Origin of the sequence: Pseudomonas sp. PB106, assembly GCF_009764645.1 — a bacterium.
GTDB lineage: Bacteria > Pseudomonadota > Gammaproteobacteria > Pseudomonadales > Pseudomonadaceae > Aquipseudomonas.
The window spans coordinates 1-57671 of record NZ_RWIM01000053.1 but is presented as its reverse complement, the minus strand read 5'-3'; the positions used below and the strand labels follow the sequence as shown (position 1 = coordinate 57671).

General features: G+C 59.3%; 50 protein-coding genes and 2 pseudogenes (1 of these 52 running past the window's edge). 26 read left to right on the top strand and 26 right to left on the bottom strand.

All coding sequences use genetic code 11. The annotated features are described in order from the left end of the window. Together EJA71_RS07455 and EJA71_RS07450 are read right to left on the bottom strand one after the other, a co-directional pair. Positions 1 to 1329: the 5' portion of a phospholipase D family protein gene (locus EJA71_RS07455; protein ID WP_158955564.1), read on the bottom strand. It extends 240 nt beyond the left edge of the window; only the first 1329 of its 1569 coding nucleotides appear in the window; its start codon is at positions 1327 to 1329; the stop codon falls past the left edge of the window. Between the two features lie 60 nt (positions 1330 to 1389). Then, positions 1390 to 2811, bottom strand: coding sequence for a PLP-dependent aminotransferase family protein (locus tag EJA71_RS07450; RefSeq protein WP_158955562.1), 1422 nt, complete (start codon positions 2809 to 2811; stop codon positions 1390 to 1392). Positions 2812 to 2990: 179 nt separating this feature from the next. Between EJA71_RS07450 and EJA71_RS07445 the strand changes: the two genes are divergently transcribed. Continuing rightward, on the top strand, positions 2991 to 3236 hold the full coding sequence (locus tag EJA71_RS07445; protein WP_158955560.1) for a DUF1127 domain-containing protein: 246 nt from the start codon (positions 2991 to 2993) through the stop codon (positions 3234 to 3236). A 126-nt stretch (positions 3237 to 3362) separates the two neighbouring features. On the opposite strand, the gene EJA71_RS07440 is transcribed toward EJA71_RS07445, so the two are convergent. Beyond that, complete coding sequence (locus EJA71_RS07440) at positions 3363 to 4673, bottom strand: FAD-binding oxidoreductase (RefSeq protein WP_158955558.1); 1311 nt, start codon at positions 4671 to 4673, stop codon at positions 3363 to 3365. 148 nt (positions 4674 to 4821) lie between these two features. Here EJA71_RS07440 and EJA71_RS07435 point away from each other — a divergent pair, with 148 nt between their 5' ends. Continuing rightward, positions 4822 to 5175, top strand: a complete 354-nt coding sequence (locus tag EJA71_RS07435; RefSeq protein ID WP_064389779.1) for a YkgJ family cysteine cluster protein — start codon at positions 4822 to 4824, stop codon at positions 5173 to 5175. A gap of 77 nt (positions 5176 to 5252) precedes the next feature. Here the strand turns inward: EJA71_RS07435 and EJA71_RS07430 are convergent, their stop codons facing one another. Further along, positions 5253 to 5741: an Lrp/AsnC ligand binding domain-containing protein gene (locus tag EJA71_RS07430; RefSeq protein ID WP_003206849.1), complete on the bottom strand. Its 489-nt coding sequence runs from the start codon at positions 5739 to 5741 to the stop codon at positions 5253 to 5255. Between the two features lie 155 nt (positions 5742 to 5896). Between EJA71_RS07430 and dadA the strand changes: the two genes are divergently transcribed. From dadA to EJA71_RS07400, 6 genes are all read left to right on the top strand, one after another. Continuing rightward, a complete protein-coding gene (gene dadA, locus EJA71_RS07425) occupies positions 5897 to 7201 on the top strand; it encodes a D-amino acid dehydrogenase (protein WP_064389549.1) in 1305 nt (434 codons plus the stop codon). Further along, positions 7173 to 7526, top strand: coding sequence for a RidA family protein (locus EJA71_RS07420; protein WP_053125004.1), 354 nt, complete (start codon positions 7173 to 7175; stop codon positions 7524 to 7526). The genes dadA and EJA71_RS07420 overlap by 29 nt, the downstream gene beginning before the upstream one ends. 95 nt (positions 7527 to 7621) lie before the next feature. Next, positions 7622 to 8695, top strand: coding sequence for an alanine racemase (alr, locus tag EJA71_RS07415; protein WP_158955556.1), 1074 nt, complete (start codon positions 7622 to 7624; stop codon positions 8693 to 8695). Between the two features lie 88 nt (positions 8696 to 8783). Next, a complete protein-coding gene (locus EJA71_RS07410; RefSeq protein ID WP_008086779.1) occupies positions 8784 to 9332 on the top strand; it encodes a cupin domain-containing protein in 549 nt (182 codons plus the stop codon). A gap of 182 nt (positions 9333 to 9514) precedes the next feature. After that, positions 9515 to 9931: a cytochrome c5 family protein gene (locus EJA71_RS07405; protein WP_158955570.1), complete on the top strand. Its 417-nt coding sequence runs from the start codon at positions 9515 to 9517 to the stop codon at positions 9929 to 9931. 136 nt (positions 9932 to 10067) lie between these two features. Beyond that, positions 10068 to 11990, top strand: a complete 1923-nt coding sequence (locus EJA71_RS07400) for an acetyl-CoA hydrolase/transferase C-terminal domain-containing protein (protein WP_158955554.1) — start codon at positions 10068 to 10070, stop codon at positions 11988 to 11990. Positions 11991 to 12118: 128 nt separating this feature from the next. Here the strand turns inward: EJA71_RS07400 and EJA71_RS07395 are convergent, their stop codons facing one another. Beyond that, positions 12119 to 12691, bottom strand: coding sequence for a xanthine phosphoribosyltransferase (locus EJA71_RS07395; protein WP_016985833.1), 573 nt, complete (start codon positions 12689 to 12691; stop codon positions 12119 to 12121). 59 nt (positions 12692 to 12750) lie between these two features. Beyond that, positions 12751 to 14760, bottom strand: a complete 2010-nt coding sequence (rep, locus tag EJA71_RS07390; RefSeq protein WP_016985834.1) for a DNA helicase Rep — start codon at positions 14758 to 14760, stop codon at positions 12751 to 12753. A 262-nt stretch (positions 14761 to 15022) separates the two neighbouring features. Here rep and EJA71_RS07385 point away from each other — a divergent pair, with 262 nt between their 5' ends. Then, a complete protein-coding gene (locus tag EJA71_RS07385; RefSeq protein WP_158955552.1) occupies positions 15023 to 16693 on the top strand; it encodes a bifunctional diguanylate cyclase/phosphodiesterase in 1671 nt (556 codons plus the stop codon). 70 nt (positions 16694 to 16763) lie between these two features. On the opposite strand, the gene EJA71_RS07380 is transcribed toward EJA71_RS07385, so the two are convergent. Continuing rightward, positions 16764 to 18158, bottom strand: coding sequence for a NorM family multidrug efflux MATE transporter (locus EJA71_RS07380; RefSeq protein WP_158955568.1), 1395 nt, complete (start codon positions 18156 to 18158; stop codon positions 16764 to 16766). Positions 18159 to 18317: 159 nt separating this feature from the next. Between EJA71_RS07380 and EJA71_RS07375 the strand changes: the two genes are divergently transcribed. Together EJA71_RS07375 and EJA71_RS07370 are read left to right on the top strand one after the other, a co-directional pair. Next, positions 18318 to 19238, top strand: coding sequence for a LysR substrate-binding domain-containing protein (locus EJA71_RS07375; protein WP_158955550.1), 921 nt, complete (start codon positions 18318 to 18320; stop codon positions 19236 to 19238). A 184-nt stretch (positions 19239 to 19422) separates the two neighbouring features. Then, complete coding sequence (locus EJA71_RS07370) at positions 19423 to 21399, top strand: methyl-accepting chemotaxis protein (RefSeq protein WP_158955548.1); 1977 nt, start codon at positions 19423 to 19425, stop codon at positions 21397 to 21399. A 106-nt stretch (positions 21400 to 21505) separates the two neighbouring features. Here EJA71_RS07370 and EJA71_RS07365 read toward each other — a convergent pair whose 3' ends face one another. The 11 genes and pseudogenes from EJA71_RS07365 to EJA71_RS07315 form a co-directional block, all read right to left on the bottom strand. Next, positions 21506 to 22909, bottom strand: coding sequence for a VWA domain-containing protein (locus EJA71_RS07365; RefSeq protein ID WP_158955546.1), 1404 nt, complete (start codon positions 22907 to 22909; stop codon positions 21506 to 21508). A 57-nt stretch (positions 22910 to 22966) separates the two neighbouring features. Beyond that, positions 22967 to 23473: a hypothetical protein gene (locus tag EJA71_RS07360; RefSeq protein WP_158955544.1), complete on the bottom strand. Its 507-nt coding sequence runs from the start codon at positions 23471 to 23473 to the stop codon at positions 22967 to 22969. A 4-nt stretch (positions 23474 to 23477) separates the two neighbouring features. Next, positions 23478 to 24209, bottom strand: a complete 732-nt coding sequence (locus EJA71_RS07355) for a hypothetical protein (protein WP_064389538.1) — start codon at positions 24207 to 24209, stop codon at positions 23478 to 23480. A gap of 36 nt (positions 24210 to 24245) precedes the next feature. Continuing rightward, the gene (locus EJA71_RS07350; RefSeq protein ID WP_158955542.1) at positions 24246 to 25790 is read right to left on the bottom strand and encodes an SUMF1/EgtB/PvdO family nonheme iron enzyme; all 1545 of its coding nucleotides are present in this window, start codon (positions 25788 to 25790) and stop codon (positions 24246 to 24248) included. Next, positions 25780 to 27003, bottom strand: a complete 1224-nt coding sequence (locus EJA71_RS07345; protein WP_158955540.1) for an ABC transporter permease — start codon at positions 27001 to 27003, stop codon at positions 25780 to 25782. The genes EJA71_RS07350 and EJA71_RS07345 overlap by 11 nt, the downstream gene beginning before the upstream one ends. Next, a pseudogene (locus EJA71_RS07340) lies at positions 26987 to 27628 on the bottom strand (ABC transporter ATP-binding protein); the annotation flags it as partial. The gene EJA71_RS07345 and the pseudogene EJA71_RS07340, both read right to left, overlap by 17 nt. Positions 27629 to 27713: 85 nt before the next feature. Beyond that, positions 27714 to 29705 (bottom strand): vWA domain-containing protein, encoded by a 1992-nt coding sequence (locus EJA71_RS07335; RefSeq protein WP_178113661.1) that lies wholly within the window; start codon positions 29703 to 29705, stop codon positions 27714 to 27716. Then, positions 29705 to 30724: a hypothetical protein gene (locus EJA71_RS07330; protein ID WP_158955536.1), complete on the bottom strand. Its 1020-nt coding sequence runs from the start codon at positions 30722 to 30724 to the stop codon at positions 29705 to 29707. The genes EJA71_RS07335 and EJA71_RS07330 overlap by 1 nt, the downstream gene beginning before the upstream one ends. Positions 30725 to 30727: 3 nt before the next feature. After that, on the bottom strand, positions 30728 to 33442 hold the full coding sequence (locus EJA71_RS07325) for a putative virulence factor (protein WP_158955534.1): 2715 nt from the start codon (positions 33440 to 33442) through the stop codon (positions 30728 to 30730). Continuing rightward, positions 33439 to 36498 (bottom strand): virulence factor SrfB, encoded by a 3060-nt coding sequence (locus EJA71_RS07320; RefSeq protein ID WP_158955532.1) that lies wholly within the window; start codon positions 36496 to 36498, stop codon positions 33439 to 33441. The genes EJA71_RS07325 and EJA71_RS07320 overlap by 4 nt, the downstream gene beginning before the upstream one ends. Positions 36499 to 36515: 17 nt before the next feature. Next, complete coding sequence (locus EJA71_RS07315; protein WP_158955530.1) at positions 36516 to 37874, bottom strand: SrfA family protein; 1359 nt, start codon at positions 37872 to 37874, stop codon at positions 36516 to 36518. Between the two features lie 267 nt (positions 37875 to 38141). Here EJA71_RS07315 and EJA71_RS07310 point away from each other — a divergent pair, with 267 nt between their 5' ends. Further along, a complete protein-coding gene (locus EJA71_RS07310) occupies positions 38142 to 39356 on the top strand; it encodes an aldose 1-epimerase family protein (protein ID WP_158955528.1) in 1215 nt (404 codons plus the stop codon). Here the strand turns inward: EJA71_RS07310 and EJA71_RS07305 are convergent. Further along, a complete protein-coding gene (locus tag EJA71_RS07305) occupies positions 39353 to 40846 on the bottom strand; it encodes a YifB family Mg chelatase-like AAA ATPase (RefSeq protein WP_158955526.1) in 1494 nt (497 codons plus the stop codon). The two genes, EJA71_RS07310 and EJA71_RS07305, sit on opposite strands and share 4 nt — an antisense overlap. A 295-nt stretch (positions 40847 to 41141) precedes the next feature. On the opposite strand from EJA71_RS07305, the gene EJA71_RS07300 reads away from it, so the two are divergent. The 8 genes from EJA71_RS07300 (at position 41142) to EJA71_RS07265 (ending at position 48402) form a co-directional block, all read left to right on the top strand. Further along, positions 41142 to 41891, top strand: a complete 750-nt coding sequence (locus EJA71_RS07300; RefSeq protein WP_158955524.1) for an ArpA protein — start codon at positions 41142 to 41144, stop codon at positions 41889 to 41891. Between the two features lie 20 nt (positions 41892 to 41911). Beyond that, positions 41912 to 42370: a VOC family protein gene (locus tag EJA71_RS07295; RefSeq protein ID WP_158955522.1), complete on the top strand. Its 459-nt coding sequence runs from the start codon at positions 41912 to 41914 to the stop codon at positions 42368 to 42370. Further along, a complete protein-coding gene (locus tag EJA71_RS07290; RefSeq protein ID WP_158955520.1) occupies positions 42370 to 42813 on the top strand; it encodes a DUF3291 domain-containing protein in 444 nt (147 codons plus the stop codon). Before EJA71_RS07295 ends, EJA71_RS07290 begins: the two co-directional genes overlap by 1 nt. 14 nt (positions 42814 to 42827) lie before the next feature. Beyond that, entirely contained in the window at positions 42828 to 43700 is an 873-nt protein-coding gene (locus EJA71_RS07285) for an iron-containing redox enzyme family protein (protein ID WP_158955519.1), read from the top strand. Between the two features lie 2 nt (positions 43701 to 43702). After that, complete coding sequence (locus tag EJA71_RS07280) at positions 43703 to 44935, top strand: ATP-grasp domain-containing protein (RefSeq protein WP_158955517.1); 1233 nt, start codon at positions 43703 to 43705, stop codon at positions 44933 to 44935. Between the two features lie 85 nt (positions 44936 to 45020). After that, positions 45021 to 46283, top strand: a complete 1263-nt coding sequence (locus EJA71_RS07275) for a cation:proton antiporter (RefSeq protein ID WP_158955515.1) — start codon at positions 45021 to 45023, stop codon at positions 46281 to 46283. Positions 46284 to 46343: 60 nt separating this feature from the next. Continuing rightward, the gene (locus EJA71_RS07270) at positions 46344 to 47210 is read left to right on the top strand and encodes a DMT family transporter (RefSeq protein ID WP_158955514.1); all 867 of its coding nucleotides are present in this window, start codon (positions 46344 to 46346) and stop codon (positions 47208 to 47210) included. A gap of 283 nt (positions 47211 to 47493) precedes the next feature. Then, positions 47494 to 48402 (top strand): LysR family transcriptional regulator, encoded by a 909-nt coding sequence (locus tag EJA71_RS07265; protein ID WP_158955512.1) that lies wholly within the window; start codon positions 47494 to 47496, stop codon positions 48400 to 48402. Positions 48403 to 48459: 57 nt separating this feature from the next. On the opposite strand, the gene EJA71_RS07260 is transcribed toward EJA71_RS07265, so the two are convergent. Continuing rightward, entirely contained in the window at positions 48460 to 48720 is a 261-nt protein-coding gene (locus EJA71_RS07260) for an accessory factor UbiK family protein (RefSeq protein ID WP_158955510.1), read from the bottom strand. 413 nt (positions 48721 to 49133) lie between these two features. On the opposite strand from EJA71_RS07260, the gene glnK reads away from it, so the two are divergent. From glnK to sutA, 4 genes are all read left to right on the top strand, one after another. Further along, complete coding sequence (glnK, locus tag EJA71_RS07255; RefSeq protein ID WP_002555808.1) at positions 49134 to 49472, top strand: P-II family nitrogen regulator; 339 nt, start codon at positions 49134 to 49136, stop codon at positions 49470 to 49472. Positions 49473 to 49510: 38 nt separating this feature from the next. Further along, a complete protein-coding gene (locus EJA71_RS07250; protein WP_158955508.1) occupies positions 49511 to 50848 on the top strand; it encodes an ammonium transporter in 1338 nt (445 codons plus the stop codon). 215 nt (positions 50849 to 51063) lie between these two features. Then, positions 51064 to 51489, top strand: a complete 426-nt coding sequence (locus EJA71_RS07245; RefSeq protein ID WP_007920418.1) for a secondary thiamine-phosphate synthase enzyme YjbQ — start codon at positions 51064 to 51066, stop codon at positions 51487 to 51489. A 102-nt stretch (positions 51490 to 51591) separates the two neighbouring features. Further along, positions 51592 to 51918 (top strand): transcriptional regulator SutA, encoded by a 327-nt coding sequence (gene sutA / locus EJA71_RS07240; RefSeq protein WP_158955506.1) that lies wholly within the window; start codon positions 51592 to 51594, stop codon positions 51916 to 51918. A gap of 197 nt (positions 51919 to 52115) precedes the next feature. Here sutA and EJA71_RS07235 read toward each other — a convergent pair whose 3' ends face one another. The 6 genes from EJA71_RS07235 to EJA71_RS07210 are packed head-to-tail and all read right to left on the bottom strand — an operon-like array spanning position 52116 to position 56724. After that, entirely contained in the window at positions 52116 to 52820 is a 705-nt protein-coding gene (locus EJA71_RS07235; protein WP_158955504.1) for an HAD family hydrolase, read from the bottom strand. After that, complete coding sequence (gene xerC, locus EJA71_RS07230) at positions 52817 to 53716, bottom strand: tyrosine recombinase XerC (protein ID WP_034152032.1); 900 nt, start codon at positions 53714 to 53716, stop codon at positions 52817 to 52819. Before xerC ends, EJA71_RS07235 begins: the two co-directional genes overlap by 4 nt. Before the next feature lies 1 nt (position 53717). Continuing rightward, entirely contained in the window at positions 53718 to 54443 is a 726-nt protein-coding gene (locus tag EJA71_RS07225; RefSeq protein ID WP_053124974.1) for a DUF484 family protein, read from the bottom strand. A gap of 13 nt (positions 54444 to 54456) precedes the next feature. After that, complete coding sequence (gene dapF / locus EJA71_RS07220) at positions 54457 to 55287, bottom strand: diaminopimelate epimerase (protein WP_158955502.1); 831 nt, start codon at positions 55285 to 55287, stop codon at positions 54457 to 54459. A gap of 3 nt (positions 55288 to 55290) precedes the next feature. Further along, complete coding sequence (lysA, locus tag EJA71_RS07215; RefSeq protein WP_158955500.1) at positions 55291 to 56538, bottom strand: diaminopimelate decarboxylase; 1248 nt, start codon at positions 56536 to 56538, stop codon at positions 55291 to 55293. 9 nt (positions 56539 to 56547) lie between these two features. Then, entirely contained in the window at positions 56548 to 56724 is a 177-nt protein-coding gene (locus EJA71_RS07210) for a lipoprotein (protein WP_122594558.1), read from the bottom strand. Positions 56725 to 57041: 317 nt separating this feature from the next. On the opposite strand from EJA71_RS07210, the gene cyaY reads away from it, so the two are divergent. Beyond that, the gene (gene cyaY, locus EJA71_RS07205) at positions 57042 to 57374 is read left to right on the top strand and encodes an iron donor protein CyaY (protein WP_007911100.1); all 333 of its coding nucleotides are present in this window, start codon (positions 57042 to 57044) and stop codon (positions 57372 to 57374) included. A 4-nt stretch (positions 57375 to 57378) separates the two neighbouring features. Beyond that, a pseudogene (locus tag EJA71_RS07200) lies at positions 57379 to 57573 on the top strand (DUF1289 domain-containing protein); the annotation flags it as partial. Positions 57574 to 57671 lie beyond the last annotated feature (98 nt).

The window sequence follows — 57671 nt, the reverse complement described above, 5'->3', positions numbered from 1 at the left end:
CAGCACCGAGCGCGGGTCGAAATTGAACGAGCCGATAAATGATTTCTGCCGATCAAAGATCATCGCCTTGCTGTGCAAGCTTGAATCCGAGCCGCGAAACGACTTGCTGTAAAACACATGCGGCCCGCTGCCATAGTTATCCCCAGGCTGGCGCCGCAGTTCATACAGTTTTACACCGTGCTCCAGTAACGCCTTGCGATACGGCGCATACCCGCCATGCACCGCCGGCACGTCGGTGGCCTCCAGCGAATTGGTCAGCAGGCTCACCGAGACGCCCGCATCAGCGCGGCCAGTCAAGTAAACCAGCCCCGGCTGACCCGGCACGAAGTACGCCGAAATCATGATCAGCTCTTTACTCACGCCGCGCAGCTCCGGCGCCAGTTGTGTGGTCAGCAGCAATTGCGGATCCGGTTCATCCTTGGCCAGCACCTTGCTCGGTGCATCCCACAGCGCTTGATTCCACGCCCAGATCAGCTCTTTGCGCCAGATGTCCATGCGCGGTTCGGTGGTGAAAGTCATCAACTGCTGATACAGCGCGTGATTCTGTTTACGGGTTTCTTCCAGCGATTCCTCGAGGCGCGTACGGGTGTTTTGCAGATCTTTGGCAGTCGGTTTGCTCGAGAGAAATTCGTCGATCGGCTTGCTTAGCGCGCTGTTCCAGTACTGATCGAAACTATGCCCAAGCTGCTCGGCGACCGGGCCCATGCTGAGCATGTCGATGTCGGTGAAATTCAGGTTCGGCTCGGCATCGAAATACTCATCGCCCAGATTGCGCCCGCCGACGATGGCCGCGCTGTTGTCGGCCAGCCACAGTTTGTTGTGCATCCGTCGGTGTTGCAGCGACAGGTTGAACAGCCTTCCCGCCGCGCGCGTCACGCCGGTGCTGCGGCCCAGATGCAGCGGGTTGAACAGGCGAATCTGGATCTGCGGATGCGCCGCCAGCGTGGCGATGATCAGGTCGAGGCCGTCGCTGGTGGTGTCGTCGAGCAGGATGCGTACGCGCACGCCGCGGTCGGCAGCCTTGAGCAATTCGTCCACCAGCATCCGTGTGCTGATGCCGTCGTGAACGATGTAGTACTGCAAGTCGAGGCTGACCTGCGCATGGCGGATCAACTCGGCGCGGGCGGTGAAAGATTCGGTGCTGTTGGACAACAGACGGAAGCCGGATTGCCCTTTGTACGGTGCGGCTTGCGCCTGAATCGAACGGCCGAAACTGGAGCTCGACGGAGGCAACGCCTGGCTCGGCTCACGCGGCACATCAAGGCTGGCGCAGCCGCTGAGGAACGAGGTGAATAACAGCAAAGCGAGTAGGGGCTGTCTGAAGCTCACGTAGAATCGTTCCGGTTGGCGGCAAAGGTCGGCATATGGACGCTGGTCTGTGGAAAAAGGTCAGTCGGCTTCGGCCAACAATCTGATCGCGGTTTCACCGACCTTGCGCACCGCTTCTTCAACCTGCGCCGTAGGTTTGGCAGCGTAGTTCATCCGCAGGCAATTGCGGTACTTGCCCGAGGCGGAAAAAATGCTGCCGACGGCGATCTGTACGCCTTGATCGAGCAACTCGCGATTCAGTTTCAGGGTGTCGAATCCTTCGGGCAATTCCACCCACAACAGGAAGCTACCCTGCGGACGACTGGCGCGGGTTCCTGCGGGGAAATAGCGAGTGACCCAGTCGATCATCATGTCGCGATTGCGTTGATATTGCGTGCGCATCCGCCGCAAATGCGGTTCGAAATGACCGGACTTGAGAAATTCGGCAATGGCGATCTGCGGTTGCGGTGCGGTGGATCCGGTACTGATGTATTTCATGTGCAGCACTCGTTCCAGATAACGACCCGGTGCAACCCAGCCAATCCGCAGCCCCGGCGCGAGCGTCTTGGAAAACGAGCTGCACAGCAGCACGCGGCCGTCTTCGTCGAAGGATTTGATCGTGCGCGGACGCGGATAGGTGTAGGCCAGTTCGCCATACACATCGTCTTCGATGATCGCCACGTCGAAGCGCTGGGCGAGGTTGAGCAGGGCGCGTTTGCGCGACTCCGGCATGATGTAGCCGAGCGGGTTGTTGCAGTTGGGGGTGAGCTGGATGACCTTGATCGGCCATTGTTCGAGCGCCAGTTCCAGCGCTTCGAGGCTGATGCCGGTGAGCGGATCGGTGGGGATTTCCAGGGCTTTCATGCCCAGACCTTTGAGGGTCTGCATGGCACCGTGGAAACTCGGCGAATCCACCGCGACGATGTCGCCCGGCTCGCAGATCGCGTGGATGCTGGTGGACAGCGCTTCGTGGCAACCGGTAGTGACCACCAGATCGCTGGCGCTCAACTGGCAGCCGGAGTCGAGCATTAATCGGGCGATCTGCTCACGCAGTTCGAGGGTGCCGTGGATATTGTCGTAATACAGGCCGGGCATGTCTTGACGGCGGCTGATACGCGCGAGCCCACGCAGCAACGGTTTCATGGTCGGCGAGCTGATGTCGGGCATGCCGCGCCCCAGTTGCACGACGTCCTTGCGCGGCACCGCGCGAATCAATTCCAGCACTTGATCCCACTGCGAAATTTCCACTGGCCGTTGCGCCGGTCGGCCGACGGCGGGCAGCTCCGGCAGCTCGCGCCCGACCGGGACGAAATAGCCGGACTTGGGTTTCGGCGTGGCCAAGCCGCTGTCTTCGAGCATGCGATAGGCCTGCTGCACCGTGCTCAGGCTGACCCCGTGTTCGACGCTCAAGGCGCGCACCGACGGCAGTCGGTCGCCAGGGCGATAGAAGCCTTGTTCGATACGCGTGCCGAGCAATTCGGCGAGGTTTACGTAGAGGGTCATGGCGCTGCCTCGGTGCAGATGATTCGTTAAACCAGTACAGATGCGGCAAAAATCGACAATTCAGTCTTCAGAGCGGCAAATCTGTATGGAGTTAATACAGTTACTGTGAATCTGTAACGATTTTTGTCGTCCGCGCATCATGGAATCTCTGGCTACCCAAGTAAACAGGAGTATCGAAAATGAACGGCTTGAGCGATGTGCGGCTGACGTTACACAGTCAGGAACTGGCGGCAGGGCAGAAGGATCGTGCGCGCAATGAGATTATGCGCAACGCACCGTCCGGCCTGAGTCGCTGGGATCTGCTGTGGCATCGTCTGCACACGCGCAGGGCGTTACTGGCGTTGACCGCGGATCAGCTCAAGGACATCGGGCTGACGCGTGAGCAAGCGCAGGAGGAAGGGTTGAAGCCGTTCTGGCGGATCTGAGATCTGTATGGTTCTCCACTGATCGTTCCCACGCTCTGCGTGGGAACTCCGCTACGGACGCTCCGCGTCCGCTGTGACGCAGAGCGTCGCTGGATGCATTCCCACGCAGAGCGTGGGAACGATCAGTTAGACCAGTTCTTTGAGACGATGCCACAGCATCCCCAGCGCCAATAGCGGCGAGCGCAAATGCTTGCCGCCCGGGAAGGTGATGTGTGGCACCTTGGCAAACAGGTCAAACCCGCCACTGTGTTGCCCGCTGATCGCCTCGGCCAGCAACTTGCCCGCTAGGTGCGTGGCATTTACACCATGCCCGGAATAAGCCTGGGCGTAATACACATTCGGCTGGTCAGCGAGCCGACCGATCTGCGGCAAGCGGTTGGCACCGATGCCGATCATTCCGCCCCACTGATAATCGATATTCACCCCGGCCAGTTGCGGGAATACCTCAAGCATCTTCGGCTGCATGTACGCAGCGATGTCTTTCGGATCGCGCCCCGAATAATGGCAGGCACCGCCGAACAGCAAGCGACGATCTGCCGAGAGTCGGTAGTAATCCAGCGCCACCCGCTGATCACAGACCGCCATGTTTTGCGGCAGCAGGTTGTGCGCCTGCTCTTCGCTCAACGGTTCGGTGGCAATGATGTAGCTGCCGGCGGGCAGAACCTTGCCGCTGAGTTGCGGATTCAGATCATTCAGATAGGCATTGCAGCCAAGCACCAACGTCTTCGCCCGCACCGAACCTTGCGCGGTGTGGACTTTGACTTCCGGGCCGTAATCGATACGCGTCACCGCCGAATGCTCGAACAGTTGCACGCCCAGTTGCTGCGCCGCTGCCGCCTCGCCCAAGGCCAGATTCAGCGGATGCAGATGGCCGGAGCCCATGTCGATCAAGCCGCCGACGTAGCGTTTGGAACCGACCACCGTGTGCATTTCGTTGGCTTGCAGCAAACGGGTTTCGTAGCGATAGCCGAGGCTGCGCAACTCTTCGGCGTCTTCTGCAAAACCTTCGAGGTCGGATGGTTTGTTGGCGAGGTCGCAGTAGCCCCAGGTCAGGTCGCAGGCAATCTGAAAGCGCTCGACGCGCTGACGAACGATTTCCACCGCTTCCAGGCCCATCAGTTTCATCTCGCGCACGCCGTCGCTGCCGACGACGTTGGCGAACTGATCGAGGCCATGCCCGACGCCGCGAATCAGCTGCCCGCCGTTACGACCGCTGGCGCCCCAGCCGATCTTGTGTGCTTCGAGCAACACCACGCTGAGCCCGCGTTCGGCCAGTTCCAGCGCCGTGTTCAACCCGGAAAAACCACCGCCAACCACGCAGACGTCGGCCACCACTTCGCCTTGCAGCAGCGGATGATCCGGCTGCGGCAGGCTGCTGGCGGCGTAGTAAGAGGCAACGTGGGGTTGGCTCGCGGGGGAGTGGGCGCGGGCAGTCATGGGCGTCATCCTGAGACGGGGGTGTCGAGAAAATTTGACGGAGCATAAGCCGCACGCCCGAACCGGGGCAACACTGGTCGGCCTGCGGTGTCTGGATCGCGGCTTTTGCGGCACAATTGTCGCCTAATTCACCTCGGTCACCGCTTCGATGAGCTGCAACAGCCAGAAAATCCGCACCTTGCGTCAGCAGATTCCCTCGTTCGAGTGCGTGCCCGGCTGCCACGATTGCTGTGGGCCGGTGACGACCTCGCCGGAAGAAATGGCCCGCCTGCCGCGCAAGACCCGCGCTGAACAGGATGCGGCGATGGAAGAGCTGAACTGTGTGCATCTGGGGCCGAATGGTTGCACGGTGTATGAAGAGCGGCCGCTGATTTGCCGATTGTTTGGCACCACCAAAACCTTGCCTTGCCCAAATGAGCGGCGACCTGTGGAGTTGATTCATCCGCGGGTCGAGAAGCAGATATTCGAGTACATGGCAGCGAATCGGCAGGTGTTGGTTTAAAAGATCGCAGCCTTCGGCAGCTCCTACAGAGAAATGGAACGTTCCCACGCAGAGCGTGGGAACGATCATCTCGGTGCTCAATCCGGAATCGGCAGGTTCAGGCTCTCTTTCACCTCTTCCATCACGATATAACTCTTCGACTCCCGCACATGCGGCAGCTTCAACAGAATGTCGCCCAGCAGCTTGCGGTACGAAGCCATCTCGGAAATCCGCGCCTTCACCAAATAGTCGAAATCTCCTGACACCAAATGACATTCCAGCACGTGCGGCAACTTCAGCACCGCGCGTCGGAACTCTTCGAAAGTGTCGCCGGATTTGTAGTCGAGGCTGATCTCGACGAACACCAGCAAGCTACCCTTCAAGTGCTGCGGATTCAGCCGGGCGTTGTAGCCCATGATGATGCCTTCGCGCTCCAGACGCCGCACCCGCTCGGTGCACGGCGTGGTCGAGAGCCCGACCTTTTCGCCTAGTTCGGTGAAGGAAATCCGCCCGTCCGCCTGCAGGATCCGCAAGATGTTGCGGTCAATCTTGTCCAGCTCACGTTTGGTCTGAGTGTTGGTACGCATAGGGGATGCGCCTCCGTGAAAAGGGTTTTTGCCGAGAATTGTCGCCAAATATAGGCGCTTATATAGTGAAAAGCACTGGCATTTCTTTTTTACACTGCGCGCATCATTGCTCTAACAACAGACGTGCGCGGCCCTGCCGCGATGAGGGATACAAAATGCGTGTAATGGTCTTGGGTAGCGGCGTCATCGGTACCGCCAGTGCTTACTATCTGGCCCGTGCCGGGTTTGAAGTGGTGGTGGTCGACCGGCAGCCTGCTGCGGCCATGGAGACCAGTTTCGCCAACGCCGGCCAAGTGTCGCCGGGCTACGCCTCGCCGTGGGCCGCGCCGGGCGTACCGCTCAAGGCGATCAAGTGGCTGCTGCAACGTCACGCCCCTCTCGCGATCAAGGCCACCGCCGACATCGATCAGTATCTGTGGATGGCGCAGATGCTGCGCAACTGCACCGCCAACCGTTATGCGGTGAACAAGGAACGCATGGTGCGTCTGTCCGAGTACAGCCGCGACTGCCTCGACGAATTGCGCGCCGAAACCGGCATCGCCTACGAAGGCCGCAGCCTCGGTACAACCCAGCTGTTCCGCACCCAGGCACAGCTTGATGGCGCCGCGAAAGACATCGCCGTACTGAAAGAATCCGGCGTACCGTTCGAAGTCCTCGACCGCGCTGGCATTGCCCGCGTCGAGCCAGCCTTGGCGGGCGTTACCGACATCCTCGCCGGTGCCCTGCGCCTGCCGAACGACCAGACCGGCGACTGCCAGATGTTCACCACGCGTCTCGCTGAAATGGCGGTGAAACTCGGCGTGGAATTCCGCTTCGGTCAGGACATCCAGAAACTCGACTACGCCGGTGATCGCATCAACGGCGTGTGGATCGACGGCAAGCTGGAAACCGCCGACCGCTACGTGCTGGCCCTCGGCAGCTACTCACCACAATTGCTCAAGCCGCTGGGCATCAAAGCCCCGGTTTATCCGCTGAAGGGTTACTCGCTGACGGTGCCGATCACCAACCCGGCAATGGCGCCGACGTCGACCATTCTCGACGAGACCTACAAGGTCGCGATCACCCGTTTCGACAACCGCATCCGCGTTGGCGGCATGGCCGAAATCGCCGGTTTTGACCTGTCGCTGAACCCGCGTCGCCGCGAAACCCTGGAGATGATCGTCAACGACCTTTATCCTCAGGGCGGTAATCTGGCCGAGGCGAGTTTCTGGACCGGCCTGCGGCCGACCACCCCGGACGGCACGCCAATCGTCGGCGCCACGCCGTTCAAGAACCTGTTCCTCAACACCGGCCACGGCACGCTTGGTTGGACCATGGCATGCGGTTCCGGTCGTTTGCTGGCCGACCTGATGGCGAAGAAAAAGCCACAGATCAGCGCCGAAGGCCTCGATATTTCCCGTTATGGCAACAAAATTCAGGAGTCCGCAAAACATGTCAATCCAGCGCCAGCTCACCAATGAGCGCATGAGTCAGATCGTCAGCCACAACGGCACCGTGTATCTGGCCGGGCAGGTCGGCGACGACTTCAACGCCGGGATTGAACAGCAGACCCGCGACGTTCTGGCCAATATCGAGCGTTTGCTTGATCTGGCCGGCACCGACAAACAGCACCTGTTGTCGGCGACGATTTACCTGAATGGCATCGATGAGCACTTCGCCGGGATGAACTCGGTGTGGGATCAGTGGCTGCCAAAAGGCGCTGCTCCGGCCCGCGCCACCGTTGAAGCGAAAATGGCCAAGCCGAGCATTCTGGTAGAAATCTCTATCGTCGCTGCGCTGCCGTAAACCGTTGTAAAGATCCCTCTCCCGGCGCTGTTGGCGGTTCACGTCGTCAGTCGGCGCCGGTTTTTATTCCCATGTCCGCCTAGAAGTCTGCCGCCATGCGTCCTGCCCGTGCCCTGATCGACCTTCAAGCCCTGCGCCACAACTACCGAATTGCCCGCGAAGTCACCGGCGCCAAGGCGCTCGCGGTGATCAAGGCCGATGCTTACGGCCATGGCGCGGTCCGTTGCGCCCAGGCGCTGGAAGCCGAGGCCGACGGTTTTGCCGTGGCTTGCATCGAAGAGGCTTTGGAGCTGCGCGCTGCTGGTATTCGCGCACCGGTGTTGTTGCTCGAAGGTTTTTTCGAGGCAGATGAGCTGGCGCTGATCGTCGAGCATGATTTCTGGACGGTAGTGCATTCGCTGTGGCAACTCGAAGCGATTGAGCAAACGAAGCTGAGCAAGCCGATCACCGTGTGGCTGAAGCTCGATTCGGGCATGCACCGCGTTGGCCTGCATCCGAAGGATTATCCAACGGCCTATCAGCGTCTACTGGCCAGCGGCAAAGTGGCGAAAATCGTCTTGATGAGCCATTTCGCCCGCGCCGACGAGCTGCACGCGCAGAGTAGTACCGAGCAAGTCGCCGTGTTTGAGGCGGCGCGTCAGGGCCTGGCGGCGGAATTCAGCCTGCGCAACTCGCCCGCCGTGCTTGGCTGGCCGCAGATTCACAGTGACTGGGTGCGTCCGGGCATCATGCTCTACGGCGCGACCCCGTTCGAGGAAGCCAACGCCGTGGCTGATCGTCTGCAACCGGTGATGACCCTGGAATCGAAAGTCATCAGCATGCGCGAACTGCCCGCCGGCGAGCCGGTGGGTTATGGCGCCAAGTTCGTCACCGACAAACCAATGCGCATCGGCGTGGTGGCCATGGGTTACGCCGATGGTTATCCGCGTCAGGCGCCGACCGGCACGCCAGTTTTGGTCGCCGGCAAGCGCAGCCGCATTCTCGGTCGCGTGTCGATGGACATGCTCTGCATCGATCTGACTGACGTGCCGGAAGCAGGCTTGGGTTCCACCGTCGAACTGTGGGGCAAAAACATTCTCGCCAGTGAAGTGGCGCAGTGGGCCGATACCATCCCGTACCAGATCTTCTGCAACCTGCGCCGGGTGCCAAGGCTCTATTCCGAGGGTTGAAGCCGCTGCGGGGGCCAAGTGTTGTAAATACTGAACGCTGTCGCCATGATAACGCTCAATATTCTTACAACATCAGGAGGCTCGCGCCTTGGACGTCGGTGAACGACTGCAATCGATCCGCAAGCTCAAAGGGCTTTCCCAGCGTGAACTCGCCAAACGTGCGGGCGTCACCAACAGCACCATTTCGATGATCGAAAAGAACAGCGTCAGCCCTTCGATCAGTTCGCTGAGAAAGGTACTGGGCGGCATTCCCATGTCCATGGTCGAGTTCTTTTCCGAAGAAATCCTGCAGGAAGTCCCGACCCAGATCGTCTACAAGGCCAACGAGCTGATCGACATTTCCGACGGCGCCGTGACCATGAAACTGGTCGGCCGCGCGCACCCCAGCCGCGCTATCGCATTCCTCAATGAAATCTACCCGCCGGGCGCCGATACCGGCGAAGAAATGCTCACCCATGAAGGCGAAGAAACCGGGATTCTGGTGGAAGGTCGCCTGGAACTGGTCGTGGGTCTGGAAACTTTTATTCTCGAAGCCGGCGACAGCTACTACTTTGAAAGTACCAAGCCGCATCGTTTTCGAAATCCGTTCGACTTGCCTGCGCGACTAATCAGCGCAGCCACGCCAGCGAATTTCTAAACCAAGAGGCGTCAGGCCACTACGGCGAAGGCACCCGGACCGTTTTACCGATGCGCAACAAGACCCCTTTAATCATGGGGTTGTTTCAGTGTAGCGGGCTACCCGCTATACTTGCGCCCGCCTGCGAACCGTGGCCGCAGGCGTGAATAGCCACCATTGAGGGTGAACGCGTGAATCTAATTATGAAAATGCTGGCTGCACCAGCAACCGTATTGGCCCTCTGGGCTGTCAGCGCTCAAGCTGCGACGAATGACGACATTGCCAAACGCCTCGAGCCTGTCGGCCAGGTGTGTGTACAAGGTCAGGAATGCAAAGGGATGGAAGTGGCTGCGACTGCCGGCGGTGGTGGCGGTGCCAAGACCCCGGACGAAGTGATTGCCAAACATTGCAACGCTTGCCACGGCACCGGCCTGTTGGGCGCGCCGAAAATCGGTGACACCGCAGCCTGGAAAGAACGCGCCGATCACCAGGGCGGCCTCGACGGTATCCTCGCCAAAGCCATCACCGGTATCAACTCGATGCCACCGAAAGGCACGTGCGCCGATTGCTCGGACGACGAGTTGAAGGGCGCAATCGAGAAGATGTCCGGCCTGAAATAAGCCGCGCTTGTAACGAAAAAAACCGTCTCCGGACGGTTTTTTTGTGTCTGCGATTTGCGCCTGGAGGCTGTTCATTGCAGCAAAGTAGCGGCAAGCTCGGTCTACCTCTATTCACGGAACGGGCAGGAGGCTTCAGATGGTGCAGTTGTGTTCGATCGAACAGGCAGTGGACGATGTGCTGGCGCGTTTGCCGGCGCACATCCACATGGGCATGCCGCTGGGGTTGGGCAAGCCCAATCACTTCGTCAACGCGCTGTACCGGCGAATCAAAGCGCTGCCCGAGCGCCAACTGACGATTTACACCGCGCTGTGTCTAGGTCGCCCTGCACTGGGCGATGGCTTGCAAAAGCGATTTATCGAACCCTTTGTCGAGCGCGTGTTTGGCGACTACCCGGAATTCGATTTTCTCGCCGACCTGCACCGCGACAGCCTGCCCGCCAACATCCGCATCGAACAGTTCTTCATGCAGCCCGGCAGCCTGCTCAACAGCGCGCCGGCCCAGCAAGATTACGTCAGCAGCAACTACAGTCACGCCGCCCGTGACATCAACGCCGCCGGGCTGAACCTGGTGGCGCAGTTGCTCGCCAGCAGCAGCGAACATCCGGATCGCTTGAGCCTGAGTTGCAACCCGGACATCACCCTCGACCTGTTGCCGATGATCGCCAAGCGCCGCGATGCCGGGGAAACGATTTTGCTGGTCGGCCAGGTACACACGGATCTGCCGTACATGCCGGGCGATGCCGAAGTCGACATCGACACCTTCGACCTGCTGATCGACGCGAAGGACAGCAGCACGCTGTTTTCCACGCCGAACATGCCGGTGGGTTTTCAGGATCATTTCATCGGTGTGCACGCGAGTACGCTGGTGCGCGACGGCGGCACGCTGCAGATCGGCATCGGCTCGATGGGCGACGCGTTGACCGCCGCATTGCTGGCACGTCAGGCGGACAACGCCGGGTACAAGGCGTTGCTCGATGACATCAACCTTAGCCAATGGGCGCAATTGATCGAGCGTGAGGGCGGCACTGGGCCGTTCGCAAAAGGCTTGTACGGTTGCAGCGAAATGTTCGTCAACGGCCTGCTGGTGTTGGCGGATGCGGGGATCATCCGGCGCAAGGTCTATCCGGATGTGCCGACCCAGGAACAGGCCAACGCCGGCACCCTCGACGAGGCCGCGCAGCCTGACGGCATCTCGGTGCACGGCGGATTCTTCCTCGGCCCGCGCAGTTTCTACGAGCGCCTGCGCGAGCTGCCGCAGAGCAAACGCCTCGAATTCAACATGACCCGCATCAGCTACATCAACGAGTTGTACGGACAGGAAGAACTCAAGCGCCTACAACGCCTTGATGCGCGATTTATCAACACCGTGTTCACCATGACGTTGCTCGGTGCCGGTGTGGCGGATCAACTGGAAGACGGCCGAGTGCTCAGCGGTGTTGGCGGGCAATACAACTTCGTGGCGCAGGGCCATGCACTGCACGATGCGCGCTCGATTCTTGTTCTGCGCAGCTGGCGCGAGTCGGGTGGCGATGTCAGTTCCAACATCGTTTGGGAATACGGCCACTGCACGATTCCACGGCATCTGCGCGACATTGTCGTCACCGAGTACGGCATTGCTGATCTGCGTGGCAAATCCGATGCGGTGGTCATTGAATCGCTACTCAATATCAGCGACTCACGCTTCCAGCAGGGCTTGATCGAACAAGCGCAAAAGGTCGGCAAGCTGCCAAAGGATTTCCGCCTCGACCCACGCTTCGCCGACAACACGCCGCAGCGTTTGCAGGCGATTGCCGCACGGCATCCGCATCTGTTTCCGGAGTATCCGTTGGGCTGTGATTTCACAGTGATTGAAAAGGATTTACTACGTGCGCTGAACTGGCTGAAGAGCAAGTTCAAACTCACTGAGATTCTGGATCTGGGCAAAGCAGCCCTCGACGCCCCGGAGGCATCGCTGTATCCCGAGCACCTTGAGCGCATGCAACTGACAAACCCGGAAGGTCTGAAAGAAGACCTCTTCCAGCGCCTGCTCCTCACCGGCCTAAAAGCCACCGCGCAATAACTGCCTGACCCAAAACAACTGTAGGAGTGAGCCTGCTCGCGATGGCGGTGTATCAGCCGACGAAAATATCAGCTGACACTACGCTATCGCGAGCAGGCTCACTCCTACAGGAGATCTGCGGTGTGGCTTTATTCGATGAAGGTGACCACGCCACCCGTCAGCGATTTCACCCGGGCCAGCGATTCGACGCGGTAGCCCTGCGAGTCCAGTTCGGCGCGGCCGCCCTGGAACGACTTCTCGATAACGATGCCCAGACCGGCAACGGTCGCGCCGGCCTGTTTGATGATCGAGATCAGCGCTTGCGACGCCTTACCGTTGGCCAGGAAGTCGTCGATGATCAGCACGCGATCGCTGCTGGTCAGGTGGCGCGGGGAGATGGCCACGGTGCTTTCGGTCTTTTTGGTGAACGAGTAAACGGTCGCCGACAGCAGGTTTTCAGTCAGGGTCAGGGACTGTTGCTTGCGGGCGAAGATCACCGGCACGCCAAGGTTCAGACCGGTCATGATCGCCGGGGCGATGCCCGAGGCTTCGATGGTGACGATCTTGGTGATGCCCGAGTCCTTGAACAGCGCGGCGAATTCGTCGCCGATCAGCTTCATCAGGGCCGGGTCGATCTGGTGGTTCAGGAAGGCGTCGACCTTCAGGACCTGGTCGGAAAGCACAATGCCTTGTTCGCGGATTTTCTGGTGCAATGCTTCCATGAAGCTGTCCTCTTTTGGCGCTTTGTGCGCCGAAGGTCTAGTAAAAAAAGTGGTCAATTCTAGCGCTTTAACATCGCGCGTATATCAGCCAATGCGCTATTGCCGCGCACGACTTTGACTTCGGTCGGTGTGTCGTCGTTGCCTTCCCAGGCCAGATCGTCCGGTGGCAGCTCATCGAGGAAGCGGCTCGGCGCGCAGTCGATGATTTCGCCGTACTGCTTGCGCTTGGCGGCGAAGGTGAAGGCCAGGGTCTGACGTGCGCGGGTGATGCCCACGTAGGCCAGGCGGCGTTCTTCTTCGATGGTGTCGGCTTCGATGCTGGAGCGGTGCGGGAGGATTTCCTCTTCCATGCCCATGATGAACACGTAAGGGAATTCCAGCCCCTTGGAGGCGTGCAACGTCATCATCTGCACGCCTTCGGCGCCGTCCTCCTCTTCCTGCTGACGTTCGAGCATGTCACGCAGGACCAGCTTGCCGATGGCATCCTCGACGGTCATTTCGCCTTCTTCGTCCTTCTCGAGGGTGTTTTTCAACGCCTCGATCAGGAACCAGACGTTGCTCATCCGGTAGTCCGCAGCCTTGTCGCTGGAGCTGTTGGTGCGCAGCCAGTTCTCGTAGTCGATGTCCATGACCATGCTGCGCAGCGCCGAGATCGGGTCTTCGCCGGCGCACTGCTCGCGCACCTTGTCCATGAAACGCTTGAAGCGTCCCAGGCGATCCGTGAAGCGGCTGTCCAGATGCTCGCCCAGACCGATTTCGTCGGTGGCGGCGTACATCGAGATCTTGCGTTCGGTGGCGTAGTTGCCGAGTTTTTCCAGGGTGGTCGAGCCGATTTCCCGGCGCGGCACGTTGATCACCCGCAGGAAAGCGTTGTCGTCATCCGGGTTCACGATCAGGCGGAAGTAGGCCATCAAGTCCTTTACTTCCTGGCGACCGAAGAAGCTGTTACCGCCGCTCAGGCGGTACGGCACCTGATGGTGCTGCAACTTCAGCTCGATCAGTTTGGCCTGATAGTTACCGCGATAAAGGATCGCGAAGTCGCTGTACGGGCGGTCGGTGCGCAAGTGCAGGCTGAGGATTTCCATGGCCACGCGCTCGGCTTCGGCGTCCTCGTTGCGGCAGCGGATCACACGGATCTCGTCGCCGTGGCCCATCTCACTCCACAACTGCTTTTCGAATTCGTGCGGGTTGTTCGAGATCAGCACGTTGGCGCAACGCAGGATGCGACTCGTCGAGCGGTAGTTCTGTTCGAGCATCACCACTTTCAGCGATGGATAGTCGTCCTTGAGGAGCATCAGGTTTTCCGGCCGCGCGCCGCGCCAGGCGTAGATCGACTGGTCGTCGTCGCCTACCACGGTGAACTGGTTGCGCTTGCCGATGAGCATTTTTACCAGCAAGTATTGGCTGGCGTTGGTGTCCTGATATTCGTCGACGAGCAGGTAGCGCACCTTGTTCTGCCACTTTTCGAGAATGTCGGCGTGTTCTTCGAAGAGTTTTACCGGCAGCAGGATCAAGTCGTCGAAGTCCACCGCGTTGAACGCTTTGAGCGTGCGCTGATAGTGGGTGTAGACGATGGCGGCAGTCTGTTCCTTGGGATTACGCGCGTTCTCCAGCGCCTGAGGCGGCAGGATCAGGTCGTTTTTCCAGGCGCCGATCATGTTCTTGATCTCGTCGACGCCGTCTTCGCCCGCGTATTCCTTCTGCATGATGTCGGTCATCAGGGACTTGACGTCGGTCTCGTCAAAGATCGAGAAACCGGGTTTGTAGCCAAGCCGCACGTGTTCCTTGCGGATGATGTTCAGGCCGAGGTTGTGGAAGGTGCAGACCGTCAGACCGCGCCCTTCGCCGGCGCGCAGCAAGGTGCCGACCCGCTCTTTCATCTCGCGCGCGGCCTTGTTGGTAAAGGTCATGGCGACGATGTACTGGGCACGGATGCCGCAGTTCTGGATCAGGTGCGCGATCTTGCGCGTGATCACGCTGGTCTTGCCGGAGCCAGCACCGGCGAGCACCAATAGAGGGCCGCCGACGTAGTTCACGGCTTCTTGCTGCCGGGGATTGAGTCGGGACATACGAAAATTCGGGAGTCGTTGACGAAATGGGCCGGCATTTTAACAGGCTCAGAGAATTGTGCTGCTCTGTCCGACTTGTGACGTACCACGCGATTCAAATTTGCCGGTTTTGTTACTTTCACGCAGGATGCGCGGTGATTTTGCGGCTAATGTTCTCATTCGTGACACAAAATAACGTTTTGATAACCGTTGTCATTTGGTCATTGAACTGCGCAACGGCATAATGCCCCGCCCACATCTTTGCAGAGTCTAGGGAGCTAGCTTGTCTACGCCTGTCGAACCCTTGCGTTTGCTGCTACTGGCCGAAGAGCCAGCGTGGACAGCGTTATTGCGTGAGTGTCTGGCTCCGATGGGGAGCGCGGCGGTGCTGATCAGCGCGCCGAGCTGGGAGTCGGTCAGCAGTTTGTTCGAAGACAACCGCCACGCGGTGTTGTTGACTATTCCGGCATTGCAACCGGCACCCGGCCGTTGCAGCCTGCCGACGGTATTGCTGCTGGAGCACGAACCGGACACCGCGCCGGTTGGTGTCAGTGACTGGTTGGTGTTCGACGCCCTCGACGCCGGCATGCTGCGCCGTTGCCTGCGCCATGTGCGCGAACGCGGCGTTCTGGAAAACACCCTGCAACGCCTCGCCGAACAGGATCCGCTGACTGGCATCGCCAACCGCCAGGGTTTCCAGACCTTGCTCACGGCGCGCCTCGCGGAAAACGACGGTCGCGGCTTGGCCCTCGGCCATCTCGATCTCGACAACTTCCGCCACGCCAACGACGCCCTCGGCCATCAGGCCGGCGACCGTTTGATCCTGCAAGTCGTCGCACGGCTGAAAAGTCAGCTGGAGGCCGGCGATCAACTGGCGCGGCTGGGCAGCGACGAATTCGCCTTGCTGATCGACACCCGTCGCGCGCCGCAACGCGCCGAATGGATGGCCGAACGCATTACCGAAGCCTTGGCCGAACCGTATTGGGTGGATGGCGAGAGCCTGTTGATCGGCTCCAGCCTCGGCATCGCCCATGCCCGTGCACAGGCCGGCGCCGATCCGCTGATGTGGCACGCCCACATCGCCATGCAACAGGCCAAGAGCACTCAGGGCTGCACCTTTCATATCTTCAACGAACGTATCAACCGCAACGCACGGAGCATGGCCGACCTCGAAAGCGAGCTGCGCCGGGCGTTGCGTCGTGATGAGCTGGAGCTGCATTACCAGCCACGCCTGAATCTTGAGGACGGCCAGATCGTCGGCCTCGAAGCCTTGGTGCGCTGGCGCCACGGCGAGCGCGGTCTGTTGCCGCCAAGCGAATTCGTGCCTTTGGCCGAGCAGAGCGGTTTGATTGTGCCGTTGGGTTACTGGGTGATTTCCCGGGCGCTGCGTGACATGCAGGCGCTGCGTGAGCGCGGGTTGCCAGCGCTGCACATGGCGATCAACCTGTCGTTTCGCCAGTTTCAGGACAGCCAGTTGTTGCCGACCCTCAGCCGCTTGATCGCTGAGCGCGGTGTTGAAGCGCAGTGGCTGGAATTCGAACTGACCGAAACGGCGGTGATGCGCCGCAGCGATCTGGTCAAGCAGACCATGGATGCGCTCGGGCGCCTCGGCGTGCGTTTCTCGCTGGATGATTTCGGTACCGGGTTCTCGTCGTTCGTACACCTCAACAGCTTGCCGATCACTTTGCTGAAGATCGACAAGAGCTTTGTCGGTGGCATGGAACAGCGCGAAGAAAACCGTAAATTGGTGCATGCGATGATCAATCTCGCGCACAACCTGCACCTGGAAGTGGTGGCGGAAGGGGTCGAGACGCCGGAACAACTGGAACTGCTGCGCGGCTTTGGTTGCGATCAGGTGCAGGGTTATCTGATCAGCCGGCCGTTGCCGTTGGCGGAACTGGTTGAATACCTGACGTTTGGCTCAAGCCAACAGGCTGCTGTGGAGGCCGTTTAAAAGATCGCAGCCTGCGGCAGCTCCTACACCGATCCCTGTAGGAGCTGCCGAAGGCTGCGATCTTTTGATCTTAATCCGCGCCAACGACCTCAAAGCGTGATGTAGCAGGCTCCAGCCGAATCATCCGCTTCATTTTCCATTCAAACGCCAGGGTCAAACTCACCGCCGCACACGCCAACCCCAGCGCCAATCCCCACCAAACGCCCGTCGGCCCCCAGTGCAAGTGGAACGCCATCCACCACGCCGCCGGGGCACCGATCAGCCAATAGCAGCCGAGTCCGACCAGAAACGTGGTCTTCGCATCTTTAAGTCCACGAATGCAGCCCATGGCGATCGTCTGCGTGCCGTCGAACAACTCGAACCATGCCGCCACGGCCAGCAGGCTCACCGCGAGGCGGATCACCTCGGCAAACGCCGGATTGTTGTGATCAAGGAACAATCCCACCAACTGATTCGGCAGCAACCAGAACACCATGGCAAACCCGAGCATGACCACCGCGCCAAACACGATCCCGACCCGCCCGGACATCCGCGCATCGCTCAATTGTCCGGCGCCGTAATGCTGGCCGACGCGCATGGTGATCGCGTAGGACATCCCCGCCGGCACCATGAATGCCACTGAAACAATCTGCAGAGCAATCTGGTGCGCGCCCAACTGCGTGCTGCCCATGGTGCCCATGCACAACGCCGCAAATGCGAACAAACCGACTTCCACCGCGTAGGTGCCGCCGATTGGCAGGCCGAGGCGCCACAGCTCTTTCAGGTACTGCCGGTTCGGCCGTGACAGGCCCGCGCGCAGCGGATAAGCGTCATACGCTGGGTGCCGGCGGATGTGCCACGCCAACGCGAGTGCCATGCAGTTGGCGACGATCGCCGTGACCAGTCCGATGCCCGTCAGACCCATTTTCGGCAGACCGAACATGCCGGTGATCAGCGCGTAATTGAGCAGGAAGTTGGCCACCGTGCCGGCCAGGCTGATAACCATCACCGGCGTCGCCCGGCCAATCGCACTGGTGAAGCCGCGCAAAGCCATGAAACTCAGGTAGCCGGGCAGAGCGAAGGGCAGGGCGATCAGAAATTGCCCGGCAGCGTTGACGTTGGTTTCGGTCTGGCCGAACAGCAGCAACACCGGTTTCAGGTTCCACAGCAGCAAGCCGGCGCCCAGCGCCATCAGCCACGCGAGCCACAAACCGGCCTGAGTCAGTCGCGCTGCACCAATAATGTCGCCGGCACCCTTGCGAATTGCCACCAGCGTGCCGACCGCCGCAATCACGCCAATGCAGAAAATCGACACAAATGAATAACTCGCCGCACCGAGACCGCCACCGGCCAACGCTTCCGGACTGAGGCGCGCCATCATCAGGGTGTCAGTCAGCACCATCAACATGTGCGCCAACTGTGAAGCGATCAACGGCCCTGCCAGCCGCAGAATGGCCCAGAGTTCGGTACGCACAGGATGCTGCATGGTCATCACCACTCAATTTTCAGAGGGAGCAGGAGACCGTCGATTCTCGGCGCTTGGCAGGCATTGCACAAAGGGATAAAAAGGATGGATGGCATGATTAAAACTCATCCTGAGCAGATTCTGTCAGGCTGGCTGCATCCCGCTATAGGAGCTTTCTGTATGTCTCGTCGTCTTCCTCCCTTGTATGCCCTGCGCGCATTTGAAGCGGCAGCGCGGCATAGCTCCTTCACCCGTGCGGCGGAAGAGTTGTCGATCACCCAGAGTGCGGTCAGTCGGCATATTCGAACCCTGGAAGATCATTTCGCTTGCCGGCTGTTCCATCGCAGCGGGCGCAATCTGCAACTGACCGAAGCGGCCCGCCTGCTGTTGCCCGGTATCCGCGAAGGCTTCACTGCTCTGGAACGGGCCTGCAATACGTTGCGTGCCGAAGACGACATCCTGCGCATGAAAGCGCCGTCGACGTTGACCATGCGCTGGTTGTTGGCGCGGCTCAGTCGCTTCCGTCATTTGCAGCCGGGCAATGAAGTGCAATTGACCAGCGCCTGGATGGACGTCGATTCGGTGGACTTCAACGATGAGCCGTTCGATTGCGCGGTGTTGCTGAGCGACGGGCATTTCCCGCCAGACTGGGAAGCGAGCCAGTTGTTTCCCGAGGAACTGATTCCGGTTGGCGCGCCGAACCTGCTCAATGACCAGCCGTGGGATCTGGCCCGGCTGGCGTCCACCGAACTGCTCCACCCGACCCCGGATCGCCGCGACTGGCGCAGTTGGCTGGAGCACATGGGGCTGTCCGATCAGGTCTCGCTCAAGGGCGGGCAGGTCTTCGACACATTGGAACTGGGCATGATTGCAGCGGCTCGCGGTTACGGCGTATCGATGGGCGATCTGCTGATGGTGGCCGAGGATGTCGCGCAGGGTCGGCTGAGTCTGCCGTGGCCGACCGCCGTCGCCAGCGGACTGAATTATTACCTGGTGTGGCCAAAAACCCGTCCGGGAGGTGAACGTTTGCGCCGCCTCAGCGACTTCCTGCAAGGCGAAGTCCGCGCCATGGAGCTGCCGGCGGTTACGCGCTTGAGCTGAAACGTTGGAGCCGCCACAATGGCGGCCTTGCGCCATACCCACGTTGCGCGCTCAAGTATTCGGTTTCACCGCCGACTATGAGCATGTGGAACCGTCGTGCCGGTCTCCACGATTCACCCCCACTATTAGAAAATTATCCGAGTCGAGATCAAGGAGGATCCCGTCGCTCGGCCAGGAGCTGTCCATGTCTCAACCTCGCGCTCGGATCGCCTCGCAGCTGGGCCTCGCCCTTGCTGTGATACTGGCGATAGTTATCAGTGGCAGTACGGTGTTCGCCCTGCGTTCGCTGGATACCGCCAACCTCGCCACCCGTGAAGAGCATCTGGCCAGTGAGGCGCGGCTGCTGGCCGACCAACTGAGCACGTTCCACGGCACGCTGCGTGAAAGCACCCAGCGTCTGAGCGGGTTGTTCGAGAAGCGCTTCAGCGCTGGCCTGAGCATTCACGCCGATGAGCCGGTGAATGTCGCCGGGACCCAGACCCCGGGCCTGCACCTGGGCAGCGAAGTGTTGAACAACAACTTCAAGGAAGTCGACGAGTTCAAGCAAATGACCGCCGGCGTCGCCACACTGTTCGTGCGCAGCGGCGAAGACTTCGTGCGGGTCAGCACCTCGTTGACCAAGCAGGATGGCAGCCGTGCCATCGGCACCTTGCTTGATCACGCGCACCCGGCCTACGCCAAGTTGATGGCGGGGCAAGGCTACGTCGGCCGCGCCTTGCTGTTCGATCGTTCGTACATGACCCAATACACCCCGGTGCGTGATGGCAGCGGCAAGGTGATTGCGGTGCTGTTCGTCGGCTTCGACTACACCGACGCGCAGAACGCCCAGTTCGACAACCTCAAGCGCTTCCGCATCGGCCAGACCGGCTCGCTGGCGCTGCTCGATGAGCAAAACAAATGGCTGGTTCCACCTGCGGGTGTGCAGGCGCTGGATCAGGCGATTCCGGTGATCAACGGTTTGTCGAAGACGCCAGGCAAAGGTCAGTTCTGGGGCGACAAGGCCGAGGATTTCTACAGCGTCGCCGTGCCGTTCGACGGTGGCCCGTGGTCGGTCGTGGCGAGCATGCCGAAGGCCGAGATTCGCGCGGTGACCTGGAGCGTCGGTACGCAACTGGCGATCGGCAGCCTGCTGGCGATGCTGTTGGCCGTAGGTTCGGCGATGTGGCTGCTGCGTTCCAAGCTGCAACCGCTGGGTGATCTGGTGCGTCAGGCTGAAGCCCTGGGTGCCGGTGATCTGAGCGTGCGCCTGAACGTGACGAGCAACGACGAGATCGGTCAGTTGTCCCGCGCGTTCAACCAGATGAGTCAGGCATTGTCGACCATGGTCGAGCACATCCGTCGTTCTTCCGAAGAGGTCAACAGCCGTGCGCAGGCGCTGTCCGGTTTGTCCGGTGGCGCTTACGAAGGCATGGAGCAGCAGTCCGGCGAAATCACCAGCATGGCCGGCGCGGTGGAAGAGTTCAGCGCCACTTCGCTGAACATCGCCGACAACATGGGTGCGACCCAGCGTCTGGCCCAGGAAAATGCCCAGCAAACGCAGATCGGTCGCAGCTCGATGCAAGAGGCTTCGTCGTCTCTGGAGCAAATCGCTGGCGCGCTGAACAGCACGGCCACGGTGATCAACACCCTCGGCCAGCGTTCCCAGGAAATCGGCGGCATCGTCGGCGTGATCACCTCGATTGCCGAGCAGACCAACCTGTTGGCGCTCAACGCTGCGATTGAAGCGGCGCGTGCCGGTGAACAAGGTCGCGGTTTTGCTGTGGTGGCCGATGAAGTGCGCAGTCTGGCTTCGCGTACCCGTCAGGCGACCGATGAAATCTCCAGCATGATTCACAGCATTCAGCAGGAAACCGGCAATGCGATCAGCACCATGGAGCAGGGCAATGTGCTGATGCAGGAAGGCTTGTCGCGCAACGCCAATGTCGCCTCGGCGCTGGCTCGCATCGATGAGCAGAGCCGCTCGGCGGGGCAGCAGTTTGCCGCGATTACCACCGCGACTCAGGAGCAGAGCAGCACGGCGACATTGCTCAGCAGCAACCTGCAGAGCATTGCCCTGGCCAACAGTGAGCAGCGTGAGGTGGTGTCGAACCTTGCGGTCACCGCGAAAGAGCTGGAGAAGCTGGCGGCGGATTTGCGTTCTGAGGTTGATCGCTTCCGTTGATGCGCCAATGCCCTTGTAGGAGCTGACGAGTGAAACGAGGCTGCGATCTTTAGATTCTGAAAAGCAAGATCAAAAGATCGCAGCGTGCCGCAGCTCCTACACGCTGTCAGTTACATTTGGCGCTGCTCGACACTTCCTTGCTCGCCAGTTTCAACTGCTTGGCCAGTTCGGCCGCGTTGGTGCTTGAGTAAACCCGGCCTCCGGTGTTTTTCGCAATGCACTGCGAAGGTCCGCCGGCGCCGATGTTCACCACGTTGACTCGCAACCGCGGCTGCTCTTGGGCAATGCGTCGGGACACGGCGCAAACGTCCTTCTGGCAACCGTCTTCGCCGTCAACGAACATCACGATCACCGCGTCATTGTTGCGCCCGTCAACGGTGCTCGCTGCCTTGGCCAGACTGTCGGCCAGCGGTGTGCCCTGGTTGGGCACCAGGCCACGGATCCCGTTGATCAGGCGCTGACGATCAGCAAATTTGAACACCCCTTGGTCAGGCGTGCTTTCGCAACCGGCGAAGGTGATCAGGCGCGTGTCGATCTTCGGATCCAGCGCGTTGATCATCCCTGCCAGCGAGTCCTGAGCGACGTTCATGCGGCTCGGTTTCTCGAAGATTTGCAGGGTGCGGCTCGGGTCGGTGTATTTGTTGAGATTGTTGCCAAAGAACCAATCTTCGTCGGCTTTCACCGCTTTGATGTTGAGCTCCATCGAGCCCGAGGTATCGAGGACCACGACGAATTGCGGGACCACCGCATTCGGTGCTTTTTTACGGCAGGCGAAGTTGTCCAGTGTCGGTGGCGGCGGCGGGGCGACGACCACCGGTTTTGGCGGCGGAACGGGTGCGGGTTCGGGTACCGGCTCTGGTTCTGGTTCTGCAACAGGTTCCGGTTCCACGACGGGCTCAGGCACTGGCGCGACCGGTTGTTCCACTGGTGCCACGATTGGTGCTGCCGGTGGCACCGCGACAACAGCAGGCTCACGATGCAGAAACCACCACAGCCACAGCGCCAGTAGCAGCAACAACAGCGCCAGCAAGGCAGCGGCAATCCACCAGCCACGGCGTGACGGCGGCACTACCGGCGCCATTGGCACCGGCGGAACAACCGGCGGCACGATCGGGCGGGGCGGTCGCTGGTTCCAGCGCACCACCAGTGGCTCGCCGTTGAGGCTGTAGAGCTTGTCCAGCTCCGGGCTGCCGAGCAGGCTGCGCAGATCATCCGCGACACTCGGCTGCCCGCGTTTTTGCAATTCATCGGCCAATTGTTCGAGGGAGGTCTGGCGCACCTCATAGGTTTGCAGCAAGCGGCGCTGCGCGTCTTCATTGAGCTCGGCATAGGGCGTGGGCTGGCCACCCAGTTCGGTCCACCATTCCAGCACCTCGCCACTGCCCATCCGGGGGATGGCGAACAGGCTCGCGGTGTTGGGTGGAAAGTGTTTCTGAATGAGGGCGACTTTGGCCTGCAGCGCACTCATTCCCTCCGGTGTGGCGTGCGCATCCCTGATGACCCGCTGCATGACGACGATTCCTGAAAAAGCTGCAGGCCTGCGACGGCAGGCCTGCGGGGTGAACAGTTACTCTTCGTAACCGAGACTGAACTGCAACTGATTGACCTTCTTCTGCAGCGTTTTCAGCTGTTCCTGCTTGGCCGCCAGGGTCGCCGGTGAAGCCTTGGTGGTTGGCGTTGCCTGCGAGGCCTTGAGCTGCTGCTCCAGATCAGCAATCTGCTTCTGCACCGAGCCTTCATTGCCGCGCCGGCCCTTGAGCGAGGTCAGCAACTTACCCAGCGACTGGTTCAACTCAGCCTGGGATTTCTGCTGGCTGGCCAGATCGGTTTTAGTGCTCAGTTGCTGGGCCTGGATGTTCTGGTAGACCTGACGGAACATCGCGTTCTGCTGGCGCGACTCGGTCAACGCCAACTCCTTCTGCTTGACCTGATCGCTGTAGCCACCGGAGTAGTCACAGTTCATCTTGGTCAGCATGCTGCTGTCGCGATTGGTCGCATCGCATTCGCCCGGCTTGGTGGCGCAACCGCCCAACGCCAGGATGGCGGTGAGGACCGCCAGCTGTTTTAGGGTCATGTGCTTAGCCCAGGGTGATCGCGGAGCGCTGGCTGTAGAGACCGTCGACTTCCTTTTGTAGGGCGGCGACTTTCTCGTTCATCTTCAGGATGTTCACGTCCACCTGCTTCATCTCGGCGCTGGCACCCTGAGCACGTTCGGCGTCAGCCACTTTGGTGTACTCGGTGACCTTGGTGCGCATGTTGCCGAGGTCTTTGCGCAGACGCGCGATGTTCTGGTCGATCTCGGCGATTTGCGCCTGGGCCTTGGTCTTGTCGACCTTCTTGCTGGCGATGTCTTTCTTGATCTGGGCGATGCGGGCCTGATCGTCGTTGATCACTTGTTGCGCGGTCGCAGTACGGGCAACCACGTTTTGCGTGTCCTGCTCGACATCGCTGTTCATCTTCGCCAGACGGGTCGTGGTGTCGGAGTATTCGCTGCGACGCTGATCCAGGTAGTAGTTGGCACCCATGGCCACGCCACACGCGGTGATACCGGCGGCGATGGCGCAAACAGCCTTGTTGCTGCTGTTAGACAGCGCGCAACCGAGGATGCCGACGCCGGCACCCACGGCACAGGCCTGATAACCAGACTTGCTGAAGAACTGCGCGTCACTGCCCTGAGTCAGGCGTGGGTCAGCACCGTCGCTGCCGCCGAGCATCGAGCTGCCAGTGTTGGCGCAACCGGTCAGCAGCAGGCTGCCGGTGACAACGAAAGCGATTTGTAGCTTGAAGCGAGTCCAGAGGCTGCGCGACATGGTGAAGCTCCTTGATGACAGTGTTGTGGTGCGTTGTTATTGGGATACGGTTTTGCAGCTGTTGAGCCAAGCGTCGGTGTCGATCTTCTGCTTTTGCAGGAAGGTCTTCTGATTGGCCCAGTGCGTGCGCAAATAAGGTTTGAGGTCTTGCAGCTGTTTGTTGCGGGTGATGATTTCTTCCATCACCGGAACCTGTGCTTCAAGCAGCGGCTGGCCGTACAGCGTCGCCGATTCCACCAGACTGCTGGCGTAGTAACGGCTGAGTTTGTGCAGGCGATCCTTCTGCTCGTCGAGCTTGCCCTTGCGCATGTCGCAACTGGCGTCCTTGTCGGCGGACTCGCAGTTGAGCTTGTAGTTTTTCTGCAGGAAATCCACGTACTGGCCGTCATCGAGCATCTTGGTGCAGAGAAACGCACCGAGGTTGAGGCTGGCGCGAATCGCCTGATCGCGGGTTTCTTCCTGCTGTTGATTGCTCGCGCGCAACTGGTTTTCCAGGGCCTGGAGTTTTTCCTTGAGCGCCTTGTCTTCGACGCCCGAAGCCAGATTATTCAGCGATTGCACCGTGCCTTTATCGGCGGATTCGGTTTCCTTGCTGCCGGTGCCGAGTTTCTTCCAGCTGCTTTCGATGCTGGCAACTCGTTCACGCGAGGTCAGGGTTGGCGAGACCATCACCAGACGCAGACCTGAGGTCTTGTTCTTCACCTGGCCTTCGGCGTTGTAGTACGGCTGTTCCTTGCGCAGCGCAGTGCGCAGGTCGGCCTGAGCGGTGAGGTAGTTGCCGCCGCGCACCACATAACCACCGGCCTGGCCGTGCTGACGGTCGAGTTTGTTCAGGCGAAACGGCTCGAACATCATCTCGTCGACGTTGCCGAGCATGTCGTGCAGGCCCAGTGGGTTGGGTTTTTGCAGGCCGGTCAGTTGCAGTTTGCCGTTGGACGATTGTGCCCCGGCGAACCACTCGTAGGCGTTGATGCCGTCCGGCATCGGATAGTGCGTATCGCGGAATTCTGCCGCGCCGACTTCCAGTCCGCCACGTGCGGCGAACTCCCATTCGACCTCGGTCGGCAAGCGCAGGAAACCTAGCGCGCCGTCTTCTTTCGGCAACTTGTCGGCAGCGTTCTTGCGCAGCCACAGGTTGTATTTGTCGGCGGCATCGATGGCTTGCACCCAGCTCACGGCAACTTGCGGCAGGCGCATTTTGGTCGCAGCGGTGGGGCAGGTTTCTTCGGTCAGCGCGGCGTATTGCAGCTGACTCATTTCGTACTTGGCCATCAGGTAGTAACGGGATTTATCGCTCTTGCCGCCGGTAAAACTGCCGGCGATGAAGGTCGGCCGAGTCTGTTCGACATAGCCGTACTCGGCGCCGTCCTGACCGATGTTGATCGGGTAGTCATCGAGCGGCCCGGCGACCGGAATGAACACCTTGCGAAACACCATCGAGCCCTCGCACGGCATCGGCAGGACAACGTCGCTGGCCTCGGGCATCGGGTTGTAATATTTCTCTTCCCAGCCCGCCGCCGAGGCGTCGAGCAGGTAGCCCAGGCTCAGGGGCAACAGCAAGCCAAAACGTTTATAGCTCACGCAGACTCTCCGCAGGTTGGATGTTGATGGCCCGCACGGCGCCGATCACGGCCACCAGTGCAGCGACCAGAAAGGTCAGAAGCAGGGCAGCGAGGCCATGCCAGAAAGTGATGTGGCAAACGAACGTGCCGGTGGCCTGACTGCTGCCGAGCAAGTAGTCGAACAAATGGCTGCCGACGGCATAAAACCCCAGCCCGCCGAGGTAGCCGGCGAGGCTCAGCAGCAGCGCTTGGGTGATTACGAAGCCGCCGACTGCCGCCCGGTTGAACCCCAGCAGGCGCAGCACGGCAAGGCTTTTGCGCTTGCGGTCGATGTTGGCCAGGAACGCCCCGACCATCGACGCCACGCAACCGATCAGCGCCGCCAGGGCGATCACGCCGAAGATCAAACCGAGTACGTGGTTGATGGCTTTGACGTTGTCGATGTCGGCCAGTCGACTCGAGGTTTCGATGTGCTGTTCGTTGAGCCAGCGTTCCAGCGGCGCAACCTGATCGATGTCACGCGCATACACGCGGGCTCGCGCATACAGCGGTTGCAGATTGCCTTGCGGCTTGCCGGTGGCGATGCCGAACGCCGCGACCTGATAACCGTCGCGAAAGCGTTCGAGATCCAGCAGCAGCGGCGGCGCGACAAACCCGGCGGCGCGACCGAATCGCGCGCCATCCAGCACCGCGAGGACGCTCAAGCTGATTTCGCCGCGCTCGTTGACGCCTTCCAGCCGACGCAGCACCCGCAGTTGCACACGGTCGCCGGCCTTGGCCTGCAAACGTTGTGCGGCGCGGGCGCTGAGGATCACTTGATTGCCGACCGGGTTGAGTTGCGGCAGGCTCAGTTGCGGGTCGCCAGGTTCGGTGGCGATGATTTCCGCGCCTTCGACAAACTTTTGCAGGCCGACAAACAAGTCCGCCTGGGTATTCAGCGAGCGGGTCTGGCCGAGGGCAAAACCGGTTTCCGGGCGCTGGCGCAGGCGCTCGATCCAACCGCTGTCGTAGTTGCCGTTGCTAAGCATCTTCACTTCAAGATTGCGCGGGTCGCGCAGCAGCTCATCCTGCAACTGGCTGACCACACCGTGCTTGAGTCCGAACAACAGCAACAGCGGCGCGATCACCGCCACCAGCGAGGCGGCGATGCACAGCGACACCTTGCGGTCGTGCCAGAGGTCTTGCAGGGCCAGCGTGGTCAGCAGGCGCAGGCGCTCAGTCCATCGGTTCAAACAGTGTCTCTCCCTGACGGCTGATGGCGCCGAGCCGTGGCAAACCGAAATCCTTGAGCAGCGCCCAATCATGGGAAACCACCAGGGCGCTCAAACCCATACTCGACACCAGGCTCAGCAACAATTCGAACAGACGTCGCGCGCTGTGCGGATCGAGAGCGGCAGTCGGTTCGTCGGCCAACAGCAGCAGCGGTTCATGGGCAATCGCGCGCACGCAGGCGACCCGTTGGCGTTCACCGATCGACAAGGCTTGCGGCTTTTTATCCAGCAAGCCTCGCAGGCGCAGCACCTCGACCGCGTGGTCGATGTGAGCGCTTTGCGCCGGCATCCCCAGCAGACGGCGCGGCAGGCTGATGTTGTCGCGCACACTGAGAAACGGCAGCAAGCCGCCACTTTGCAAGATGAAGCCCAAATCCCGCGAACGCACCGCCGCCAGACCCGGCTGGTCATTGCTGGCCAGCAGCCGGGCGATGTCCTGCGCCGGCTGTGTGGCCGCCGCTGTTTTGCCCAGGCGAAAGCGTTCGAGCTCGACCGGTGCGAGCAACAGGCCGATGGCCTCGAGCAGCGTGCTTTTGCCGCTGCCGCTCTCACCGGTGATGGCGAGGATTTCCCCGGCACCGACCTGCAATTGCGGCAGACGCACGTGATGCGCCAGTGCGCCCTCACCACGGCGCACCAGCAGGTTTTTGATATCGAGCATCAGCGTCTCGTCAGGGCATCATTTCCAGAGGCACGGGGTATACGTTGTCCCGCGCATCGCTGTCCTTGGCCAATGCCACCCAACGGTCGACGTCAGCGTTGTAGCGCTGGTAGTGGCGCAGTTTGGTGTTGAGCGTGCGGATGAATTTCTCTTGCGCCAGACCGTCCCAGCTCTTCCATGTTTCCTCGTCGAGGTTCAACACTTCGCTCTGGTACGGCAGGTCTTCGAGGTACTCGCCGAGCACACCCATGTCCGCCAGTTTGGCATTGCTGTTCTGCTTGAGCTGATTGGGATCGGCGCCCATGGTCGCGGCAACCGAACGCAGACGATCGAACATTTCCGTCGGCGAAATCAGGCCTTCGTTGGCCGCGTCGAGGATCTGCTTCATCACATCACTCAAGTCGCTGAGCTGGGATTTGGTCAGCAGCACGCGCACATCGGTGGTCGGGATGTTCTGCTTGATCAGGTCGCGGTCGGTGATCCACGCCTTGAATACCGGCGGCGCCTTGCTGTTGGTCTTCTCGCCCAGATACGCCAGTTGCATGGCGTGGCCGATCAGCGCGGCATCGTCGAGCATCTTCTTCTCGGCTGGATCCTGCTTGGCGTTCGCCGCGCTGCCGATGGCGTCTTCGCCCATGTAGGCGGCTTTCACCTGCGAGGTGATGGCCGCTGCCAGGGTGTCGACCTTGCGCCCGAACTCCTGAATGTCGCCCGCGTTGACCGGGTAGTACAGCGAGGTATTGGTGCCCGGGTACGTCGACAGGTTCTGGTACTGCGCTTCGGCCTTGGCGTGGTCTTTGACCCCCGCCGGTGTCTTCAGGTGCAGGGTGTAAATCGCCACGCCCGGATTGGCTGCTTCAAGACGAACTTGCGCAGCGCTCAACCCGGTTTTCGACAGCTTGTCGTCGCCTTCGATGGCGCCGGCGTCGGTGATCAGCACCACGTACCGCGCGCCGAACTGGCTCCAGTCGACCTTGTCGATGCTGTGCATCACACCGGCGTAGGCATCTTCGTCGAAGCTGCTGCTGGAGACTTTGGCCTGCTTGAGGTCGGCGACCTTGGCGAGGAAGTCCGCGCTGTCCTTCACCTTGGTCGGGTCGGCGTACATTTTCGTGGTGTATTCCAGGCCCGGCACCGCATCGGTGCTGGAGCGGAAAGCGACCAGACCGAACTTCACTTGTTTGCCGAGGTTCTGCGATTCGATCTGCTGATAAACCTTGCGGATCGCCTCGCGGGTGCGGTCGATGTACGGGTCCATGGAAATCGTCGAGTCGATGACAAACACCACCGCCGCACTGAATTCCTTTAGTTGACTGGTGGCCTTGTCTTCAGCGTCCTTGCCGCCGGAGGCGCCACCAGCGGCGGCACCTTTGGCGTCTTTTGCCTCGGTTTTGCTGACCGATGCGACATTGAGCAGGCGCGTGCGGAAACCCGCTTCGGTCATGACTTCTTCGCCGCTGAGCACCGGCAGCAAGTAGAACTGCTTTTGCAGGTCGACGAAATATTCAGGTTCTTCGGCCAGCACGCCGGGGGCCTGTTGGCCTTTCTTCAGTGTGGCCCGCAGCGGCGCGACTTTGCTCACCGGGTCCGGCGCATCAAGGATGCCTTCGACCGTGGCGCGTTCTTTGAAAAACAGCAGTCGGTCGCGGTTGGCCGGGTTGGTGAAAGCCAGGGTCAGCTGCATTTTCCAGTCAGTGGTGCAACTGGCGGGCAGCCAGCCGATGGTTTTGCCATAGCTGTCGGGGCCGACTTTCAGCCACTCGGCATTGCTCGCCTGGGCGCGCTCGTAGACGTAGAAACGGCTGAACACCGGTTGCTCGTCGCCGGCCGCACCACCCGCCGTCGGGCTGATCTTGCAGCCCGGCGTGGTCAGCACACGCTGGAACAGGGTTTTTTTACCGGCCTGAATCAACGGTTTGTCATCGGCGTGGGCCAACGAGCCAATGCACAGTGCAAGCAGCGCGGCACTGCTGAGCAGGAAACGATTCATGGAGGTGCGCATCACTTCTGCAACTCCTCGAAACGCTGCTTGGCTTCGGCATTGTTCGGGTCTTGGGCCAGGATGGTTTCGTACCAGTAGGCGGCGGTGGCGTTGTCTGCCGTCGGGAAGCAGTCGCTGGCTTTCAGGTACTTCGGATCGTATTCATGGGCGTAAGCGTTGGCGATCAGGGCGTCACCGGCCTGGGCGCGGTTGGCGTACAGACGCTGGGCGACACCGCAGTGCTTGCCGGCCTTGGCCTGGTTGATGATCTCCAGCAGCTTGGCGCTGTCGGGGGCAGCCTTGATGCAGGTCTGCACGAACGTCAGCTCGGGCACGCTGTTCATGCTTTCCAGGGTGCAGGCCTCGGCATCGGCACTCGCCGTTGGCGTTGCGGCGACGGCCGGAGCGGCAGGTTCCGGGGTGCGCTTCATCCACCAGAAACCGGCGGCAGCTGCCAATAGCAACAACACCGCAATGATCAGACCGATCAAACCCTTGTTGCTCTTCTTCACTGGCGCCGGCGGCGGGGTGTAGACAGGCTCAGGCGTAACCGGCTCAGGCTCGACGGGCGCTTCGAGGTCGGGCAGTACCAGCTCAGGCAACTCGGGAATCTCGGGTTCCGGAGCTTTCGGCGTACTCAGTTGCGCGGCGCCGTAAGTCGAGCGGGTTTCACCGCCGGCCGTTGAAGGCAGCAGCCCCACGCCCGGTCGAACCACGCCAACGTCGGTATGCCCCGGCCCCTGCTCGCGCAGTTCGATGCGAAATTGCGAATTGGCGCCGCCTTCCAGCAACGGGTCGACGACTTCCGGGCCAACCTGGGCTTCCAGCGCTTCACCGCTGGCGGCAACGTCGAAACGCGAGACCTGAAACCAGAACGGGTTATTGCTCCAGACTTGTCCTTCCTGGAGATAGAAACTGTCCTGGTTACGCTGAATGGAAAACTCCAGCTGTTCCTCGGCGCCTGTCCATTTTTTTACGGTCAGGCAGGCGCGGCCAGGGACATTGGGCTCTAACGCGAGCAGGTCGACACGAATTGGCATTGCTTATCTCGCTGCGAAAGCGGTGAGCACTTGGCCCAGCCGTTCGTTCTGTTCAGGGGTGATTTCGCGACCGGCACCATGGCCGGCGTTGTCCAGCGTGATGTAGGCCAGGCCCGAGAGCCAGTCGCCCAAAAACAGCTGCGCCTGGTTCGACGGCTGTGCCGGCAGCACCGGAACTTGTCCCGGACCGATGTCGGCATAGAACGAAAACAGCGGCGCCTTGGCACCGGCCCGGCTGTTCGGGCGTTCGCTCACCGGTTTCTGGATGTAGCCGAACCAGGAGACGAAATCGCGCAGCACGCGCTGCACTTCCAATACCTGGCGCTCGACCAGTTGATCGCGACGGGCGCCGCTCTGCGCACGCTTGAGTACGGCGCGGCTCAGTTGGCCCGGCAAATCATGACGGTAGCCGGCGGTGATCAATTCATCGACCACAGCTTCGAGCAAGGCTTTCTCAAGACCCAGCAGGTTGAGCAGGCTTTGCCGGGTGGTCAGTTCGCGCAAATGGGCGATCCAGGCTTTGAACGCCGCTTTGGCAAAGCGGTGTTCATTGCTTTGCAGTTCCGGCGCGGCGCTGCTGGTTTTGCTGCTAACGGGCGCACTGTCCTGGCCGAGGTCGCCGCCGAAGTCGAAATCGAAACCAGCGTCGTTGCCGTACAGGCTCTGGCTCGGCGGCGTGCTGACCGGCTCATCGCTGGCGGTCGGCTCTTCGTCGGTTTCGTAGACGCCGCTGAGGTACAGGTCACGGACTTCTTCGCTGCTCATGTCGAGCTGATCGATCAGCTCGCCGAGCACCGCCGGACGCCGACCCAGGCCGGACAGAATCATTTGCGCCTGGGCTTTCTTGGCGGCTGCCGCACCGTCACCGTCGGCGTGATACCAAGTGCTGAGGCCGTGAGTGGTCAGGCCTGCAAGGCATTCGTCGAGTTGCTCGCGGATGCGCTGCAACTTGAATTCGATATTGGCCACGCCAGTAAAACTGCCGCTGAAATGGCTAATGCCGCCGTCGTCATTGTGCAGCATTTCCGTCCAGGCTTTGGCCGGATTGGCAACGTGTTTGCACACCAGCGCGTTGCTGGCGAAGCTGCTGCCCAACGCTTCGACGCGACTTTGATAATTGCTGTTGAGGCCGGTTTCGGCGCCGCTGGCGTCCTGCACGATAAACGCCGCGTCCATCCGCGGTTTGCGCACCAGGAAGGTGTTCTGGAACGGCGTGCCGGCCCAGTCGTTCATCCAGTTGAGGCTGCCGAAGCGCTCGAGCATGGTCAGCTTGACCATGCCGTTCCAGCTCTCGTCGTATTGATCGGCGGTCAGGCTCAGCGAGTTGGTCACCCGCAGGTCGAGCATGGTCAGTGCCCAGATCAGTCCGGTCGCGCGTTTGCTGCGTTCGGCGGCATCGGCGCCCTGGGTTTTTTCGATCCAGCGTGTCAGCACCGGGCCGACGTCGTTGACGTCGCTTTGTTTGGTCGAGCCGGTGCAGACCACCAGCGCGTTCATTTCCTGATTGTCGGTGTAGCGCTCGAACAGGTAAGCGACCTTGCCCCGCAGAATCAGCTGCGAGACCGAGTTGTCCTTGGTCGCGGATTCCGGGTCGCTGGAGTCGGCAATCTCGTGGAGCTTCTTGCGCCCGCGATAACCGGGGAAGTCGAGCAAGTCGACCTGATTGACGATGTCGTCCGCCGGCGGCTCGATCAGGCCGAAGGTCATCTCGGCGGTCAACGCCGCCAGCTGCGCAACCGGAATGCCCTGACTGTTTTGCAGGCGTCCGCCGACTTGCGGGCGCACGTCGACCGGCAAGTCTGCCGGGCTGCCGAAGCGTTCGAGAATGTCGACGTTCATGATGCTGTCGCGCTGGCTGTAGGTGTCGTTCTCGAACGTCACCAAGGCTTTCAGCGGGGCGAACACGGTTTCGGGCAGGCCGAGCTTGTGCAGTGCGCCCGCCAGTTGTTGATACACGCGGGTCAGCTCGCGTTGCTCGCCCCAGAGGATGGCGAACAGCTCGGCACGTTCCTGATAGTTCAGGCGTGGCGCCAGTTGCAGCGCTTTCGGCCAGTACAGGTGTTCGAGTTTTTTCACCGAATTGCGGAAGTTGTCCCGCAGGTAATCCCACAGCGACACCAGATCGTCGGCGTTGACGCCCGGTTGCAGCGGCCCGTTCTCGCGGCCTTCGAACGGTTTCAGCACGCGCTGGATGCGTTCTTCGTCAATCTCGTAGGAGATCCGCTCAAGGTCGAAGTCCTTGAACCAGGAGTTGGCGAGAATCTTCGCCAGCTCGACTTCCTTGAACAGTGTCAGCTCCACCGGGAACTGCGGGTCCTGGCTCGGCGTGGCGCGACGGCTGAAGCGCGTGACCAGACCGGTCGCTTCCTTGCCGCCACCGACCGGGTTGATGTGGCGGATGAAGTCCAGCCGCTGGCCACCGTAGTCGGTCTCCAGTTTGCCGTTCTGACCCGCCGCCAAAGCGGAAATCAGATAGGACTTGCCGGCCTGGGACAAACCGAAAAAGCCGATTGTCATCGGTGTGCAGGCCACGCGACCGAGGCTGTGGGCCAGGTTGCGGGCGCGATGCAGGCGGATGTTCAGGTTGTCGGCTTCGCTGTCCAGACGCGGTGCGTTGACGCGCGTCTGGTCAATCCAGTCCAGTGCCTGACCGGCACCTTTGTAAACCGCAGCCCATTGGGCAGAGAGCTGGCGTTGCTCGGGGGTCAGGTCGTTCATTTGCGTTTCACACTTCCACTGTCGAGCCAGTACTTGGTCTCGCTCAGGCCGGCGTCGAGCATGGTGTTGAGTTCCAGCTCGAGGTCGCTGCGCGGGTTGAAGCTGACGTTGCTGCTGTTGGATTCGATGGCCCGCACCGAGAGGCGGTCGCTGACCAGATCCTGTTTTTTCGTGTATTGATCGGCGCTCTTCACCTCGAAGCGCACCTTGAGCAACGGCGCACTACCGTTTTCACCGACCGCACGGGAGAACTTCTCCCGACCACTCTTGGTGAAACGCAAGGTGTACAACGGCGAGGCCGACCAGCGATCAGCCGCCAACTGGCGGAAGCCCAGACGCAGATCGCCGCGCATTTCCAGCTGCGGCGTGTCGGCGTCATCACCGACGCCGATTTCCGGCAACTTGATCTTGTAGTCTTCGGACTGGATGTCGCGGTACAGCACGTCGGCATCCTTGATCACGTTGTTCAGGTCGATCACGCCGATGTGCTTGACCGTCGAATACGGTTTCAGCGCCGAAGAGCGGAAGTAGAAGTTCGGCACGCTGTGGTTGGCGCACAGCAGGCAGAGCATGGCGCCGACCGATGCGGTACTTTTCGGGTCGTCGATGCGGCCGTTTTTGTGGAACGGGTACCAGCCACCGGTACGGTAATTCTGCAGGGCCAGAATGCGCCCCGGAGGCAGCGGCAAGACCTTGCGGATAAACGCCTGAATGCCGGGCAGACGCGAAGGGCGGCCGGTCAGCAGGAGGACGTCGCACGGGTATTGCGCGACTACTTCGCACAACGCACCGAGGATCTTGGTGATGTTGATCTGGTCGTTGAGGAACGCGGCGTGAAGCTTTTGCAGATCGAAGCTGATCTGCGCTTCGTACAGATCGAAATTGCTCTGACCACCAACATCGCGGCGCACGGCAGCATTCACGTATTCGAGCACGGTCAGGCTGATCGCCTGGTCGCCGAGCAACTGGCGATAGCTCTGCGGCGTTACTTCCTGCGGGACTTGCGGGTCGTAGTGTTCGTAGGCCTTGAGCAACGCCAGGCCGAGGGGCGAGAACACTTGCAGGTTCAGTTGCTGGCGCAGGATCACGTCCTGGGCGCTGACCGATTCGTCGCCACACAGGCGAGACATCAACGAGTCCGGCGCTTTCACCCCGGCGTTCTGCAGGGCTTTTTCGAAGCTCGGCAGAATGAAGTCCTGAATCACGTCGAGCAGAATGTCGTCGCCGGCCACTTTGAAACCGTCGCGGAAACGCTGCTCGGGCACGATGTGCACGTTGCTGCCGCTGCCGGTGTTGCCGGCGCGGTCGAGGCGATAATCGGTGATGACCAGGTCGGTGGTGCCGCCGCCGATATCGATGGTCGCCAGCGTGATGCGTTCGCGGTCGGTCTTGTCAGGCCGGGCGATGGTGTCGAAGAACTCTTCCGGGTGACCGGCAAAGTTCTCGTTGACCTCGGTGTACAGGTAGACCAATTGGCCGCAGGACGCTTCGTCCCATTCGACGCGAATGCTCGGGATCGGCGTGCGCGGGCTGGCGCTTTCTGTCTGGTGCGGATCCTCTTCGCCAGCGTGCCAGCCGAGGCTTTTCCACACCAAACCGATGGCTTGCAGCATGCGTTCGTTGAGGATGCTGCGCTCAGCCTGTGGCATCCCCGGCGGCACGGTCAGGGTGATGCTGTTGAGCTGACGCGGCGAGCGGGTGTGGCCCTGGCGCGAGCGTTGAGCCGGGCTGTTGATTTGCGACAGCGCTTGCGCCAGCACTTCGGCGAGCATGAAGGTCATCAGCGAGCTGCGCGAATAGCGCGGCATGAACACCGGCAAACGGTCATCTTCGTCGAGGCTGTAAAGCGCTTCGCCGGTTTCGTTGATCAGGTGCGAAAACGGTGCGGCAGTGGCGTAGGGCTCGTTGTCGGTTTTGACGTACGAGCAGTTGAAACGCCAGCCCGGTGCGTAGGCCTTTTCGTCCCACAGATAACGCTTCGGACTCGACAGCCCGGTCGAGCCTTCGGTGCCGCGACGGCGGCTGGCCAGGCGTCCGGCCTCGTTACCGACGCGGGCGATCGTCGCCCACTGGAACGCATCGTGCCGACCACTTTTGACCGAGCAGTGGTCCTTGCCGAAGTTCGCTTGGGCGAATTCGACCCGGCTTTCGAACGGCTGGTTGTAGGTGTGTTCCGGGGTGATCAGGTCGCGCAGTTCCAGCACGTAGTTGTGCTTGAGCCCGGAGCCGGCCTGACCATGGTTTTCGATGAGGATGCCGCAGGTGCGCGAGTTGCCGACGTCGAGCACCAGATCCACCAGGATCGGCTGACCGTTGCTGTCGTTGGCGACCACTTTCAGTTCCGGGATATCGACTTTCGGCCGCGCCGTCGACTGCATCGCGGTGGACGGCTTGCCCAGCAGGCTCAGCACGTTGAGATAATGCGCCAGGTGATGGTTGGCGCGAATGTCGATGTCGAGCTCTTCACGCGAACGATGGCTGTTGCCCTCGTTGAACAGTTCGAGCAGCCATTCGTTGACCCACGGCTGAGCCAGGAACCAGCGGGTTTCGCTGGCCTTGGTCGCCAGTTTGAAGGAGACGCCGGAGCTGATGTCTTCTTCGTTTGGCGCCAGGTACGCGGTGCCGTCACGCTTGGGCATCACGCGGCTGTCGAAAGCCATGGTCAGGCGATGGGTATTGCCGTCGATGTCGGGCGAGTCCAGTTTGACCAGGCGCATGCGCGACCAGTTGCTCGGACCTTCGTCAAAGCGGTGCGGCGGCATGAAACGGAAAAACGGGATCGGCAGCCAGACGCCGTTGAGCAGGTCGAGACTGCTCTTCATGTCGAGGCTGAACGCCGGTTTGGCCTTCTCGATCTTTTCCGGTTCCGGCTCGTAGAAGTAGAAGTCTTTCTCTTCGTTGTACATCAACCGGCACACCAGCCCGCTGATCATCTGAGCGAACTCGCCCGCCGGCTCCTTGCGAGGATCCAGGCGCAGGGCGAAATCCATGAACTGGATGCCGGTGTCGCTGACGAGCGTGACGGTGTCTTCGAACTGGGTGACTTCAGGCAACATTTCGCGTTATTCCGTGCTTATTCGCCCATCTGCCGCATGGACATTGGGAATTGATCTTTGCCATAACCGCCAGTGCAGTCGGCGACCGTGGTCGCTCCCTTGCGGCAGTTGACCTTGGGCATGTCGTAGGTGCTGCCATCGCCGCAAACGGCCTGGCCCTGACTGTCGATGGCGAGGCTGCCGCCCTTCATGGAGGCGGCGACCGGGCCGCTGCATTTCGAGCCATCAGCCTGATGCACTGTCACTTCACCCTTGCCGTCCTTGAACTGGTATTCCAGGCGCAACGGCTTGCCGGTGCGGCGGTCTTGAATGCCGGCGCCAGCACGGTATTGGCCATCGAGGAAATCGGCGGCGCCGTCAGCGGCATTGGGCGGAATGCTCAGCGCCGGACCTGCTTTGGCAGCGGCGGCTTTGTCAGGGTCGGCCGATGGTGGGGCAGGCGGTGCCGTCGGGTTTTCCGGGGTACTGGCTGGGGGTGCGGCCGCCGGATCCTGAGTTACGCCTGCGTTCTCGGCAGCTGCTTGGTCGCCTTCGAGAACCGGGGCTTCTGCGCCTTGCGTCTCGAGCACGGCGGCGCCGGTGTCGACGCTCGCGCCAGTGCCGGTTACCGGGACGCCATTGAGCGTTGTCGCGGTGCCGACGGGCAGTGGTTCAACCTGTCTTTCTACGGGCACGACGCCCTCGGGCAGCAAGTCGACGGCCACCAGTGGAATCGGCACGCAGCCGCGCAAGCCGAGCAATAGCCACAACAGCAGCAACAGTAACGGCAGCAGCAACAGCCACCACCAGCGTCGCCACCAAGGGCGCGTCACGACCGGAACCACCGGCGCGATGGGGGCCACTGCCGGTGCTGGGGTTTCGGGAGGCAAGGTGAAAACAGGCGGAACCTGATAAAGGCAGTGCAGCGGATCGCGGTTGCGGTCGGCGCCGGCGTGCTCGAAACCCCAGAAGGTCAGCACGGGTTTGCCTTGCACCAGGTAGACGAAGTTTTCGTCGGGGAAATGGATGACGCGCTTGAGCAGCTTGCCGAACACGGCTTTGTCGCCCTGCTGCGGCTCGTCCGAATCAGTGCCGAGGAAACGCAGGCTCAGCTCTTCGAGTGCCGTCTTCAGCGCTTCCAGTTGGCGGCGTGCAGGCGCGCGCTCTTCTTCGGTCGCGCTGCTCCATGGGATCACATCGCCGTCGAGACCGCTGTACCAGTCGATCTGGTTACCGAGTTCATCGCTCTGAGGAATGGCCAGGTGATCGACCAGGTCGGGATTCTTGCGGCGAATCGCTTCGCGCAATTGCAGGGCAGCCCGGTAAACCGGTTGGCCTGTTTCGCCCAAGGCAGTGAATGACCCGCTCTTACCGCTGCGTAGTAGTGCCCCGCGCATCCATACTCCATATGTTCCGTTGCGCAATGACAGGCGGAAATGCCTGTGCCTTGCTCCTGCATTTAGCTGGCGACCTTAATGTCATTATGATGTCGCCGTCAATCAGCCGTTAGGCCAAAACCGAACGAGGCTAGCTGAAGATTGCGAACCTCGCTCGGGTTTAATTTGCCTTTCCTTGAAGGTTGATTTGGATCAGGGGTTTCTACGCTTGCTGAAACGATTCATCAGCGCTATAAAAACCCTACAAATCCAATAAAAGGCACGCCCATGACTTCGCTTAAACTCGCTGTTGCCCTCGCCACGACGGCGGCGGCTTCCCAGGCCATGGCTTGGGATTATGTCCTGCTCGACACCGACAAGCCTGCGCAAAACTGGTCCCTGACCAGTGAACAACTGGGCGTCAAAACCGACAAAGCCTTTTCCGTGACCCTGCGCACCCTGCATGGTGGTCGGCAGGAGGGTGTGAGCATTGTCGACATCGATAACGGCACGATGAAGCTTTCGGTGGTGCCGACCCGTGGCATGAATGTCTTGCAGGCCACGGTTGGCGATGTGCGCATGGGTTGGGATTCGCCGGTCAAGGAAGTGGTCAACCCGGCCTTTATCGAACTCAATGGCCGTGGCGGTTTGGGTTGGCTGGAAGGCTTCAACGAAATGGTGACCCGCTGTGGTTACGAATGGGTCGGCCATCCGGGCATGGACAACGGTGAGCTGCTGACCTTGCACGGTCGCGCCGCTAACATTCCGGCAAGCAGGGTCAGCCTGCATATCGACGAGCAGCCTCCTTATGCCATCAGCTTGCGCGGCGAGTTGAAAGAGCAGGCATTCAAGAAGGTCGACTTCTCCGTGGCCACCGAACTGGTCACGGTGCCGGGCAGCACAACGTTCGCGCTGAACGATACGCTGACCAACAATGGCGACTATCCGAAGGAATATCAGGCGCTTTATCACAGTAATTTCAGTACGCCGTTTCTCGAGCAAGGCGCCCGGTTTGCAGCGCCGGTCAAACAGGTCTCGCCGTTCAACGACAAGGCCAAGGGCGAACTGGCCTACTGGCAGACCTATCGCGCGCCGACCAAGGATTACGACGAAACGGTTTATAACGTCGTGCCCTATGCGGATGCCAAGGGTCAGACTCTGACTGTTCTGCATAACAAGGCGGGGAGCCTGGGTGTTTCTGTCGGCTTCAATACTCAACAGCTGCCGGTGTTTTCCCTGTGGAAAAACACCGATACCCAAGGGCAGGGCTACGTCACGGGCCTTGAGCCGGGGACCAGTTTTTCCTATAACCGTCGCTATCAACGGCCGTTGAACCTGGTGCCGACCATCGCGCCGAAAGCCAGCCAACAGTTTCAGATCAGCTACAGCCTGTTGGCAGACAAGGGCGCTGTGGATAACGCGTTGAAACGCGTCAGCGAGATTCAGGCAGGCCGGGAAACCGAAGTACGGCAAACGCCGTTGGTGGATTTGACTGTGCATTAAGGCGAAGCCGGGCGGTACTGCAGAGCCTCGGCCACATGCTCGCGCTTGATTGCATCGACTTGTTCAAGGTCTGCCAGCGTGCGTGCGACCTTGAGCAAGCGATGCGCCGAGCGCAGGGACAGGGTCAGCCGCTCGCACGCCGACTCCAGCCATTTCTCATCAGCTGTGGATAACGTGCAGTGGCGCTTCAGACCCGGCAGATCAAGAAACGCGTTGGCACAGCCCTGACGTTTGTGCTGGCGCTCACGTGCCTCTGCGACCAGAACGGCGGCGCTGGCGCTATCGTCTCCGGGCTTGACCACGGGATTTAGTGCGGTGGGTTCGCGTGCCACTGTTAGATGCAGGTCGATGCGGTCCAGCAATGGCCCCGACAATTTGTTGCGATAGCGCTGAACCATGTCCGGCGTGCACGAACACTTGCCGCTCGGTTCGCCAAGATATCCACAGGGGCACGGATTCATCGCTGCCACTAATTGAAAGCGCGCCGGAAAGCGCACCCGATCCTTGGCTCGGGCAATCACGATATGGCCGGATTCCAACGGCTCACGCAGCACCTCCAGAACGCGGCGATCAAACTCTGGCAGCTCATCGAGAAACAGCACGCCGTGATGGGCGAGGGTGATCTCGCCGGGTTGCGGTTTCGAACTGCCGCCGACCAGCGCCGGCCCGGACGCGGAATGGTGCGGTTGGCGAAACGGCCGCTGCGGCCAATGGGTGAGGGGAATGCCGCTGGCCACCGACTGAATCGCCGCCACCTCAAGGGCTTCGCTCTCGGACAGCGGCGGCAGCAATCCGGGCAAGCGGCTGGCTAATAATGTCTTGCCGGTACCGGGCGGCCCGCTGAACAGCAGATTGTGTGCACCTGCCGCCGCAACCAGCAGCGCGCGTTTGGCAGCAATCTGCCCTTGAACCTCGTTGAGGTCGGGATAGGGTCTGGCGGCATGGATCAAACCGTCCGACACGTAAGGCTCAACCGGCGTGTGGCCATTGAAATGTGCCACCGCTTCGAGCAGATGATCCACCGCAAACACCTTCAACCCCGACGCCAGACACGCCTCCTCGGCATTCGCTCGCGGCACCACCAGCGCCCGCCCGGCCTTGCGCGCTGCGAGTGCCGCCGGCAACACCCCGCGCACCGGTCGCACGGCGCCGGACAACGCCAACTCGCCGAGGCATTCCACATCGTCGAGGGTCAACGTTGGCACCTGCACACTCGCCGACAGAATTCCCAGGGCAATCGCCAGATCGAATCGCCCGCCGTCCTTGGGTAAATCGGCAGGCGCCAGATTCAAGGTGATCCGCCGCGCCGGAAACTGCAGGCCGGAATTGATGATCGCGCTGCGCACGCGATCCTTGCTCTCTTTCACCGCCGCCTCGGGCAAGCCGACCATGGTCAGCGAAGGCAGACCGTTGGCGAGATGGACTTCGACAGTGACAGCGGGGGCATCCACGCCAATCTGGGCGCGGCTGTGGACGATGGAGAGAGACATGATGTTCCTTGAGTTGTTCGCAAACCGCTTCCTGCGGTTCAAGCAGCGTAGAAGCGATTAGGGGCAGTCTGCGCAACTTGAAACGTTTGGATATATCTCCAGATATTACCCGCGCAACTCGACGAAGGCTGGCTCACTGATGGCAACCGGCACTGTGTACGAACGTACCTAATTACTTCATTTGGCGAATGACTGTAGTTCCTTTACTTGCGTATATCAGCGTTGCAAAGCTGGATAGGATCTCTAGCGCTGCAACGAATTGTTAACTTTCTGATTAGCCGAAAAGGAATGAGTCATGACTGTAAATCTGGACGTGGTAAGTGCCGATCAAATGCATTTGGAAATTCTGGACAGCGATCCTTATGAAAATCGCGACTTCTTCTGGGAACAACATCGATTTGCCCGGGATGGTTATTTGAAGATCAATCACCTGATTGATCCCTTGGTTCGTGACGCTATCATGGCCGATGTTAAGTACCTCATGGCCAATCACGCCAAACGCCGCGATTTTCTCATTGAATCCACTGGCAATACACCTCGCTACTTGAGCAATGTTTCGCGGGATAATATTGAAGAGTTTGGTCGTTACATTCCGCTGGCTTATAACTCGCAGTATCTCATGAGTCTGATTGGCAATATTGTCAAGGAAGAAGTCATTCCGACGCCATGGAAGTGGGACAACTACATTATCAATAGTCAGCACAAGTCCGGAGATACGCACGGTTGGCATTGGGGTGATTACCCATACACCATCATCTGGATCGTCGAAGCGCCGAGTATTGAATCCGGCGGTCTACTTGAGTGTGTACCGCACACCAACTGGGACAAACAAAATCCCCGTGTCGAAAATCTACTCGTCGAAAATACCATTGACTCGTACTTCCACATGACTGGCGATGTTTACCTGCTCAAAGCCGATACCACTCTGCACCGGGTCAAGCCTTTGACTCAGGATGTTCAACGGATAATTCTGAACACTACCTGGGAGCGTGCACGCGACCGTGATCGCCATGTTGAACATGAGACGTTTGTTTTCCGTGACTGAAAGTGAGTCGGTGCCTGATCATGAGTACAGTCAAATATAGCCACACTAATCTGATAGCGTCGGACTGGAAAAAGCTCGCCAAATTCTATTCCGAAGTTTTTGGTTGCGAGCAGGTCGGCCCAGTCAGATCTCTTTCCGGGCTAGGTGTTTCCGGGGGGACAGGAGTCCAGAACGCGCGCCTTGAAGGTGTGCATTTGAGATTTCCGGGGTTTGGCCCGGAAGGGCCGACACTTGAGATATTCCAGTATCAGGAAACGCTTGAGCGAGAAACGGCGTACGCCAATTCGAAGGGGCTGACGCATATCGCCTTTGAGGTAACGAATATGGATGAGATCTGCGCGAAAGTCATACGGCAAGGCGGCTGGATGCTTGGCAAGTTAGTGCGTCAGGAAGTTGAAGGGGTGGGAGTCTGTACTTTTGTATATGTGCGGGATCCTGATCGAAACATTATCGAAATCCAAATGTGGGATCACCATTGATGGCAGTCCTGGCGCAGTTCGACCTGGTAAAACCGAGATACCCGAAAACTGATCCGCGCATGAACAGCTTTTATGAGTCCACGCGCTACGTAAACAATCTTGCAGAACAACATCCGGGGTTCATATGGCGGGAACTCAACGAGGACCAGGCATTACTGGATGAGTTATGGGGCAAAGGCTATCTCTATACCCTTTCGGTCTGGACAAGTCCCGAGTCGCTAAAGGATTTCTTGTACAAGACGCCCCATAACGAGTTCAGGAAGCGCGGCGCTGAATGGTTCCTTCCTGTCAGTAAGCCGCGAGTGGTTATGTGGTGGGTGGAGGAGGGACACATTCCAACTCTGAAAGAAGCCCACGAAAAGATACAGATTCTTTATGAAGTGGGGCCTTCTTACCAAGCGTTTGACCTGAAAAATAGCGCATTGCCAATCGTTATTTATTAATAGGAAGTTGCGAAATGGAATTTGAACAACGCAGTGGCCAGCAACGTATGGCCGATTACTATCGACTGTTCCTGAACGACCCCGCAGTGTTGGTGAACCAAGGAGCAGACATTCATGCGATGCGTAAGGATGTCGAACGAATCGAAGATGAATGGACGGCGGCTGAAGAAGCAAAAATTGACAGGCGCGAATTGCCAACCACCAAAGAAGATTTTCTGACGTGGTATCTGGACTGTGAAAAGAAGATTAACGAAGACATTGAGTTTTTCATCGGTTTTATGAGAAACACCGCAACCCTAGAACAGGTTGCGTACTACATCTGCATGGAAGAAATGGTGGACGGTTCGTTTGACGACCTCATGGCCGTCGTGCAGTTGGGGATGCCCATTCATTGCAAGATGGTAGCGGGCGAGAACTATTGGGATGAAATGGGCAATGGCAATTTTGAATATGTCCACACCACGATGTTCAAAACGTCATCTGCCTACATGCGTAACGTGCTGGCGCATAAAAATATAACACCTGAGATTCCGCCAAAAGAGTGCCTGATGAATGGCAATATTTTGTTGATGTGGGCGGTGCGCCGGGAATACAACATGCGCCTGATCGGAGCGATGGGCCTGGTGGAAGGGTCTGCTCCGACTAGATTTGGCGCCACCACGCGAGCGCTGGAGCGTCTGAACCAGCCCAAAGATGTAATTGCTTATCACAAGGCGCATATCGGCATTGATACCCATCACAGTGAAGCCTGGCTCGACACCGTCCTGGAGCACTACGCACAAGGCGGCACGAAGGTCATTCAGGAACTGGCGATGGGCGTTCTCATTCGATACAACGTTGCCGTGCGCTACTACCATTACATGTATGACGCGATGCGGGGGATCTGATCATGACTTCCCTTCCCTCGATTGTTGTCATTGATCCGGTAAGTTCCGGGCGGCGCTACGGACTCGAAATTTCCAAAAAGGGTTTCCGCTCTATCGCACTGACGACACGTGATCGTTTCCCAGGGAATCTTGATCGTTTGCACAGTTGTGAAGGATTCAGCGATTCGATCAAGGCCTATGACTTTGACGAGGCGGTTGAAAAACTTAGCGGCCTGAATGTCCAGGCGATCATTCCCGGGTCTGATTCTGCGCTGAAATTCACTGATCGCCTTGCGCTTCATTTTTCCCTTGTCGGCAACCCGCTGTCGACTCGCCAGGCGCGCGCCAATAAGTTCTCCATGAAACAGCAATTGAGGCTGCGTGAGGTGCCAGCAACTCCGTCCGTGCAGGTTTCGCTGGATCAGATGATCAGGGGCGAATTGCCGGAGCTCCAATTCCCGGCGGTTGTTAAGCCCAGTCAGGGCACGGGAGCGAAAAACGTCAAGGTCTGCCACAACCGGGGCGAGGTCTATAAGGCATTGGCAGCGATCGAATCGGCCAACGACGGACATGTCGATGAGGAACGAGGGGCGCTCATTGAAGAATTTATTGAAGGCCCTGAGTTTTTTATTGCCACGGCGAATTTTGGAAAAGATGAGAAAAAGCAGATTCTTTGCTTCGCCGAGTACGAAAAAATCAGTATCGGAAACAACCCAAGCATCTATAAAAACATTCGATCCCTTCCGCCCCTGAGTGAGCAAGCCCTCCAGGCTTTCAGCTATATCAAGCAAGTAAACGAGGCGCTTGACGTTGACTTCGGGATAAACGATGTCGAGTTCAAGATCAATGAAAAGGGCCATTTCATCATTGAGCAGAACGGACGCTTGCCAGGCGCCAATGTGCCTTCGCTCATTGAAGCGTGCACGGGTCTCAATTGTTATGACCTGAATCTGGATATTTTTTTGGGCCAGTCAGATCGCGCAGTGTCGGAGGTGCAATACCAAAAGCATTTCTGTATTTGCTGCCTGATCAACGCAGAGGCAGGTCAGATCCAGTCCATTGATGGCTTGGACGTGGTGTCAAAACTGTCTTCGGTTCACGACATCAACTTGTTGGTGAAGGAAGGCGACCATGTACAGGACACCCAGGACTTCCTGTCCACTTGGGGGTTCGTCTATCTGGTGCATGAGGATCCAAAGGTTCTCGCGGAGCATTCCAGAGTCGTCCATGAAACCCTGCGTTTGCAATACATCTGAGTCCGGCTGCCGCGGTTGCCTGTGGGCGACCGTCAAGCTTGCATGTTCCAACAGGTAAAGTACCCAGGTAGTTCCAGGAGAATGTATGTCGCATTGGATGCTTCAGGTTTGTCTGATATTAATGGTCGCGATTTTGCTCGGACGATTGGCCGAGAAGTTTGGGCTGAGCCGGGTGATAGGAGAAATCGCTGCGGGATTGCTTTTGGGGTCTTCCGTGTTAGGTGCACTGTCTCCAGCGGTGTCAGGGTTCCTGTTCAATACGGATTCATTGAGTAATCTGAAGGTTTTGGCCGAGCTTGGCCTGGTCCTTCTGATGTTTGAGATCGCCTGGCATGCTCCCGTCGGACAAACAGCGCATCGTCCGGCGTCCAGGCTGGCACCCATTACCATTGCCCTGTTCGGAATGCTGGCGTCGTTCGTCATTGGTTGTGCCATCGCGATTGTTTCGAAAACGGCTTTGGCACCGGATAAAGGATTTTGGTCCTACATCCTCTTTTGTGGGTTGGCGTTGTCCGTGACTGCGCTTCCCGTGCTGGTTCGAATCATTGCCGACACTCGAAATATTCAGGCTGATTCAGCCTCCTATGCGCTGTCGTCGGCAATTTATACCGATATTTTTGCCTGGCTGGGCGTTGCCCTTCTGGTGGCTTTTCACTCTATGAGCGAAACCGATCTCCTACAGTCACTGATCAAGACTTTGGCATTGCTGGGGTTTTTCTTAGTATCTTTCTACCTGGTAAGGCCCTTAGTACTAAGAATTCAGTTTGGTTCAACTACCGGAAGCCAGCACCTCAGAATCACACTGGCCTTTTGTTATTGTCTCGTCAGTGCGGAAATTACCGGCAGGTTGGGGTTTCACCAAGCCATCGGCGCAATCGTGGCCGCCTATGTTTTCTGCAAGATGCCTGGGCTCGAGCAACAGTGGAACCAGACGGTCGGCAAATTTTCCAGTGTGTTTCTGACACCTTTATTCTTTGCCTTTTCTGGACTTCAAGCCTCTTTTGGTGCCTTTTCGCAGGGCAGTATCTGGGGATGGCTAGGCATTTTCATACTGGGCGCTTTTGTTGGAAAAATCGGTGGATCTTACTTGGGCGGCAGACTCAGTGGGCTTAAGCCGTCGACCGCAATGGAGGTTGGCGTTCTAATGAATACCAAAGGACTGGTGGAACTAGTGGTTCTAAGTATAGGTCTTCAGTTAGGTATTCTCTCCGTAACTACTTACAGTGTTCTTCTGGTACTGGCCTTAATCTCCACCGTTATGACTACGCCAATGTTGAATCTTTGGATTCAATATTCAACAAGGTGTGAAAGTAGAATGTCCAAAAGTGCAGTTGAAGCAAAAGTTTGACTTTTTTATTGAAATCGGTTTATTTTGCGGCTGAATTGGATCCAATAAAAAGGACTTGTTATGGACATATTGATGGGCTTTGTTGCTGCTTTGTTTTGGGGGGGAACAGACTTCCTGGTCGGGTTGAACGCCAGGGCAGTAGGTGTCAAGCGAGCCGTTTTTTTTGGTCAGGCACTCGGCTTCATTTTGATGAGTGCGCTATTGCTCATCTACCCCGCCTACCTCATCAAGTCGTTGTCCGCACCGCTACAAGTCTGGGTCTTGGGGGGCATTGCCGCCCTATTCACGGTGGCAGGAGCACTGGCGCTGTCAAAGGCGTTCGCTTTGGGCAAGGCTGCAATCGTTGCGCCACTCGTAACCTCTTACGGCGTATTCACAACTGTCTTGGCATGGGCGAGCGGTGACATCATTGTGCTCACTCAGTTTGTGGGTATCGGGGTTTGCGTGATTGGTGTTCTACTCACAAGCGCACATGACAGTGCTGAGGGCGAATTAAAGCGCAAGAACAAAGCGTCAATCATTTATGGACTGCTCGCAGCCATCCTGTATGGCACAAGTTTCTGGATTCAAGGTAAATACACGCTGCCGTCGTTAGGACCTATTACCATGTTGTGGGTGGGTTACGCAGTGGGCTTGTTTATCCTGTTCTTTATGGTGTTGAAAATCGACTCAGGCTTGAAATTGCCACCGGCCAAAAGTTTTGGCACGTTGACCAGCGCAAGCTTGTTGAATCTGGGTGGTTTTTCGGCGTTCTCATTTGGCGCCATTCACGGCTCAGTATCTGTAGTGACCGTTATCAGTACTTTGTCAGGAGGCATCGCCGCAGTGTTGGGATACCTTTTCTTCAAAGAGCGACTGTTGCCCATTCAGGTGAGTGGCATATGTCTGGTGTTGGTCGGGGCAGTAATTCTTCATCTGTTTCATTGATTTTTTTCAAGGAGGAATGCAAACGTTTGCCGAGTAATAAAAACACGATCCGGTCTGATAAAAGTCCAGCATTAAAAGAATCAACTCCTGTTGTTCATTAGCCTGTACAGGGGGCGGGACTTAAAATAATACAGAGGATAGTTGGTTGTTAAAGTTGTCAGCCGACGAAGACTTCATCATCGTCATTTACCGTCTATAGTTATGACTGAATCCCTGTGCCTTGTTCATGGTTTTTCAGTCTAGAGATAATAAAACATCTTCCCGAAGGATTGAGAATAACTATATGCATAAGGGTCATATCGACATGCTGCCCTGCATGGCTGCGTTTGCAGTTGTTGTTGAGACGGGCAGCTTTATTGATGCTTCCACTAAACTTGGTGTGTCAGCTTCAGCCGTGAGTCGACAGATTTCAAAGTTGGAAGAGGCGTTGTCAATGCGTTTGTTGGAGCGTAGTACCCGTCAGCTGAAAGTCAACGCAGATGGCGTAAAAATATACTCTCATTGCCGAGCGCTACTGCATTCGTCGTCGAGAGTCTTCGAGTTAAAGGAAGAGCTGGTACGTCCGCAGGGACTTATCAGGGTTTCTGCGCCGAAGATGATGAATAATATCTGCAATCAACTGATGCCGGAGTTTCTGAAAAAATACCCGGATATCAATGTTCAATTCATATTTGATAATTCGGAGTTGAACCTCATTTCCCACGAAATTGATCTGAGTATCCGGATTACTGATTCACCGCCCTTGGGCTTGATCGGGCGCAAGCTGTTCAAGGTTGGCTACACCCTCTGCGCGTCGCCCGACTATATCGCCGAGCGTGGGATACCGCTTCACCCTGCAGAGTTGGCCGAGCACAGTTGTATTGTTATGGCTGATAATCTGGAAGGCGAAAAATGGGAGTTCGTTAACGGTGACGACAGGGTTCAAATCAGTGTGCGCGGACGTTACTGTTCAAATGACAGTGAGGCCGTTCTCGAAGCAACCATGAGTGACTTGGGTATTGCCTGTGTACCGTCAGCGACCGCTGAGCAGGCGCTGAGGGAAAAACGTCTGTATTCCGTTCTGCCTAACTGGCGTTATTCGGGGGCATCGCAAGGCATGGCCTGGTTGCTGTATCAGCCAAACCGGCATGGTTCACAGAAACTGAAGGTCATGGTCGATTACTTGCTTTCGAAGCTCTACTGCATCAACTGAACTGACCGCTTTCTGTCCCCGCATCCAAACATGACGCGGGGGCAGATCGGCTGCCTGTTATTGATCAGGGGCGGTCAGCTTCGCTTCCAACTCAGCAACTTTCGCTTCAAGGCTCTCCAGTCGGGCACGAGTACGCGCCAACACAACCATCTGACTATCAAATTCCTCACGGCTCACCAGGTCCAGTTTGCTGAAGGCACTCTGCAGCAGCATCTTGAACTGGCTTTCGATTTCGGCTTTCGGCAGCGGGGTGTCGCCGTTGAACAGGCGGGAGGCGGTGCCGCTCAGGGCGTCGAGGAAGTCTTTGGGCGCGAGCATGGTGGATGTCCTGGAAACAATGGCCGGCAGTGTATCACGCAGTGTCTATTGTCAATCTCGTGGTCAGGGATGCACGCTTTTCGCGCAGGCGGACGGACGGCGGCGCACCGTTGTTGTGCGTATCCGGATAGCGTTTTGGGCGCAATGGCTTGCGGCAGCGGCCAAGGGATTGAAATCAGGGGGTTTTGGCGAGATGGCAAGGTTTCTGCTTAGTCACCTTCGACCCATGCACTGATGCAGTCGCTGTGACGAATGCAGTGCGGCAGACGGAGCGGGGAGTTTCGTCAGCAGCGGTTAGCTGGCGTCAGTCGGCTAGGTAAGGCCGACGATGCGTTACAAAGCCAGGCACTGCGCTTAGACTTGAGTCGGGTTTGTTTTCCTGGGGCAAGTCCACCAATTCGGGAGAGAGTTTCATGAAGCTAGTCACTGCCATCATCAAGCCGTTCAAGTTGGACGACGTGCGCGAGTCGCTGTCCGAAATCGGCGTGCAGGGCATTACCGTCACTGAAGTCAAAGGCTTCGGCCGGCAGAAGGGTCACACCGAGCTGTATCGCGGCGCGGAATATGTGGTCGATTTTCTGCCCAAGGTGAAAATCGACGTGGCCATCGACGACAAGGATCTGGATCGGGTGATCGAGGCGATCACCAAGGCGGCCAACACCGGCAAGATCGGTGACGGCAAGATCTTCGTGGTCAATCTGGAACAGGCGATTCGCATCCGTACCGGCGAAACCGATACCGACGCGATTTAAACGCCGCCACAAACCCCAACGCCCCAGGAGAAAACAATATGACTCTGCGTAAATTCGCAGGGCTAGGAGCCCTGTTGTCCATCGTAATGCCAAGCCTTGCAATGGCGGCAGACGAAGTGGCGGCCCCAGTCCTCAATTCCGGCGACACTGCCTGGATGCTCACCTCTACAGCCCTCGTGCTGTTCATGACCATCCCGGGCCTGGCGCTGTTCTACGGCGGCATGGTTCGCTCGAAAAACATTCTTTCCGTGATGATGCAGTGCTTCGCCATTACCGGTCTGATCAGCATACTGTGGGTCATTTATGGCTACAGCATTGCGTTCGACACTACCGGCATGGAGCAGGGCGTCGTCAACTTCAACTCGTTCTTCGGCGGCATGGGCAAGGCGTTCCTCGCCGGTGTCACGCCTTCGAGCCTGACCGGTCCTGCGGCGCTGTTCCCTGAGGCGGTGTTCATCACCTTCCAGATGACCTTCGCGATCATCACCCCGGCGCTGATCGTCGGTGCGTTCGCCGAGCGGATGAAGTTCTCCGCGATGCTGATCTTCATGGGCATCTGGTTCACCCTGGTTTATGCGCCGATCGCGCACATGGTCTGGTCCGGCAACGGCGGCCTGATGTGGGACTGGGGCGTGCTCGACTTCGCCGGCGGCACCGTGGTGCACATCAACGCTGGTGTGGCCGGTCTGATTGCCTGCCTGGTACTGGGCAAGCGCAAAGGCTTCCCGACTACCCCGATGGCCCCGCACAACCTCGGTTACACCCTGATGGGCGCGGCGATGCTGTGGGTCGGCTGGTTCGGCTTCAACGCCGGCTCCGCTGCAGCGGCCAACGGCACCGCCGGCATGGCGATGCTGGTCACCCAGATCGCTACCGCTGCTGCCGCGCTGGGCTGGATGTTTGCCGAGTGGGTCACCCACGGCAAGCCAAGTGCACTGGGCATCGCCTCGGGTGTGGTTGCCGGTCTGGTCGCAATCACTCCGGCTGCCGGTACCGTGGGCCCGATGGGCGCACTGGTGATCGGTCTGGCAGCAGGCGTGGTGTGCTTCTTCTGCGCAACCACCCTGAAACGCAAACTCGGTTATGACGATTCCCTGGATGCCTTCGGCGTGCACGGTATCGGCGGTATCCTCGGCGCGATCCTCACCGGCGTCTTCGCTGCACCGTCGCTGGGTGGCTTCGGCACCGTGACCGACATCGCCGCACAAGTGTGGATTCAGTGCAAAGGCGTCGGCTTCACTGTCATCTACACCGCGATCGTCACCTTCATCATCCTCAAAGTCCTGGACGCCGTGATGGGTCTGCGTGTGACCGAGGAAGAAGAGTCGGTCGGCCTCGATCTGGCACAACACAACGAACGCGGCTACAACCTGTAAGTACGCGCAGTAAAAAACTTGCCCGGTTCGCCGGGCATTTTTTTGTCTGGAATTTGTCATTGAGAGAGCAGCTGAAAGGATTTTTCGTACGCCTTTAGTCGTGTTTACGACGGGCCTTTTTCTGCCGCCAATGGCTTACATCATTGAGCGAATATTAGGGCCTTTGTTTTTTCCCAGAGCGCGCTAGAATGCGCCCCGAACGTGCGGAGAACTGTATGTGGCAACAGACTCTGATAACCCTGCGGGCAAGGCCCCGGGGCTTTCATCTGGTAACGGACGAGTTACTCGCCGGCCTGCCTGAACTCAGGGAGTGCCGGGTTGGTCTGTTGCATTTGTGGCTGCAGCATACCTCGGCGTCGTTGACCATCAACGAGAACGCCGATCCGGCGGTCCGTCGCGACTTCGAACGATTTTTCAATCGTCTGATCCCACAAGGAACAGACGGCTATGAGCATAACGACGAAGGCCTGGACGACCTCCCGGCGCACTTCAAGGCCAGCGTGCTTGGTTGCCAGATCAGTCTGCCGGTTTCGGCAGGTCGGTTGGCACTGGGGACCTGGCAAGGCGTTTATCTGGGCGAGCACCGTGATCATGGCGGTGCTCGAAAAGTCCTCGCCACCTTGCACGGTGAAGGGGCGTAAACCGTTGGTCACCAATGGTTACTGATTTTTTAACGGCGACTTTCGACAGTTGCCAAAGCTGGTCTATAACTAATCTGCTTTTCGCAAGTCATGAGGTAGAACATGAGCGACGATGATCTGGAAAACGACGACCTCGAAGTAGGCGACGAAGACGAGGCCGGGGAAGGCCTGGAAGCGGCAGCGGAAGACGTTGCCGATGACGATGGCGGCGAAGACACGCCGGCCCCGGCTGCCAAAGGCAAAGCCAAGGCTGCGGTGTCGGTAGACGAGTTGCCGAGCATTGAAGCCAAGAACAAGGAACGCGACGCCCTGGCCAAGGCCATGGAAGAGTTCCTGTCGCGTGGCGGCAAGGTTCAGGAAGTGGAGGCCAATGTGGTCGCCGATCCACCGAAGAAACCGGACAACAAGTACGGCAGCCGCCCTATCTGAGGCGTGCCGCATGCTTTCTGAAAAAGCCCGCCGTCGCTGCGGGCTTTTTCATGTCTGGAATAAATATTGGAAGGCGATGCAGACCCTGTGGGAGCTGGCTTGCCAGCGATGGCGGCCTGTCAGACAACATTGATGTTTAATGTGCTGGCCTCATCGCTGGCAAGCCAGCTCCCACAGGGAGTGATGTAAATTCAGGGTCAGTGTTGGGCATTCCAGCGGGCGAGCACCGCTGGCAAATCGGTCAGGCTGCGGATTTCGGCATCCGGTAGACGATCCGCTTCCCACGGTTTGCCCGCCGGGTTAAACCAGATCGCCCGCAACCCCGCCTGCTGCGCTCCGGCAATGTCATCACCCGGATGATCACCGATATGCACGGCGGTTTCGGCCGTGGCGCCACCACGCTGCAAAGCTTCGTGAAACAACCGCGCATCCGGTTTGGCGATGCCGATATCTTCCGCGCACAACGCAAATTTGAAGTAATCCGCCAACCCCAATCGACGCACATCGGCATTGCCATTGGTGACCACGCCAAGGGCGTAATGATTGGCGAGAATCTCCAGCACCGGCTCGACTTCAGGGAACACTTCGATCTGATGCCGGGCATGCAGGAATACTTCAAAGCCCTTGTCTGCCAAATCGGTTGCTTCGCCATGGGCGTATCCTGCGTCTTCCATCGCATGAAACAGCACTCGCCGACGTAGCGCGCTGATCCGGTGCTTGAGCCCCGGTTCGTTAGCCAGCACACGCTCACGAATCGCCCACAAATGTTCGACCGGCACCGCGCCGAGATTCGGCGCATGTTCGCTCAGCCATTCGCGCAATACCGCTTCGGCGCTGACAATCACCGGGGCGGTGTCCCACAGGGTGTCGTCGAGGTCGAAGGTGATCAACTGGATGCTCATGAATCGTCGCCTTTCATACGTTTGGCCCGTGGATGGGCACTGTCGTAGACCGCCGCCAGGTGCTGGAAGTCCAGGTGCGTGTAGATCTGCGTGGTCTTGATGTCGGAGTGGCCGAGCAATTCCTGTACCGCGCGCAGGTCCTGCGAGGATTCCAGCAAGTGGCTGGCGAAGGAGTGGCGCAGCATGTGCGGGTGCAGGTTCTGCCCCAGTTCGCGCTCGCCGGCCAGTTTGACCCGTACCTGAATCGCTCGTGGGCCAAGGCGCCGGCCTTGCTGGCTGACGAACACGGCGTCGTCCGCTGGGTTGGTCATCGCGCGCAGCGGCAGCCATTGTTCGATCGCTTCGCGGGCCTTTTTACCGACCGGCAGCAGGCGGGTTTTGCTGCCTTTGCCGAGCACTTGCACCATGCCGTCGGCGAGGTCGAGTTGATCGAGATTGAGCCCGGTCAGTTCGGAAAGGCGCAGGCCGGAGGAATAGAACAACTCCAGAATCGCCTGATCGCGCCGCGCCAGAAAATCATCCTCGACCGCGCCTTCAAGCAGTTGCAGCGCTCGGTCGGTATCGAGGGTTTTCGGCAGACGTCGCTCGCCTTTCGGCGGGGCCAGACCGGTCGCCGGATCATGGTCGCAAAGGCCTTCGCGATTCAGATAGTGATAGAGCCCGCGCACCGCCGAGAGCAGGCGAGCGAGGCTGCGCGAAGACTGACCTTGCGCATGCAAACGGGCGATCAGGCTGCGCAGGCGCTGAATGTCCAGCGCGGCCCAACTGCCGATGTTCTGTTTGACGCACCAGCCGAGGACTTTATCGAGGTCGCGGCGGTAGGCCGACAGCGTGTGCGGCGACACCTGTCGCTCACTGCGCAGGTGTTCGCAGTAAGCGTCCAGTTGTCGTTCCATTTCAGCGCACCGAGCGCAGGGAGCTGTTGACCCGTGGCAGCACGCGGCCCATGACTTCGGCGATGTAGCTTAAGAACAGCGTACCGACCGAACTCTTGTAGTGCTGCGGATCACGGCTGGCGATCGCCAGAATGCCGTGAATACCTTGATGGCTGACCGCAACCACGGCGGTGGAGCCGATCTGCTTGCGCTGTTCTTCGCCGAAGAGGAAATCCAGTTCGTGCTCGCGCAGGCTGCCGCTGACGCTTTTGCCTTCGGTGAGCAAGCCGCCGATGGCGACTTGGGCGTCAGCGTGAGTAACCCAGCGACCGACCGGCGCCGGGTTGTCGCCGAGCAGGATCAGGCTGACAAAAGGCACCTGAAAATCCTGACGCAAACTGTCTTCGACGCTGATCACCACGTCTTCCAGGCTGGAGGCGTCCATCAGGGAAAGAATGAGGCGGCGGGTCTTGTCGAACAGCCGATCGTTGTCACGGGCGACGTCCATCAACTGCGAGAGGCGGTGACGCATCTCGATGTTGCGGTCGCGCAGAATGGTCATCTGCCGCTCGACCAGCGAAACGGTGTCGCCGCGCTGGTGCGGGATGCGCAGGGCGGGCAGCAGTTCTTCGTGCTCGACGAAGAAGTCCGGGTGCGCCTCGAGGTATGCGGCAACCGCTGCCGCCTCCAGGCTCTCGGACGCGGATTCGTCGGACTGTCGGGCGGGTACCTGAGGCTTATCGGTCATGGTTTCTGCTCACTCAAAGACGTACTTGTCCTTCGTATACACGCACTGCCGGACCGGTCATCAGCACCGGTTGGCCTGGGCCTGCCCACTCAATGGACAGACGCCCGCCGGGCAGGTCGATCAATAGCGGCGAATCCATCCACCCCTGGCTGATCGCAGCGACAGCCGCTGCACACGCGCCGGTGCCGCAGGCCTGGGTTTCCCCGGCGCCACGTTCCCACACGCGCAATTGCGCGCGGTTGCGGTCGATGACCTGGAGAAAACCGACGTTGACCCGTGCCGGGAAGCGCGGATGGTGTTCGATTTTCGGCCCCAGTTCATGTACCGGTGCGCTGTTGATGTCCTGCACGCGCAGCACTGCGTGAGGGTTGCCCATCGACACGGCAGCCAGTTCGACCGTGGTGCCGTCGACTTCCAGCTGATAGCTGATGGCCTTCGCTGGCGCGTCGAACGGAATGTCCGCCGGCACCAGACGCGGGGCGCCCATGTTCACGCCGATCTGGCCGTCGTTACGCACGTCCAGTTCGATGATGCCGCCCTTGGTCTCGACACGGATCTGCCGTTTGGCGGTCAGGCGCTTGTCGAGCACGAAGCGCGCAAAGCAACGCGCGCCGTTGCCGCACTGCTCAACTTCCGAGCCGTCGGAGTTGAAGATCCGATAACGGAAATCCACGTCCGGGTTGCTCGGCGCCTCGACGATCAGCAACTGGTCGAAACCGATGCCGGTGTGCCGATCGCCCCATTGCTTGGCGTGCTTTGGCTGAATATGCGCGTGCTGGCTGACCAGGTCGAGAACCATGAAGTCATTGCCCAAGCCGTGCATTTTGGTAAAACGCAGCAGCATGGGTTACTCCGGCAGCAGGCTTTCGCCGGCAAACAGCTCGGCCACGGTTTCGCGGCGGCGCACTTCAAAAACCTGATCACCGTCTACCAGCACTTCAGCGGCACGGCCGCGAGTGTTGTAGTTGGAACTCATCACAAAACCATAGGCGCCGGCCGAATGCACGGCCAGCAGATCGCCTTCGGCCAGAGCCAATTCGCGATCCTTGGCGAGGAAGTCGCCGGTTTCGCAGATCGGGCCGACGATGTCGTATTTGCGCGCAGCGGTGTCACGCGGTTTGACGGCGGTGACGTCCATCCACGCCTGATACAGCGCCGGGCGGATCAGGTCGTTCATCGCCGCGTCGACGATGGCGAAATCCTTGTGCTCGGTGTGTTTGAGGTACTCGACCTGGGTCAGCAGCACGCCGGCATTGGCAACGATGAAGCGGCCCGGCTCGAACACCAGTGCCAGATCACGACCGTTGAGACGCTCGCGCACGGCTTTGATGTAGTCGGCAGCCATCGGCGGCTCTTCATCGCGATAACGCACACCCAAACCACCACCGAGATCGATGTGGCGCAAGTGAATGCCGCAATCGCCGAGACGATCGACCAGATCCAGCAGGCGGTCGAGGGCATCGAGGAACGGTGGCAGCGTGGTCAGTTGCGAACCGATGTGGCAGTCGACACCCACCACTTCCAGGTTCGGCAGATGCGCGGCGCGCACGTACACGTCTTCGGCGTCGGCAATGGCGATGCCGAACTTGTTCTCTTTGAGACCGGTGGAAATGTACGGGTGGGTGCCGGCATCGACGTCCGGGTTCACCCGCAGCGAAACCGGTGCGCGAACGCCCAGTTCGGCGGCAACCACTTGCAGGCGCTCCAGCTCATCAGTGGATTCGACGTTGAAGCAGTGCACGCCGACTTCCAGCGCGCGACGCATGTCGTCACGGGTCTTGCCGACGCCGGAGAAGACGATTTTGTCAGCGCTGCCGCCAGCGGCGAGGACGCGTTCCAGCTCGCCACGGGAAACGATGTCGAAACCGGCGCCGAGACGCGCCAGGACATTCAGAACACCGAGGTTGGAGTTGGCCTTGACCGCAAAGCAGACCAGGTGCGGCATGCCGGCCAGCGCATCGGCGTAAGCCAGATATTGGGCTTCGATGTGCGCGCGCGAGTAGACATAAGTAGGCGTGCCGAAGCGATCGGCGATGGCGGACAGCGCCACACCTTCCGCGAACAGTTCCCCGCCACGGTAGTTAAAAGCGTCCATGGCGATCCCTTATTGGTAAACGTCGTGCTTGTGCGCCTTGGAGGCAGGCTTTTGTTGCGACGATTTGGCTTGCTCGGCCGGATCCTGGTCGTCATCGGGCAGGTACAGCGGGCCTTTCTGACCGCAGGCCGAAACAAGGCAGGCAACCGCGACGAGCGCAGCAAGGGAAGAGATCAGGCGCTTCATGGCGAAATCCTTGAAAATGCGTTAATTGCGCCGGAGTATACCGGCCACCCGGCAGCTTGCCTATGCGAGGGGGTTCCCGTCCGGCGGGGCTTGTTCGCCAGCATGTAGAACCCTGTGGGAGCGGGCTTGCCCGCGATTACGGTGGTTCAATCGAGCTCAATGTTGAATTTGCCGGCCTCATCGCGGGCAAGCCCGCTCCCACAGGGACCAGGTTTGTTACGTCGATCGGTGCTTGGTCGTTAATCTTTGCAATCGGCCCGAAGCGTCCGTATCTTTCGGCGCTTGAGCCTGATCAGACATTTTTTGAGGTTGCCGCAATGAGTTTGTCCGAAGCCCGTTTCCACGATCTGGTCGATGAAACCCAGGAAAAGCTGGAAGACATCTTTGACGAAAGCGATCTGGATATCGATATGGAGAACTCGGCCGGTGTCCTCACCGTCAAGTTCGAAAACGGCTCGCAGCTGATCTTCAGCCGTCAGGAGCCGCTGCGTCAGCTGTGGCTGGCGGCGGTGTCCGGTGGCTTCCACTTCGACTACGACGAAGAGAGCGAGCGCTGGATGTGCGACAAGAGCGAAGAGCAGCTGGGCGAAATGCTCGAGCGCATCGTCAAGCAGCAGGCCGGCGCCGAATTCGATTTCGAAGGTCTGTGAATCCGTGACTGACGCCGCTCCTGTTCGTCCACCGAAGCCGCTTTACAGCAACATCAGCCCGGCCGTGCCTTCGCCGTGCAGCGGCGTGTGCCGACTGGATGAGCACAAGGTCTGCCTGGGCTGTTTCCGCCATGTCGAGGATATTCGTGAATGGCGTTCGGCAGACGATCAGCGCCGCCGGGTCATCTGCGCCCAAGCCTGTTCCGACGATAACCATCAGCCCGCTGTGCGTTTTCCGTTTCGCCCTTTTTCCGGCTGCTATTTATTACAGGCCCAGGTACATGCCCGAATACGTCA

Coding starts and splice junctions, on each gene's coding strand:
- EJA71_RS07280 (WP_158955517.1), top strand. CDS start 43,703: ATGACTTCCCTTCCCTCGATTGTTGTCATTGATCCGGTAAGTTCCGGG.
- EJA71_RS07235 (WP_158955504.1), bottom strand. CDS start 52,820: ATGAGCATCCAGTTGATCACCTTCGACCTCGACGACACCCTGTGGGAC.
- EJA71_RS07355 (WP_064389538.1), bottom strand. CDS start 24,209: ATGTCGCGCAGCCTCTGGACTCGCTTCAAGCTACAAATCGCTTTCGTT.
- EJA71_RS07260 (WP_158955510.1), bottom strand. CDS start 48,720: ATGCTCGCGCCCAAAGACTTCCTCGACGCCCTGAGCGGCACCGCCTCC.
- EJA71_RS07285 (WP_158955519.1), top strand. CDS start 42,828: ATGGAATTTGAACAACGCAGTGGCCAGCAACGTATGGCCGATTACTAT.
- EJA71_RS07430 (WP_003206849.1), bottom strand. CDS start 5,741: ATGCGTACCAACACTCAGACCAAACGTGAGCTGGACAAGATTGACCGC.
- EJA71_RS07380 (WP_158955568.1), bottom strand. CDS start 18,158: ATGCAGCATCCTGTGCGTACCGAACTCTGGGCCATTCTGCGGCTGGCA.
- xerC (WP_034152032.1), bottom strand. CDS start 53,716: ATGGAACGACAACTGGACGCTTACTGCGAACACCTGCGCAGTGAGCGA.
- EJA71_RS07450 (WP_158955562.1), bottom strand. CDS start 2,811: ATGACCCTCTACGTAAACCTCGCCGAATTGCTCGGCACGCGTATCGAA.
- EJA71_RS07330 (WP_158955536.1), bottom strand. CDS start 30,724: ATGCCAATTCGTGTCGACCTGCTCGCGTTAGAGCCCAATGTCCCTGGC.
- lysA (WP_158955500.1), bottom strand. CDS start 56,538: ATGGACGCTTTTAACTACCGTGGCGGGGAACTGTTCGCGGAAGGTGTG.
- EJA71_RS07335 (WP_178113661.1), bottom strand. CDS start 29,705: ATGCGCACCTCCATGAATCGTTTCCTGCTCAGCAGTGCCGCGCTGCTT.
- cyaY (WP_007911100.1), top strand. CDS start 57,042: ATGAGTTTGTCCGAAGCCCGTTTCCACGATCTGGTCGATGAAACCCAG.
- sutA (WP_158955506.1), top strand. CDS start 51,592: ATGAGCGACGATGATCTGGAAAACGACGACCTCGAAGTAGGCGACGAA.
- EJA71_RS07445 (WP_158955560.1), top strand. CDS start 2,991: ATGAACGGCTTGAGCGATGTGCGGCTGACGTTACACAGTCAGGAACTG.
- EJA71_RS07360 (WP_158955544.1), bottom strand. CDS start 23,473: ATGACCCTAAAACAGCTGGCGGTCCTCACCGCCATCCTGGCGTTGGGC.
- EJA71_RS07290 (WP_158955520.1), top strand. CDS start 42,370: ATGGCAGTCCTGGCGCAGTTCGACCTGGTAAAACCGAGATACCCGAAA.
- EJA71_RS07295 (WP_158955522.1), top strand. CDS start 41,912: ATGAGTACAGTCAAATATAGCCACACTAATCTGATAGCGTCGGACTGG.
- EJA71_RS07305 (WP_158955526.1), bottom strand. CDS start 40,846: ATGTCTCTCTCCATCGTCCACAGCCGCGCCCAGATTGGCGTGGATGCC.
- EJA71_RS07275 (WP_158955515.1), top strand. CDS start 45,021: ATGTCGCATTGGATGCTTCAGGTTTGTCTGATATTAATGGTCGCGATT.
- EJA71_RS07225 (WP_053124974.1), bottom strand. CDS start 54,443: ATGACCGATAAGCCTCAGGTACCCGCCCGACAGTCCGACGAATCCGCG.
- EJA71_RS07405 (WP_158955570.1), top strand. CDS start 9,515: ATGAAAATGCTGGCTGCACCAGCAACCGTATTGGCCCTCTGGGCTGTC.
- EJA71_RS07270 (WP_158955514.1), top strand. CDS start 46,344: ATGGACATATTGATGGGCTTTGTTGCTGCTTTGTTTTGGGGGGGAACA.
- EJA71_RS07300 (WP_158955524.1), top strand. CDS start 41,142: ATGACTGTAAATCTGGACGTGGTAAGTGCCGATCAAATGCATTTGGAA.
- EJA71_RS07310 (WP_158955528.1), top strand. CDS start 38,142: ATGACTTCGCTTAAACTCGCTGTTGCCCTCGCCACGACGGCGGCGGCT.
- EJA71_RS07375 (WP_158955550.1), top strand. CDS start 18,318: ATGTCTCGTCGTCTTCCTCCCTTGTATGCCCTGCGCGCATTTGAAGCG.
- EJA71_RS07325 (WP_158955534.1), bottom strand. CDS start 33,442: ATGAACGACCTGACCCCCGAGCAACGCCAGCTCTCTGCCCAATGGGCT.
- EJA71_RS07435 (WP_064389779.1), top strand. CDS start 4,822: ATGAGCTGCAACAGCCAGAAAATCCGCACCTTGCGTCAGCAGATTCCC.
- EJA71_RS07315 (WP_158955530.1), bottom strand. CDS start 37,874: ATGCGCGGGGCACTACTACGCAGCGGTAAGAGCGGGTCATTCACTGCC.
- EJA71_RS07210 (WP_122594558.1), bottom strand. CDS start 56,724: ATGAAGCGCCTGATCTCTTCCCTTGCTGCGCTCGTCGCGGTTGCCTGC.
- dapF (WP_158955502.1), bottom strand. CDS start 55,287: ATGCTGCTGCGTTTTACCAAAATGCACGGCTTGGGCAATGACTTCATG.
- EJA71_RS07320 (WP_158955532.1), bottom strand. CDS start 36,498: ATGTTGCCTGAAGTCACCCAGTTCGAAGACACCGTCACGCTCGTCAGC.
- EJA71_RS07395 (WP_016985833.1), bottom strand. CDS start 12,691: ATGGAAGCATTGCACCAGAAAATCCGCGAACAAGGCATTGTGCTTTCC.
- EJA71_RS07400 (WP_158955554.1), top strand. CDS start 10,068: ATGGTGCAGTTGTGTTCGATCGAACAGGCAGTGGACGATGTGCTGGCG.
- EJA71_RS07365 (WP_158955546.1), bottom strand. CDS start 22,909: ATGCAGCGGGTCATCAGGGATGCGCACGCCACACCGGAGGGAATGAGT.
- glnK (WP_002555808.1), top strand. CDS start 49,134: ATGAAGCTAGTCACTGCCATCATCAAGCCGTTCAAGTTGGACGACGTG.
- dadA (WP_064389549.1), top strand. CDS start 5,897: ATGCGTGTAATGGTCTTGGGTAGCGGCGTCATCGGTACCGCCAGTGCT.
- EJA71_RS07265 (WP_158955512.1), top strand. CDS start 47,494: ATGCATAAGGGTCATATCGACATGCTGCCCTGCATGGCTGCGTTTGCA.
- EJA71_RS07440 (WP_158955558.1), bottom strand. CDS start 4,673: ATGACTGCCCGCGCCCACTCCCCCGCGAGCCAACCCCACGTTGCCTCT.
- alr (WP_158955556.1), top strand. CDS start 7,622: ATGCGTCCTGCCCGTGCCCTGATCGACCTTCAAGCCCTGCGCCACAAC.
- EJA71_RS07420 (WP_053125004.1), top strand. CDS start 7,173: ATGTCAATCCAGCGCCAGCTCACCAATGAGCGCATGAGTCAGATCGTC.
- EJA71_RS07245 (WP_007920418.1), top strand. CDS start 51,064: ATGTGGCAACAGACTCTGATAACCCTGCGGGCAAGGCCCCGGGGCTTT.
- rep (WP_016985834.1), bottom strand. CDS start 14,760: ATGTCCCGACTCAATCCCCGGCAGCAAGAAGCCGTGAACTACGTCGGC.
- EJA71_RS07250 (WP_158955508.1), top strand. CDS start 49,511: ATGACTCTGCGTAAATTCGCAGGGCTAGGAGCCCTGTTGTCCATCGTA.
- EJA71_RS07370 (WP_158955548.1), top strand. CDS start 19,423: ATGTCTCAACCTCGCGCTCGGATCGCCTCGCAGCTGGGCCTCGCCCTT.